The following is a 57,671-nucleotide window of genomic DNA, read 5'->3' as shown; positions in this document are numbered from 1 at the left end:
CAACTTTGCTTCTCTTTATCTCTGGTAGTTGATATAAACTAAGGTTTGATTATACTGACACCGCTCCGGAAATACACTTCGCTTTTACCTCTACGGGTACCAAGGCGACATCTGTTCAAGTTAAAGCTTTCACAGTGTCTTCTTAGCCATGGACTCACCACGAGCCTCCTCGTTCACCAAGACCGCTCACTTCGGGGTCTCTTAAGCTCGTTTTTCCATAGTAGTCTACGTGTATTGCCTAGGCTTATGGCCTTGATTGGAGCGGAGGACAGTCGACTCCTGCGGAATAAGCAACAGTCTGAAGCCCCCGCAGTGAACGAATTTTGCTCACGAGGAGGCTGAAGCGTTGCCCGAGGAAAGTGACTGCCCGGAGCCGAAATCAACCTTATCGCAAAGACGCAGTTTGTTGTCTTAGTAAGGAATACGACAATCTTTTATTGAACAGCCTAGAAAAAACATCCTGATCAATTTTGATCAGGATGTTTTTTCATTACTCTTTCTTCGTGAGTTCGATTGCTTTTTTGAAATCTTTAAGGGAGCTTGAACGTCCATACATCAGTACACCGCCTTTGTAAACCCGGGCGCCGACCCATGCAAAAATTGCAATAGTCGCAACTAGGATTCCAATTGACAAGGCGACTTCCCATGCCGGAACATCGAGCATGCCAACACGCAGAAACATCAGCATTGGCGAAAAGAACGGAATATAAGATGTTATCACGACAAACGTGGAATCTGGCATATTAAGACCAAACATGGCTATGAAGAATGCAATCATTACCAAAAAGATCATCGGCATAATCATTTGCTGAACATCTTCTATCCGACTTACCAGCGACCCAAGCATTGCCGCAAGTGTAGCATAAAGCAGATACCCGAGCAGGAAGAATACAACAGCATATATATATAAGGATACTGAAGTGTCCTGTATTCCAAAGTATTCAAACACTCCGCTGGTCAGTTCATCCTGTTTCGTGACAATCAACGCATAGCCTACCCCCACAATCAAGACAACCTGGGTAAGTCCGAGCAGGGCTATACCGATTATCTTTGCAAACATATGGGTGACCGGTGACGCACTTGAAATCAGGATTTCCATTACACGGGATGATTTTTCAGTTGCCACGTCGGTTGCGATCATATTTCCGTATGTAATAACGGAGATATAAAGCAAGAACAGCATGATATAGACAATACCTCTAGCCTGGCTCAATTCTTCATTGGTTTTCGCATTCTCATCCAAAGCAACTTTATCAAATTTTACCGGTGAATAAATTTCTGTAACCGTTTCCTGATCGATACCTGCCTTGCTTGTAGCAGCGGCAACTTTTAACTGCTGGAGCTGCTGCTGAATTACAGACTGCTCACCTGCCTCAGCAATGTTACTGGCGTAATAGGTTGCCTGCGGAAGCTCTTCTTCATTTAATGACAATGTAATGAGAGCATTATACTCTTCTTCCTGGACAGCTTCCTTTCCTTCTTCCACTGTCCCTTCGAATGTTGTTAGTTCAAGGTTTTCGCTACCACGTTCTACACCTTTTTCAAGTGTTTTAAACAATTGGCCAGACTCATCAATCACTGCGATTTCTTGAGTTCCATCCCCGGTGAAGGTCTCTTTGATTGTTTCCATGTTGGCGATTCCATAAATGAACAGCAGCGAGATAATCGTACTGATTAAAAATGATTTTGTTTTAAATCGGGTCATATATGTATGCGACATAATAATCCAGAATTTATTCATATGACGCACCTACTTTCTCAATGAAAATGTCACTCAATGACGGCTCTTCCAATTCAAACTTTCGCACGAAACCTTTACCGTGAAGGCCCTCAAAAATCTTTTGGGCAATCTCTTCACTTTCAATCTGCAACGCACAACCCTCGGTCATTGGTTTGTATTTTATTACACCAGAATAGCCCTTCAAAAAATCCACTGGAAAATCAGCATGAACCACGAGATTCTTTTTCCCAAATGAACGTTTAATCTCTCTTAATGCACCTTGCACTACTGGTTTACCTTTATGTAGGATGCACAAATGCTCGCACAATTCTTCAACATGCTCCATACGGTGTGATGAAAACACAATTGAAGTACCTTGTTCTTTCAAATCGATAACTGCTTCCTTCAGTTGTTCCACATTTATCGGATCAAGCCCCGAAAAAGGTTCATCCAGAATCAGTAATTTCGGTTTATGGATAACCGCAGAGATAAACTGGATTTTTTGCTGGTTCCCTTTGGATAGCTCCTCAACTTTTTTATCGATATACTCTGGAACTTTAAACCTATCGAGCCACCCCTCCAGTTCGGTTACTACTTCATTCTTCGTCATACCGCGCAGTTTACCGAGATAAATCAGCTGGTCCCGGACTTTTAATTTTGGATAAAGCCCTCGCTCTTCTGGTAAATATCCGATCAAATGACTTTTTTCATAGCTGATAGACTCACCGTTCCAAGAAATATCACCCTCCGTTATATCAAGCAGCCCAAGTATCATCCGAAATGTAGTAGTTTTACCAGCACCGTTACCACCCAGAAACCCGAACATTTCTTTCTCGGGTATCGAAATGGAAAGGAGGTCAACAGCAGTATTGTTACCAAATCGTTTTGTGACGTTATCTAATCTCAGTGTCATTTCTCTTCTCTCCTTTCCACTTTTGTGATACGTTTTAACTATGGAATAGTTTCAACTTTTAGGCTTCTTTGCAACCAGAAATAACAGAATAATCATTCAGTATATCAGGCAAGGAGGTACCGTTGTGAGGACTTATGCATTAACTGTGTTTTCTCAAACAGGGGAAAAGCTGCTCGACGAATCATTTGAAGCCCCGTCCAACGAAGAAGCGAAAAAAATCGGCCAGGCCCGACTGGATGAAACTGGCTACAGTGAATACACCCATCGTTGTGTCTCACCTGAAGCGAAACTCGTATTGTTTCACCGATAGAATTAAGTTCAAAGAAAGACTGCACTATCACTTGTCTAGTATAATTTTACCGGACAATTTGAAAGTGCAGTTTTTTATTTTTGTTAACTTTTAATTACCTTTAAAGTTTGGTTTCCGTTTTTCAAGAAATGCACTGACGCCTTCCTTGTGATCTTCAGTGTGGCGAAGTTCCCACTGGGCCTCAATTTCTTCATTCAAATAATATTTGAGTTCATCCACCTGGCGATTATGGTAAATCATTTTTGTTTTTAGCATTGCGGTTATTGGAATAGTCAGCATCTGTTCAGCCATCTCATTGGCCTGTTCAACGACCTGCTTTTCTGTCAGCATATCAATAAGTCCCATGCGTTTTGCTTCCTCACCATCAACCTGTCGCATTCCCCAGGTGAATTGTTTTGCACGCTGGGTGCCAAGTCGTTCGCGTAACCAGAAGTGTCCTCCCCCATCAGGTGCGAGTCCGACCCCGATAAACAGCATTCCAAGCTTAGATTCTTTCTGTGCAACAACATAGTCGGCCGTTAGTGCAAGACTCAGTCCCAGACCAACAGCAGAGCCCTGAATTGCCGAAATTACAATCTTGGGCATCATATAGAGCTTCAGGACAACTGCCTCTACCGTCTTCATCACCGACTGGTAAAAGTCTCTGTCTGCAAAGTCAGTCATCATGGAGATATCTCCGCCTGCACAGAATGCTTTTCCTTTACCACTTAAAATAATCACTTTGTCATCGTTCTTCTCAACCTTCTCCAGAACTTCCAGCAGATTTGTCAGCATCTCTTTATCGAGCGCATTATACCGCTCAGCTCTATCAAGATAGATATGTGTAATATTATTATTACTTTCGTATGTTACCGTACTCATTATTCCATCCCCTTTAAAAAAGTAAGTTATATGTAAGAATTCGCTTTTTTTAGTGGAAATCCTTTTATTAACCGAAAAAAAGCCCACAGCATTTTCTGCTGCGGACTATTTACTGATTATTCATTTCCTTCATTTGGATTGCCATAAAGCTCTTCAAGTGGCTTGGTGATAATTTGGCTAATTTCATTAATAACAAGATTCAGACGCTGTTCTTGTTCCATCAGTTTGGAAATATCCTGATGTTGCTGAACAAGTTCCACAACCTTCCGTGCTTCCTCAACTTCCTGTTCGGAAATTTCTTCTCCCTGCATCTGTTTTTCCTGCAGTTCCATTTGCTTGTTTCTGAAGTTATCGAACATCTGACGGGCAGATGGGTCATTCATCACCGCATCATACGCCTCTTTCAGGCTGGTGAATTCATCACTTTCACGGATTGCTTTTTCTAAATCATATGCACTATCGTAAATATTAGGCACAATATGTCCTCCTTCATTTTCATCTAGAATAACTATAACAAACCAGTGAAGCCATGTATACCATTTCGAAGTTAGGCACCATTTCCGAAAATTGGTTTTTCCCCTGGCCTGTTACTGCTATAATGGAAAAAAGCATACCGGAAAGAGGCAATTTCATGATTGAACAGCTGCGTAAAATTTATTCTTCACTGATTATAAAAAAAAATATGCCAACAGAAGAATCAGCGGATTATCGGTGGTTCATTACAGATACCAATCAGATTATCGGCATTGGTAAACATGAGCTAACGGAAAAGGACACCCTTCTATTAAAGACATTCCTGCGGCCATACAGTGCTGTCATACCTGAAATGACTGCCGAAGAAAAGGTGTGGGAGACCATTATTGCTGGAGAGACCCACGCCGACCGGGAAGCCAAGATTATATATCGACTAATATATTTTTCCTTTTCAAAGTTCCAGATTGAACCGCAGGAATTTAAAGAGGCAATCCGGGAGTTTTTTGGAAAAGAGGTTCCAATCCTTTGGCAAAGTGAACATGAAGGGATCATCATCGAAGAGAATCTTGAGGAGCCTATTTCTTATGAACAGATTATCGACATACTGATGAGTGACTTGTATGTAAAAATCAAATTTCTCATTGGTCCGCATTTGCACGATACCAACACCGCAAAAGAGAATTTTCAGGCCTTGTCGAAAGGAGCTGAGATGGTCTTTCCTCTGTCGGAAAAAGATGTGATCACCTATTTCGATGCAGTTCCATACGTTCTTTTAAGTAAAACAGATAGTAATTTTCGAAACAAGATTACCAACCTGATTCTCGGTGAAATGTCAGAAGATACAGAGATGCTGCAGACAATTGAAACATTTATATCCTGCAATTTGAATATTTCGGTCACCGCAAAAGAACTATACCTGCACCGGAATAGCCTTCAATACCGCCTTGATAAGTTTGCAGAAAAAACCGGGTTGGATGTACGAAACTTCCACCAGGCCGTTACGGTGTACCTTGCACTTTTGGGGTTAAAAACACTTAAGGCGAGCTTATAACGGGTATTGAAAGGTGCACAAATGAACACGGATTCTTTGTGCACCTTTGCCACTTACGGCTGTCCTCCTTTTTCTTTATAATTAAGTTATAGATAAAACGCTTACATAATTGGAGGAGAAAATAATGGCTGAGCTTCGTTTGGAACATATTCAGAAATCGTATGATAAAAAAGCAATAGCGGTTGATGACTTTAATCTTGATATTAAGGATAAGGAATTTATCGTTTTCGTTGGACCATCCGGCTGCGGTAAATCAACCACACTACGGATGATTGCTGGACTTGAAGAAATCACAGACGGGGAACTATATATCGATAACAAAAAAATGAACGACGTGGCACCAAAAGACCGCGACATTGCGATGGTTTTCCAGAACTATGCACTGTACCCACACATGAATGTATACGACAATATGGCGTTCGGGCTGAAATTGCGTAAATTCAAAAAAGATGAAATTGACAAGCGTGTGAAGAATGCTGCGAACATACTTGGCCTAGAGCCTTACCTTGACCGTAAGCCAAAGGCGTTATCCGGCGGTCAGCGGCAGCGTGTTGCACTCGGCCGTGCAATTGTCCGTGATGCAAAAGTATTCCTGATGGACGAACCACTATCTAATCTTGATGCGAAACTTCGTGTTCAAATGCGTGCCGAAATCCAGAAACTTCATCAGCGTCTGCAGACTACAACGATTTATGTTACCCACGACCAGACAGAAGCTATGACAATGGCAACGCGTCTCGTGGTTATGAAAGATGGACTCATACAACAAGTTGGGGCGCCTAAGAAGGTATACGACCTGCCAGAAAATATCTTTGTTGGCGGATTTATAGGATCACCGTCCATGAACTTCTTCTCAGGTAATCTGCGTGAAGGCCACTTTGAGATGGGTGACACTAAAATTAAAGTTCCAGAAGGTAAAATGAAAGTTCTGCGTGAGCAGGGTTATGTAGATAATGAGGTTGTTCTTGGTGTACGTCCTGAAGATATTCATGATGAGCCTGTATTCATCGATTCTACACCGGAAACTAAGATTAACGCGACCATTGAAGTTGCTGAATTGATGGGTGCTGAGTCTTATCTGTATTCTAAAGTAGCTGATCAGGACTTTATCGCACGAGTTGATTCCCGTTCCGATATTAACGGTGGTGAACAGATCCATCTTGCTTTCGATATGAACAAAGCACACTTCTTTGATCCGGAAAGCGAACTCAGAATTCGATAAACAAAGAGATATATTCTTAAAAAATGTCAATATAAAAGAAAGAGGGAAGTCTTTTAGACTTCCCTCTTTTTGCAGAGGTTTTGCCCTCTAAGCCATTGTTATTTAATTATTGATTGAACTGTTGTCCGCTTAGTTGTTGTTGAGCAGTTGATACTAGGCGTTTTGTGATTTCACCACCAACAGATCCGTTGGCACGAGAAGTTGTGTCAGCACCTAGGTTTACGCCAAACTCTTGAGCGATTTCATACTTCATTTGGTCAAGAGCTTGCTCCACGCCAGGAACTAAGATTTGGTTTGAATTGTTGTTAGCCATGTTATCACCTCCTGTACCCATAGTGTAAGCAGATCTATAAAACTTATCACGAAATCGCGTTGGTAATTGTTGCTTATAAAACCAATTTAAAAAGTGAATAACGGTTAATGTCACTGTGCATATTTAGGGTATCCGTGATAATTTTAATAAGCGAAAAATTGCTTTGTCAGGCTATTATTTGCTTTATTACCTTTTTTATTTAAAAGAAATGCTGCTTTCAAAAGATTGTTGTATTTGGGGAAAAATAAACTGCGACATAACATATCTGTTGATTTCTGAAATCCCTGCAGGAAGCCGTGTTTGCTTCCGATGAAGAATTTTGAGAGTTAAAGAACAATAAAGCTAAAGAATATAACCAAAAGAAAAAAGAGGCATTCCCATTTTATTCTCGGGATTGCCTCTTCTTATTATTTATATTTATTTAGGATGAGTCATTTCTTTAGGTTTAACGTACTCATCAAATTCTTCTTCTGTAAGCAGTCCAAGGTCGACTGCTGTTTCTTTCAGTGTTGAATTATTGGCAAACGCAGTTTTTGCTATTTTCGCTGCGTTTTCATAACCAATATGCGGATTCAATGCTGTCACGAGCATTAGAGAGTCATTGAGATATTTTTCAATTTGTTCATGATCAGGCTCAATTCCAGTTACACAACGTTCGTTGAATGACAGCATACTGTCAGCCAGGAGCTGGCATGACTGCAGGAAGTTATAGGCAATTACCGGTTTGAAAACATTTAGCTCGAAGTTACCCTGACTTGCTGCAAAACCGATTGTTGCATCGTTCCCCATAACCTGTGCTGCTACCATCGTTACTGCTTCACTCTGGGTAGGATTTACTTTACCCGGCATGATTGAACTCCCGGGTTCATTCGCCGGTATTGTAATTTCACCAATTCCACAGCGTGGTCCACTTGCAAGCCAGCGTACATCGTTGGCAATTTTCATCAGATCAGCCGCAAGTCCTTTCAATGCGCCGTGTGCATATACCGTTTCATCATGGCTTGTCAGTGAATGAAATTTATTCGGCGCTGAAATGAAGTTTTTCCCGGTATAATTATTGATTGCTTCACAAACCGCTTCCGCGAAATCCGGATGTGCGTTAAGTCCTGTTCCAACCGCAGTTCCGCCAATCGCCAGCTCACGAAGATGGTGAACGCTTTCCGTTATCATGCTTTCTGATTTCTCCAGCATACGATGCCATCCGCTGACTTCCTGACCAAGTGTAAGCGGAGTAGCATCCTGTAAATGAGTACGGCCAATCTTCACAATATCTTTAAACGCATCCATTTTCACTTTTAGTGTATCTTTCAGCGTTTGCACTGCCGGAAGCACGGAATCCTCAAGCTTAATAACTGATGCGATATGCATTGCTGTCGGATACGTGTCATTGGAGCTCTGTGACTTGTTAACATCATCATTCGGATGGAGTTTTAAATCGCTTCCGTTTTCCTCAAGCCACTTATTTCCCGCAAACGCGATTACTTCGTTAACATTCATATTTGACTGCGTACCACTGCCTGTCTGCCATACGACTAGTGGAAAATGGTCATTAAGCTCACCATTAATGATCTGGTCTGCGGCATATTCAATTGCTTCTGCTTTTTTGGCCTCAAGAAGACCTAAATCACTGTTCGCTTTTGCAGCGCTCTTCTTCAGAATTGCAAATGCCTTAATAACCTCTTTCGGCATTTTTTCGTCCCCAATCGGGAAATTCTGTTTGCTTCGCTGTGTCTGTGCTCCCCAGTATTTATCAGCTGGTACGTTAATCTCTCCCAGTGTATCTTTCTCTACCCGGTAATCCATCAAATACAGCCTCCTTATGTATGTGTTTTGATTATATCCTCTGCTATTGTACCAAAAATAAAGAAAATACGCCCGTTAGGCGATATTCCGACTGCATGCCCCATCGACGTTCCGAAGCATCGTTGATTTTAAAAAGCTTGTTTATGGAGATTCGGTCTTAAGGGAACGTTTCGACCAACACTGGAAAACCTCCCATCCTGCTAGGCTAAGTCACAAAATAGTGCCTTTTTTCTACCAATAACAGTCAGATTTCCTATATAATACAAAAGAGACAGTATTATCTGAAGGATTACCTCTTTAAAAATTACTGCTCAAGCCTTCTGATCCGTCTTTATGTTAAGGAGGAGCTAATTTATGCCAAATATATGGACACACATGCTTTTTTGTGAGGAAGTGGTGGATTCTATTGTTAATCCGAATCCTTTTTCTCAGCATGAAGCATATATGAACCTAGGTGCACAGGGACCGGATCCCTTTTTTTATTATAATTTTTGGCCATGGACGAAAGAAGACCCTGTTAACGAGGTTGGCAGCCTTCTGCATACCAAAAATTGCGGCCCATTTCTGCTGGATTTGATTGAGCAGGCAAAAGATAAAAACCCGGATATTCGAAGTTACGTGTTTGGGTTTGTCACCCATCACATCCTTGACCGAAAAGCACATCCGTATATTCATTACAGGGCCGGTTATGAGGGAAGTAATCATCAGAAACTGGAAGTGTTAATTGATACTCTGATGATGGAGAAGTACCAGAATCTGAAAACATGGAAAGTGCCGGTGTACAAGGAAATCAATGTAGGTCATTCGCTTGATAAGGAAGTTGCGGGTCTTTTACATCAAACGATCAAGCGCCATTTTCCGGGTGTTAAATATGATTCTGAAGCTTATATCCAAAAATCGTATAAGGATATGCGACTGGCGCTTAAACTGCTAGCGGACCCGCACGGCTGGAAAAACCGCATCCTGTCATCATTAATTTCATCCTATTCCCACCAGCCGATCAATGAAGAAACAGACTACCTTAATCATAATCACACAACGTGGCACCACCCTGCTACCAACGAACCATCGAACAAAAGTTTTATTGACTTATATGACGAGGCAAGGCAGGAAGGCATAGAAATTATGACCGAGGTGCTCTCTTACTGGCGGTCTGATAGCAGGGACACCCCTGATACACTTCACGAATTGATTGGTAATATCTCTTATGATACAGGTAAACCACTTTCGTTAAACCTTGAGAACAAATACAGTGAACCAATTATATGAACAAGAGCTGAGGCGCCCTGACCTGAGTCCTACTTCACACTTTTAGTATAAGCAGAAGCAGGAACCCTGCATCGGGTTCCTGCTTTTTACGTTGTTGATATTCTTTTATTGCGGCTTCACTTCTATTTGTTCTGCCGGATTGGTATTCCGTTTTGCTTCAAGTGTGCCCTGCTCAACATTAACAAATTTCAACAGGACAATCCCCACGATAAAGAAGATAATAAGGGATACAATTCCAAGCCGGCTTGACCCTGTCAGCTGCCCTACTAAGGCAAACAAAAACGGCCCGAAAATCGCAGCAAATTTGGAGGAAATTCCATAAAAGCCAAAGAACTCCGCATGTTTATTGGCAGGGACCATCCGTCCGAAAATCGACCTGCTTAGTGACTGTGCCCCACCTTGTACCAAGCCGACACATGTGGCCAGAAGATAAAAATGAAGAGCCGACGACATGAAATAGCCCAGTATAACAATACACAAATAGACGTACAGCGTGATATACAACGCCTTCTTGGCAGTGATTTTTTTGGCAAGCCATCCGAAGAAAAAGGTACATGGGATTCCGACAAACTGTGTGATTAATAAAGCCACAATCAGCGAATTGGTGCCGATTCCGATATCTTTTCCATAGATTGTTGCCATTTTAATAATCGTTGAGATTCCGTCATTGTACATCCAGAAAGCAAGTAAAAAAATTAATAATTGCTTGTATTGCTTAATTTCCCTGAATGTGCCAACCACTCTTGATACTCCAATGGCAGCATACGACTTATCTCGTTTTACCGGTGACTTTTTTTCTTCTTTAATATTTTTAAGGAGAGGCAGGGTGAATATGAACCACCAAATCCCTACTGTCACAAATGATACCTGCATAGCAGCTGTCACATCAGGCAATCCAAACCAGGTATACTTTAAAATCATCAGAACATTAATTGCAAGGAGGATTCCCCCGCCGATATACCCAAACGCAAATCCGGACGAAGAAATTTTATCGATATCATCTTCATCAGCAATCTCAGGTAAAAATGCATCATAGAAAATGTTTGCACTTGAAAATCCGATTGTACCCAGAATCAGGAGCACGGATGCAAAGATATATTGACCTTCACCTACAAATGCGAGCAGCACACTGGCAATCGCTCCCATAAAGGCAAAGAAACGCAGGAATTTCTTCTTGGCTGCCGAGAAATCACTAATAGCGCCAAGAAACGGTGCCATTACTGCTACAACCAGCGCGGCAATCGACTGTGAGTATCCCCAGAAACTGTCGGCTAGTGATTGGTTAACCCCTGCTGCAGCGATTTCATAATAAAAAATCGGCAGTACAGCTGCCATAATCGTTGTTGAGAATGCTGAGTTCCCAAAGTCATACAACATCCAACTGAACACTGTTTTCTTTTTCATTTAAAATTGCAACCCCCTTTTTTTTTTGGAAACTAACTATTTTTGTTAGAGGCATTCTATCTAAGTAATTTTGTTCCAGAAGATCTTGTCTCTGGAGTTCAAGTCTTAGGTGTACTTATGCAGGAAAGAATGTTTCATATTTCTTTCTTTTAAAGCATACCAGAATAATTTACCAAATTGCATATTTTTTTAGAAAACCTTGTGAAAAGAAAATGCACGGTTCGCCCGTGCATCTCTTCTTTCCTGTTAATTTGCCTTTTCAAGTGTGGCTGCAGCCTTGTTTGTCTCTTCAATTGCTTCAACCAGGTTACTCATTCTGTTAACCTGCTCGGAAACCATTGCCTCCAGTTCCTCAATGGTTGCAGTCGTCTCTTCAATAACTGAAGCCAGCTGATCGACCGAGTCATCAATAGTAGTGGAAGATGTCTGAATGTCCTTTGCCTGTTTCTCAAGGTAACCAAGATACTTAATAAAGTTAATTAGCTGGTCCGTAATCCGCGTAAAGCTCGCTTTGGTGTCAATCGCTTTTTGTGTGCTGGCACTTAACTGCTCTTTATTCTCATCTACTTCCTTCTGGGCATACTTTGCGTCAAACTCGATTGTTTGTAGATTTTCACTTATTTGCAAGGCTGTCTGCTGAGAAACCTCGGCAAGCTTACGGACCTCCCCGGCAACCACAGCAAAGCCTTTACCACTTTCTCCTGCACGGGCTGCTTCAATACTTGCATTCAATGCCAGGAGATTCGTTTGTTCAGCGATTTCCTGTATTTTTTCGGTGAATTTATTATTTTCATCGATTTTTTTCACCAGGTTATCCATATTCCCACCGAGTTGATCAAATGATTGCTGAAATTTATTTAATGTATCCGCCAGATCTTCCATTGAGGTATGTCCTTTAAGGGATAGTGTTTTTAATTCTTCACCATCAGCCATGCTCCTGGAGAAGGAATGAATCATTTTTGACAGTTTTTCTCCTGTTACTTCAATTGTCGATGAAATAGTCGTGACAGATTCTGCCTGGGACTGACTCGCTCCTGCTATCTCCTGGAAAGCAAGATTCATTTCTTTTATCGATTGTGAATTCAGGTTACTATCCTTCTCAATTATTCCCATTTGGGTCCTTACCTCAGCAGCACTGGTTTGGACGATGGATGCCTGTTTCCGCAGCAATTCAGAGTGGTTCTGACTTGCTGCAAGTGCTTGTTGCGTGTCTGTAAGCAGTTTCCTGGACACTCTTACCTGGATAACCAGGACGACGAATACAAGAACAAAAAACACCATTGTAATCGCTGTGGCCCGCGCATCAAATCCAATTACTTCCCCTTTAACAATAACGAAGAACGTTAGCAGGGATATTCCAAGCACCCCGCCTGTTACCAACACCGCAAGTGACAGGGAGATTGCCGCCACCGCCAGTACGTAAAAAGTAAAGAGCATATTGGTGACATAATCTGAACTAAGGATAATAATGAATGCAATCGCCGATAAACTAATAATCGCCAGGTACGGCACAATTGCCGTCATTATCTTTTTATAATGAAATAAGCCGATAAGTCCTACACTGACTACCCCTCCAACACCAAGTGCAATCAGGTTTTCCTTTGGTGCTCCAACAATAAGTTCAGCACCAACTCCGAGAAACAACGAAAAAAGCAGTATGTAAAACAATATGCCATTCTGCCGCTGTTCAATTGCCCTGTTACTGTACTCCATTCTGACTCCCCCTGCATATGCGTTTATATGTAACGTAACCTCTTTATCACACAAAAAGCCTCACCATATCAGGCAAGGCCAGTCATGCTGAAATCGGGTTATTCCCAAATGTAATGTCTGTACTCCTCACTCAACCGCAAAAAACTCTCTTTGTCTCCATTATCAATGGAATAGTTAATCGCTGCTTCCAGCGTTTCTTTATTCCAGGTAAAACATAATTCATCGAGCATTAGACGTGACACAAGTCTGAACTCATAAGTAACTTCCCTTTTTGCTCTGATTACATTTCCCTCATACCGGAAAATCCGATAGACTATCTTCTGTTTTTTCATGGAACACGCCCCCTGGTTCCTTTTTTCTATTATCTTAGATTTTTCAAACAATTGCAACAGAAAATTAGTCTAACGGCAAAATTTCTTCATGGATCTATATTCCGGTAGGCAAGAATACCGGCCCCAAGCGCGAATATTGCAAGCATGCTGGCCATCCAGATAACATTTTCTTTCATCAGTATCGCAATAACAGGCGGCCCTGCAGCGACCCCTACGAACCGCATCGCACTGTATATCGATGTAATAATTCCCCGCACATCTTTCTCCAGACTTTCCGTAATCAGGGCGTCCAGACATGGGAGCGACATGCCGATTCCCGTACCGCATATCAGAAAAATCGACAATAAGTATATTTGATTATCCATAATTGGAATAGCAGCAACTGATGCTCCAGTTAGCGTGATTCCAATAAACGTCACCCACTTCATGACTTTCAGGTGGTCTTCAATTTTTTTGCCGGCAATAAATGATGCAATCGATAAGGCCAGGAGGGGAATTGCCAGGATTACACCCTTCCAGACGCCATCATAATTATATTTTTCTTCCAAAATACTTGATAAATAAAACAAGAAACCAAACAGGACAAACATGAGGATGGCTCCAATCAAAAATACGGCATAAAGCCATTTGCCATGTTCCTTGAATACATTCTTTGCAAGGCCCCAGTATTCCTTAAAGGAGTTATGTTCTTCATCTTTTCCGTTGTTTTTCACTAAAAATGCCACCATTACTAATGAGATGGCGCAAAACACAGGGACAGAATAAAACGGAATAAACCATATCCAAGCTGCTAAAGCAGCACCCAGAATCGGACTGAGAACTTTTCCCACTGTATTTGAGGTTTCTATAATCCCAAGTGTGGCGCTTGCTTCACGGTCGTCTCTGAAAATATCGCCGACCAGCGGCAGAACAATTGGTGCAGCACCAGATGCCCCGACCCCCTGAAGAATCCGGCCCATCAAGATAACCATGAATGGGTCCTCCATATTGCTTGACGCCCATCCAGCCAGGAGTCCTCCGAGTCCAGTAATGATCAAGGAAGGAATAATCACTTTTTTCCGACCAAATCGATCCGACAAAAAACCAGCAATTGGAATAAAAAATATAGCTACAACGGAATACATCGTTATAATATAACTTGATTGCAGTTTAGATATGTCCAGTTCCTCTTCCATAACCGGGAGAATTGGAATAAGCATCGAATTCCCCAGTGTCATAATAAGCGGAATCGATGCTAATGAAATGACTGCCCAGCGCTTCTCTTGTTCCTCAATATGGCCTGCCATAGTATATTCACTTTCCTTTTTAAAAGTAGTAACCCCTAGAATTACTATTTGCGTCCCCCGTAAAATTATACTTTGTCAAATTAAGAACAGGAATTTATGAAGGGCTGAAAATTTTCCCATACGAAACTTACTTGAAAAACCGCAATACATATTGCCGTGTGCTTGTTTGTTTCTCTAGACTCACCATGGAACACTTTGGTAGACTGTTAAAGCTGAGAAATTACGTGTATGTAAAATGTGTGTTTTAGGGTAAACCTTTTATAGAGAAGCAATATTGGAGGCAATTTCATGAATCAGGCAGATAATTTGAAACAGGGTGAGAAAGGCGCATGGATCAGTATCGGTGCGTACCTTATTCTGTCAGCCACAAAACTCATAATTGCAGAAATAGGAAATTCAGCGGCATTACGGGCTGATGGATTGAATAACACCACAGATGTTATCGCATCTGTCGCGGTTCTAATAGGTCTAAAAATATCACGTAAACCGCCGGACAGGAATCATCATTATGGCCATTATCGCGCGGAAACGGTTGCTTCCTTGTTTGCCGCATTTATTATGGTGACTGTGGGGATTCAGGTTATTATCGATACGTTCGAATCACTGATATCCGGGGAGCCCGCCAATCCGGACATGCTTACAGGGTGGACCGCACTTGCCGCAGCTATCATTATGCTTGGTGTTTATCGCTATAATCGAACCCTTTCCAAAAGAATCGGCAGCAGTTCCCTGAACGCGGCTGCCCAAGATAACAAATCCGACGCCCTTGTTAGTCTTGGAGCCTTTATAGGCATCGCTGGTGCACAGTTTGGTTTATATTGGCTTGACCCGCTTGCAGGTCTGATTGTTGGATTTATTATCTGCAAAACCGCTTGGGATATTTTTAGAGATTCATCCCACACACTTACCGATGGGTTTGATGAAGAAAAAATTATAGAAATCAAATCAAGCATTTATGAGGTGCCGGAAGTGGAGAAAGTGGTGGATGTAAAAGGAAGAGTTCACGGCAACCAGGAGTTTATCGATATCACAATTCTGGTTAATCCACAACTAAATGTGAAAGAAAGTCATGAAATTACTGAACAAGTCGAGAAACTACTTGACGATCGATTTAATATCCCATACGCCCACATCCATATAGAGCCTTTTCAATGAGAAAAAGCTGTCCTTATGACAGCTTTTTTAGTAATTCATCGATATCATTCCAGCCGTATGCTGTTTCCTGGTACGTTCCTTCTCCGATGGTTGTTAACTCCTCGCCAACAGGTTCAGCGTTGAACCGCTCATAGAATCGGCTGGAAGGGTTCTGGGTCAGAATCCAGACAAGAATCGATTTATAGCCGCGGTCCTTCATTTCCTCGGTGAAACTTTTAAGGAGCTTTGCCCCAAGTCCTTGCCGTTGATAATCATCCAGCAGGTAGATCGTGTATATTTCACTGTCATAGTTAAATCTCTTCGTGCGTTCAGGGCCACCGGAAATAAAGCCGACTATTTTCTCGAAGTCTTCGATAACTAGCGTACACTGTTCTTTTTTCTTAATCCGTAATATAGTTTCCCATAAGGCCTTACGATTTTCATATGTAATATTGGAGATATCTTTTTCCTCCAGCAAATCGGTATAGGTGCTTTTCCAGCTGCTCACATGGATTTCAGCAATTGCCTCTGCATCATCATAAACTGCTTTTCGTATAGTAAACATGTTCTTCCCCCCGCCAATTATCCTGACAACCTCTACCTAAATGGAAAAAAGAAATACGGTCAGTATTGCGCCGACAACAACTAAAATAATATTTAGCCCAAGATACGCCAGCACAATGGCAATCGCCCCGCCTGTCAAACCGACCAGCGGCTGATCAGCCTTCACATTTAAAATTCCCGGGAAAATAAGGGCTCCCAGTGCAGCAAACGGTATCGCGTTCAACCATTTATTAACCCAGCCCCTGAATTGTAGCCGGTCAACAATAAATGCTGGTATAACTCTTGGAATCATAGTCGCGAGCGACATGCCAATTATAATCGCAAAAATCATTGCCGGTCCTCCTCTTTCAGCAGAAATACGCCGCTTAACCCGCCAAGGACAGTTCCGAGTACGATTGCCCATCCTTGGCTCATGAATTGACTGCACACCGCATTGATTAGCATGGCAATCACCGCAATGACTCCAAGTCGCCATTCTTTCCGCACAGAAGGAACAAGAAGACCAATGAACATTGCATAAAGTGCTATTCCCATACTTTGGCTTAACCGTGCAGGGATTACCTCACCGAGCACACCGCCAAGAAAGGAGCCTGCAACCCACGAGAAGTAAGCTGTTAAAATAATTGCCGTATAAAAGAGGGCGCCTTTTTCCATTTTTGCTTCTTTTGTATGTAATGCTGAAACAGCAAATGTTTCGTCTGTCAGCCCCAATGATAAAGGAACTTTCGCTTTTAGTCCAATCCCTCTTAAACGATTTATAAACGAAAGACTCATCACAAAATGGCGGAAATTAAGTACAAATGTCGCAACAATTATTTCCAGGGCACCAGTTCCGACTGCGATCATATTTGCTGCCATAAATTGGCTTGCGCCGGCGAAAACCATGACACTCATCAACGTTAATTCTGTCAGGGTCATTCCGGCCTGCTTTGCAAGAACACCGTACGTGATTGCTACCGGAAGATACCCAAGCATAATCGGAAAACCTACTGCCATTCCTTTTTTAATCATGTGTAACGAAGGTGATGTATTACTTTTTTCCACAGCATTAACAGTCATCTATGTCATCCCCAACTTGAAAATTGAACCTATTATAACGCATATTTTAAATTTTAAAAAGAATTTAAATCGCTACTTTTTCTCAAAAAAGTTGTTGACAAACAATTTAGTCACCGTGTATAGTCATACATCATACCTTAAAAGAAAATAAAATAATTACCCGGGAATGCGGAGTAGGATTTTTCCAGGCAGCATCAAGAGACAGAGCGGCAGGTGAAAGCTCTGGCAGGAATACATCTGAATTACACATTCGTAACAGTGGGGTATCTGAATTGAGAGGATGAGAGGCATTTGCGCTCTCGTCAATCAGGGTGGTAACGCGGAGAAAAAGCTTCGTCCCTATTCCAAGGGGCGGGGCTTTTTTTATTTAGGCTGTTTTCTAAAAGGTTGTTGTTTTTGATATAAAATGTGATGTAACAGGGAAGATTCGCTTCGGAAATACATTACGCTTTTCGCGGGTGGCTGGTGAGCCTCCTCGTGTAGCGCACTGTGGGGTCTCACCGAAGCCTTCTTCCCGCAGGAAATGGATTTCTTCCGAGGAAGTTGAAGCGTTACCCGGCGGCAAAGGAAACACTGTGAAAGCTTTAGCTTGAACAGATGTTGGACTTGTACCCGGAGTGGTGAAAGCGACTGCTCGGAGCGGAAATCAGTAAACCTTTTATGTCGTAGTTTCCATCAACTGCTAGGGTAAAGGAGCAACTAAGCTTAAGAAAAGAATTAATTATAAAAAACTATATTGAAAGGAAGGATTTACTATGTTTCCAATAAGTCCGAAACATACCCCATCGTTAGGCGAGTCAATCATATTTTTCATCTTTACTGTAGGTCTTATAAGTTATTTTCTTATCGGTCTTGGAACAGTTCCGCATATTCCAATCTTGATTGCGATTTTTGTGCTGTTTCTATACGGCCTATCGAAACGGGTTTCATTTAGTGATTTGGAAGAAGGCATGACTTCAGGTGCCAAGTCTGGGATGGGCGCAGTATTTCTATTTCTGCTGATTGGCGTGCTTATCAGCAGCTGGATGATCAGTGGTACAATCCCAGTACTGATCAGTACGGGATTTACATTTATCGGAGGAACATGGTTTTATGCAGTTGTATTTGCAATCACTGCCATTGTTGGCGTTTCGCTTGGTAGTTCACTGACGACCACTGCGACAATCGGAGTTGCTTTCATTGGAATGGCAGATGCAATGGATGCCTCACTTGCGATTACAGCAGGGGCCGTGGTTTCTGGAGCGTTTTTTGGTGATAAGATGTCTCCTCTCTCAGATACTACCAACCTGGCTTCCACAATTGTTGGTGTTGACTTGTTTGAGCATATACGACATATGAGTCTAACAACTATCCCAGCATTTATTATTTCTTTCATTCTTTTTGTATTGATATCACCCAATACGCCAATATCCGCTGATAACATCGAAAAATACCAGGCAAGTCTTGATTCGACAGGCCTGATTGAATGGACCTCGTGGCTACCGATCATTCTATTGATTTTGGCTACCATATTCAAAGTCCCTGCGTTTATTTCACTGGCAGCAAGCAGCTTAACCGCTACGTTGCTGGCACGGATAACGAGCGGGCTAACCTGGCCGGAAATTTGGTCGATCTGGTTCAATGGTTATACCGGAAACACAAACTTTGAACAGGTTAACAGCCTTCTGACCAAAGGGGGCATAAACAGTATGCTGTTCACCATTTCGCTTGTAATTTTAGCGCTTGGATTCGGTGGTCTGCTGTTCGTAACAGGGATTATCCCATCAATTCTTGAGACATTCCGGAAGAAACTGCAAAAGGTAAGAGCAATTATCGTGTCCACCGCAGCTACTGCAATCGGTGTCAACGTTTTTATCGGAGAGCAATACCTCTCCATCATGCTGACCGGAGAAACGTACAAAGGAGTATATGAAAATGCCGGCTTATCAAATAAGGTACTGTCCCGGACACTGGAGGATGCCGGTACGGTGATCAACCCTCTTGTGCCATGGAGCGTGTGCGGTGTGTTTATCGCAGACGTACTTGGTGTACCCGTATTAACCTATCTTCCATTCGCGTTTTTCTGTCTTATCAGCCCGGTTATCACCGTGTTATTTGGTGGGAAGGCAATAAAATTAAGTAAATAAATTATTGACCAACAACATAGAATAGTACAAGTTTTAATGAGGAGAGGATATACTTGATCAGCTATTCAATTGCTGTAATAATCATTAATTTACTTGTACTATTTTATTTTATGGGTAGGAATAAGAATCACCAACAGTCACCGTTGTTTCATACACTCATCATGGCTATGGGTATGGGTTACGGATTTGGATATGGGGTGATTGCGGCAGTTATTTTTCCCGGCAGTCTTAGCATTGCCTTATTCTCGAGCAGTGCTACCGCTTTGCTGACTGGAATTTTAATAGGGAAATTCACAGGGGATACTGGGCAAATCGAATGCATGATGGAAGGATTGATGGGTGCGCTGATGGGAGCAATGCTGCTATTTATGCTGTCTGATGGGACGATGTTTATAGTATTAACCCTCTCTGCGCTAACTGCTTTCACCATTTACTTTATCCGGTTAATACTGAACGAGAAAGAAAATAAGCTGAACAACATTCAGGATCTCGCTTTATACATTCTCATGTGTATTTCAATTGTATTTATATTTTCCACATTCCCAGCTAACGATCAAAACCACTCTCCAGACGAACATGCCTATCACAAAATCCCACCGCTGACGGTGGGATTTAATTTAATATTTTATCCAGTTTTTTAAGTCCTTCTAGTAGCCGCGGTGATGGGCGGCAGTATAGAGATTCCTCCAGCACGTGAATCCGGTTGTTTTGTGCGGCCTGCATCTCCCTCCAACCGGGCCGTTTGAGCAACAGTTCAGGCCGCATTTTGGATTCTTTTACCCCGACCCATACCATACAAATATGGTCAGGATCACGTTTTCGTACATCTTCCCAGTCAGTTTGAAAGCTCGCTGTTTCTTCTGAGTCAAAAATATTCCGGGCACCTGCAAGCTCACTGATTTCCGTAAGCCAATTAACATTTCCAGGAGTAAATACCGGTTTCGGCCACCATTCCCAGTACAATGATTGCCTATCATGTTTATTGCTGTATTTTTTCCGAAAGGCGGCAATCTCACTACGGAAATAGGCTGCCCGTTGTTCTCCCAACGCTTTCTCACCTAGCGCTTCCCCGACAGTTTCAATATCGGACGCAATCTCATCAAGCGAGCTCGGGTCAAGAATAATGTATGGTAACCCTTTTTTGTTTAATGCTTGGATATTCTTTTCCATACCGGGGACACTTAAGGAGGCGAGGACCAAGTCAGGTTGAAGCGCTGCGACTTTGTCCATATCAATCGACAAATCTGGTCCGACTTTTGGAATTTGCTGAACTCTTTCCGGCCAGTCCGAATAATCGTCCACGCCCACTAGCAGTTCACTCTTTCCGAGGTATTCCACGATCTCCGTATTACTGGGACAAATCGAAACAATCCTCATACTCAGTCTCTCCTCTCATTGAATTACTGTTCCTGATCGGTTGTCAGAACCGGTCCTTCCTTCGTGATTACCACAGTATGCTCATACTGGGCTGAACGGCCCTTGTCAATGGTCCGCGCAGTCCAGTTATTAGAATCCATTTGACTTTGCCAGGTACCTTCATTAATCATCGGTTCAATCGTGATGACCATGCCTTCTTTCAGACGAAGGCCTTTGTTTGGCAGACCGAAGTGTGGAATATGCGGTTCTTCGTGGATTGTTGGTCCAATTCCATGCCCTGTAAAATCACGAACAACTGAGAAACCTTCACCCTCGGCATATGTCTGAATTGCGTGACCGATATCGCCCAGGCGTTTGCCGACCTGCGCCTGCTCGATTCCTTTATAAAGGGAAGTTTTAGCGACCTCCATCAGTTTAAGACCTTTTTCGTCCACATTTCCCACCGCATACGTCCACGCTGAATCGGCAAGACCGCCGTCCAGATTAACAACCATATCGATGGTGACAATGTCGCCGTCCTGCAGTTGTTCCTCCCGCGGAAACCCATGGCAAATCTCATCATTGATTGAGGCACAGATAGCATATGGATAATCGCTGAATCCTTTCTGTTCTGGGGTAGCCCCGTGCTTGGCAAGATAGTCTTCCACGAACTTATCGATTTCCATTGTAGTGATGCCAGGCTTAATCATCTTAGCAACTTCTTTATGACATGCAACGAGCAGGTCGCCCGCCGCCTTCATTTTCTCAATTTCACGTTTGCTCTTTCGTGTAATCATACTCTTCTTCCTTTCCCAGTCGAATGAATAGTGTCTTGACTATCATATGTTTTTCAGGTTATATCTTCACAAAATTTTATAACAACCTAAAGTTTATCACAAATCGCGGGAAAATTAACAGGGAGGGTTTTAGAATGAAAAAAATGCAGTAGAGCCAACTGACTCTCTGCATTTTTTAGAGATAATCCTTTACACTATATATCTTACCGTTAATAATTCCAGTTTCGTCAGTCAGGATATCAACTAGTACGCCGGCAACAGTATCAGGACTCTTCAGCATATTTTTTTCCTTATATTCCTTGAACTTTTCCACATCCGCAAACTCGTTCTTACTGGTGGAGCGGATTTTCTCCTGCATATTGGTGTCCATTACTCCAGGACTGAATGCGATCACTTTATTCTGCGTTTTCAGCTGATCCTGTTCAAGCGCCGCGGTCTGGGTGTACATATTTATACTTGCCTTTGTCGAGCAATATGCACTCCATCCGTACATGGGACGCTCTGCCGCTCCGGAAGTAATCGTTGTGCTGATTAGCGGGATATCCAATTCAGTGGCATGCTGAAGGAATAAATTAGTAATTATCATCGGGGCAACTGTATTCACCTGAACATGGTATGCCAGATCAGAACCTTTAATTGCCATTGATTTGCCGATTGGTTCCAATACAGCTGCGTTATTTATTAAGTATACGGTTGAAGGCTTCCTTGAAAGGATATCTCTGCTTATTTGAGTGAAGGCATCCTCTGTTTTTCTCGGATCACCCAAATCACAGGATACGTGCTGGAATGTGACATCATGTTCGGAAGCATATTTTTCGAGAGTCTCATTGTTGCTCCGTGAGACGCCTACTACGTGAATACCGGATTCCATAAAAATTTTCGCGGCAGCCTCGCCTAACCCTTTCGAAACTCCGGTAATAATTGCAAATCTCATATATTGATGCCCCCTCGTTCTGCTATGCTACTCATTTATATTACCCTATTTTCCTACTCAGGAAACAGGTTTATGCTTAATGACTATCGCTTGGCTGCCCATTTGCTCCCAAGCTTTTTCAAAAGCATCCCGGTGTACTTTCTGGTTTTTAACACCGTATGGATTGTTGAGATACACATAGTCTTTGTCATAGCCGGTGACAACCACACTATGAACGCTGAACGTTACCTGGACTTTACCTGAAGGGGTTTCCCACGTACGGAAGTCATTAACGGGCTGGTAGTTTACTGTGGTGATTACCCAAACTGGAAGACCCTGTGCAATATTCTCGTAAACTTTCTCGATTGGCTGTCCCGTCAGATTGACCGCTCTGTCCCCTGTGTACTGTCTGGCAAGGTCATAGATTGGACCGTTATAGACGGTTAGCCCCGGCCCGTCAACCATATCACCGACGAATCCCTGATTCGGATTCCCTTTCAAACCATTCTCATATGTTAGCGGGACTCTTGGCACTTTCTGGGCGAGTTCATTTTTCGTAGTTTCATAGCCATGATAATTTAATATCATGGCAAGACTGGTGACCTCACAGCCATTATATAATTGCGGTTCCGCCATTTGTAATAATAACGGTACATCAAGTGGACCAGCACTTGCTGTTGGTGCTTCTTCCGCAAATGTCTGAAGACTTGCCGCTGCTTGGCCATGTTGAGAAACCAACACCTCAGGCTCTGCCTTTTGTTCTATACTGACCTTTTTACTGACACTTGCATCTGAGACCAATTCAGTATCTGCTTCCCCACATCCACTTAAAATTACAGGTATTACCAGCATACCTAAAAATATATTTTTAGAATACATACTTCATTATATATTCCCAGTTTCCTGAAATTATTCAGGAATCTTTTATTTTTCACTTATTTCTACAATATGCTGCTTCTTTCAATCCGTTCTTTCAATTGTCACAACAACATCTAGATAGATCGCGCACTACAAGGATCAGCTATTTTTTAAAAAAACAGCGTATAACGTGATATCCCTTAGACGCAGGAAATATGACAAAAGTTCCCGCAGATTGTAAGAAGGGTGAATTGCGCTCATTAAATCAGGTTCAGGTGCTGAGTAAGCATCTTCGGTCCGAGAAAAGCCCACGATTAGGCTAATCGCCTGTAAATGTTCTATTTTCGCCTAGTCTTGAGCACAAATCGCCTGATACAGCTCTTTTTACGCCTGATTCTCGTCTCAAATCGCCTAATATCTATATATCCACTGCACTATATCGAACAAAAAGCGAAAAGAATTTACCGGACTTGAGTTGGTGGATTTGCTTTTTATTTGGAGGAGATAACTTTGGTACAGTTGTTCAGTTTTATATGTATTTAACCAAATTTCCGGTATGAACATTTCTTCAGCGTCTTTTTGATAAAAAGGACCTCCCTCTGGTTGTAATGGTGGCAGAGGGAGATTACTATTATTTATCGATTACTTCAGCCCAGTAATGAGCAAGTGTTTCCATTCCTTTATCAAAACTGTCGAGCGGAAAGCTTTCATTCGGTGAATGCAGCCGGTCGTCCGGCGTCCCAAAACCGAGCAGTACAATCGGCATTTTATAAATGTCTTCAATTGTTTCTACCACTGGGATGGATCCGCCCATCCGTACATAAACTGTTTCTTTACCAAATGCCTTTGTATAACTCTTAGCTGCCTTTTCAATTAGTGGATGATTTGGTTCCACTTTATATGCTTTCGCTGACAATTTTTCTTTTTTAATCTCAACGGTTACCCCGGAAGGCGCCACATCATAAACGTGCTTTTCAAGCAGGCTCTGAATCCGCTCAGGATCCTGACCAGGTACCAGACGGCAGGTGATTTTCGCAGTAGCAGTTGATGGGATAATGGTCTTCGTGCCCTCACCCTGATAGCCGCCGTACATTCCGTTTATTTCAAATGTTGGACGGGCCATGGTGTGTTCTTTTGCTGTATAACCTTTCTCAGATACCGTCTCTTTTACGCCAGTAGTCTCCTGGTAGTCTTCTCCCTCAACATTACGGATCAGTTCTCGTTCTTCCTCGGGCAGTGGCTCGACACCATCATAGAAACCATCAACAGTGACAACTTCTTCTTCATTTTTCATCGACGCGAGGATGTGGCTCAGCGCCACAACCGGGTTGCGAACTGCACCACCATACATACCAGAATGCAGGTCATGATCCGGTCCGGTAACATTAATTTCAATTCCGGTGAATCCTTTCAACCCGTACAGAATAGTTGGCTGATTTTTGGCTACCATTCCGGTGTCCGAGATTACCGCGAAGTCAGCTTCAAACTGTTCTTGCCTATCACGGAGAATCTGATACAGGTTTTCACTTCCAATCTCCTCTTCTCCCTCAATACACACTTTTACGTTTAGCGGAATTTTACCTTCCGTTTTCATATATGCTTCAAAAACAGCCAGATGCATGAAAACCTGTCCTTTATCATCGCTCGAACCGCGAGCATACAACCGTCCGTCCCGAATTTCTGGCTTAAATGGATCACTGTCCCATAGATCAATAGGATCGACCGGCTGGACATCGTAATGCCCGTATAAAAGAACTGTCGGTGCGTCAGGCCCTGCTTGATTATACTGTGCATATACGAGCGGATGGCCACCAGTGTCCTGGACTTCCACTTTATCAAAACCAATATCGTTCAGGTAGGTCTCCAAAAATTTAGCTGCTTCATTGATATCCTTTTTATGTACACTATCCGTACTCACACTCGGAATCGAAAGAAATTCATTTAGTTTGGTTAAAAGCTGATCACGATTTTCTTTAAGATATTTAAGTGCCTGTTCACTCATTGGCAGATTCCTCCCATTCTATTTTCGCTATAGTTTATCATAACACAAAAGCGCTGTGTGAGCTGTCGATTTAATGTAAACTATCAGTCATTAACAGCTTTGTAAGAACGGGTAAGGTATTGCTGTAGATCTCCCTGTTTACTGCCGATATTGAACTTCGGCTTCCCTCAAAAAAAGAACAGCGCGCGGCTGTTCTTTTCCTTAATTTATTTCAATGCCTGCTCCAGATCCTCAATCAGATCATCGGCATCCTCTATTCCAACTGAAAGCCGGATAAGACCATCGGTAATTCCAAGTTCTGCCCGGCGGTCGGCTGGAATGGAGGCATGGGTCATCTTAGCTGGTACTGAGATAAGGCTTTCTACTGCACCAAGACTCTCAGCCAGGGTATAGTACTTCACACGGCTCAGTACTTTTTCAGCCGCTTCCTCACTTCCAACGTCAAAAGAAACCATTCCGCCGAATCCTTTCGCCTGCTGTTTAGCCACGCCATTACCTGGGTGTGACTCAATACCCGGGTAGTAAATCGTACTGACCTTTTCATGGCTCTGCAGAAAGTCAACCAGCTTTTCTGTATTACGCTCAATAGCTTCCATCCGAATCCCAAGCGTTTTTATTCCACGCATCAAAAGCCATGAATCCTGCGGTCCGAGAACCCCTCCTGCCGAATTCTGGATAAAGTGAATCTTTTCAGCCAGCTCCTCGTCATTCACCACCACAAGTCCTGCCACAACGTCACTGTGGCCGCCGATATACTTGGTGGCACTGTGCAGTACGATGTCTGCTCCCAAATCAAGCGGTTGCTGCCAATATGGGGTTGCAAATGTGTTATCAACAATCAATAAGAGATTGTGTTTTTTCGCTATCTCAGCCATCCGCTTTATATCGGTTATTTTCAGAAGAGGGTTTGTTGGAGTTTCCACATAAAGTGCTTTTGTATTCTCCTTAATTGCATCTTCGACTTTTTCCGGCTTACTTGTATCGACGTATGTGTGGTCCAGTTTAAACCTGTTTAAAACACTGGTCATGAGCCGGTATGTTCCGCCATATACATCATCGGTCATCACAATATGGTCGTCGGCATCAAGCAGCATCATAACAGAAGTAATCGCCGCCATACCAGATCCGAATGCGAATCCCGCTTTGCCGTTTTCCAGTTCGGAAATTACGGTTTCAAGCGCATGGCGTGTTGGATTACCGGTCCGAGAGTATTCGTATCCCCGGTGTTTTCCTACTGAGTCCTGTTCATAGGTGCTGACCTGATAAATCGGAACCGAAACGGCACCTGTTCGCTCGTCGCCGGTAATGCCTCCGTGAATCATTTTTGTTTTTGCTCGCATTGTCACTCGCTCCTTCAGTTTTCTATCGGATAAATTCCTTTACTCAAATAGCGGTCACTGCCATCAGGGAAAACGGTTATAATCTTCGTACCCTTTTTAGCTTTTTGAGCCTCCTGCAATGCCGCATACATTACAGAACCAGAAGAACTTCCTACCAGCAGCCCTTCTTTCTCTGCAAGCTGCTTAACCATTTCGAAGGCATCTTTGTCGCTGACCGTGCATATCCCATCAATAAGGTTTCGGTCAAAAAAGCCCGGAAAAAATTCCATGCCAATGCCTTCCGTTTTATGTGGGCCTGGGTCTCCACCAGCAATGATCGAGCCTTCTGGTTCCACAATCACTGCTCGAAGATGATTATTTTTTTCCTTCAAAAATCGGGAAGTTCCCATAAAAGTACCACTAGACCCGGCACCAGCGATAAATACATCGATTTCGCCATTTAAGTCCTTCCATAGTTCAGGGGCCAAAGTTTTGTAGTATGTAGCCGGATTGGCTGGATTTGAAAATTGCTGTGGTGAATAGCTATTTGGTATTTCATCAACCAGTTGCTTCGTCTTATCAATGGCACCTACCATTCCATCCTCTTTTGGGGTATGGATTATTTTCGCACCAAGTGCTTGCATCAGCTGTTGTTTTTCAATACTGAAATGCTCAGGGACACAGAATATAACGGATAGATCTTTCTCCATTGCAGCAAGGGCCAACCCTATACCGGTGTTCCCTGCTGTCGGTTCAATAATTGTTCCGCCAGGCTTAACCTTCCCCTTTTCCAGGGCATCATTAATCAGTTCTACACCCAGCCGGTCTTTCACACTGCTGCCGGGATTGTAAAACTCAAGTTTGGCATACAGGCGTACCCCCTCCGGAAGCTGGAATTTGGTTATTTCCAGAAGGGGAGTATCACCTATCAGTTCACCGATTGAATGGTACATTGCCATGTCGTCTACCTCTTACTCGGCAAAAACAATATGCCATTCGTCTTTTTTATCGAGCATTTCCCGAGCAATATCCTTGGCACCCTCTAGACTGTGATTTGCTGCCCAGCCGCACTGCACCTCGTTACACGCCGGCACTTCATCAGCTTCCAGAACGTCATGCAAGGTTTTTTCCAGTGTATCAAGCACTTTATCGTAATCATCATAGTTAAGAATGGCCAGATAAAAACCTGTCTGGCAGCCCATTGGTCCAATATCGAGCACATTGTCCATATGGTTACGGATATTTTCTGCCATCAGGTGTTCAATTGAATGAAGACCCGGCATATCCATATGAGCTTTGTTCGGCTGTTTAAAACGGATATCGTACTTATAAACTTTGTCACCATTCGAGCCTTCAGTTACTCCTACCAGACGCACATATGGGGCTTTGACTTTCGTATGATCAAGGTTGAAACTTTCCACATTCATTTTTTCTGCCATTGTTAATCTCTCCCTTTTACTTTTTCACAGCTGCAATCAGCCATACAAAACTATTCATTTGTTCAAACGTAACATGAAAACCATTTGCTGTAAAAATCCCCCGCAGCTCCGGTATAGTGGTATAATACTCCCGCTTCAAATCTGCCGCAAGATCGTTGTATCCCTGCTCTAACGCTTCTCTAGTTACTTGTTCCTTCTGCTCTTCACTCTTAAACACGGTGTCCGCAAAAACGATTTTCCCCGTTGGATACAGAAGACCCGCAAATTTCCTTACTGCCTCTTCCTTCTCCAAATCAGTCAGATGGTGAAACGCATAGGTACTTACAATGGTATGAACCATATCGGAAAGTGCCGGGTAATTAAGAAAGTCTCCCTCATAAAGCTCCAGTTCAGGAAGCTTTTCAGAGGCCTTCTTTCGCATCGCAGCAGAAGGCTCAACACCTGTAACCTTATACCCAAACTCCATAAGCTTCGCACTGAGGTTCCCCGTACCTACACCGAACTCCAACACATGGCCGAACGAGCACTTGCATACTTCCTTTAAAATTTTATCATAATCAGCAAAAACTGCTCTATATTGAGGGTCAATTCCAGCTACACTGTCATCGTATGAGTCGGCCCATTCCTCAAATAAGCCCAGAAACTCACGTCCCATTAAATTCAACTCCGTCTCCATTAAATTCATAGTAATTTACTATGTTTAGTATGGATTATATGTAAAGAATACCACAAGTTGACTCGTATTACAAAATAAAGACGAGTACACAGGGTGCAGCTGTGTACTCGTCCGCTTTCCTTAGCCTTATTCAGCTGGGTTATCCGGGAAAACGCGCTCGATCATATTTCCGAGCTGGTCAAAAATCCCCTCAACCGGATCACCATTACCGGCATCCTCAGCATAATTATTTGTGAGGTTAAAGAAGTCAGGGTTGGTGGAAACATAAACGTTTTCCACGTCGTTATCGACTGACTTTACAATCTCTGAAATTTGATTCTTAACTTTTTCTGTAAGCTGGTCTCCCTGATGTTCCTGGTTATTATTCATGCCATCTGTATTATTGTTTCCATTGTTACCTGTAGTGCCGTTATTATTCGCATTTCCGTTGGTGTTACCATTATTACCGTTAGTTCCATTGGTTCCATTATTATTTCCGTTGTTTCCATTATTGTCCTGTTCCAGTTCAACAGCTACATACGCGTTATTGTCTGTCTTGAGTACATAAGCCTGACCTACGCCGTTCACCTGGTTTGAAATACGATCAGCTGCTTTCTCAGCTAGCTCATACTGATTTTCACCATTTCCATTGGCGTTATTGTTACCATTGTTACCATTATTATTCATGTTGTCAGCACCGTCGTTACCATCAAATCCGGTCTGCTCCACATTCATATCATCGCCGCCATTTTGTCCTTCCTCATTGCCATTACCTCCACATGCGGCAAGTACCAGGGACATCATCAAAATAAGGCAAAAAAGCATCCATTTTTTCATTAGTTAAATTCCTCCTTGCTGTTTTGCCTTAGTATGCTACAGCATAAGTGCATTATTCATTTTCAAAAAATATTTTCATTGTGCTGTAAAAATTGGCAGACACACCATTTTTGTTACAGACAATATAAATAGTTATCGGGGAAACTATAACTAATCCTTTGCTGTTAAAGGAGGGCAAATAAAAATGGATATCCCGGATTATGATAAAGCTTTGTACTACACCCTCTGGGGCCAATGGGATGATTTGCTTGTCCTAATGGTACGAACAAATGATGATATGCTTTCAAAAAAAATCCAGCATTTCCTTCACGCGTACCATTACTCACTCGACCAGTACAAAATCATCGATTCGCATGACTCCCTTCTTTACTATATCGACCATGCTATGAAATACACTCCTACCGTTGCGATGGAAGTATGACTAGAAAAAACCTGCCACTTGCCGGATGCCAAAGTTCCATTTTTGCAGGTAGGATTTCCTCTTCACCAAGAAAAAGAGGCCGTCATTTCGACGGCCTCTTACTAATTAATTCCCTTTATTTTTTGCGTTTTCATCTGCATTTTTGTTTGGCTTTTTATCATGCTTATTCTTTTCATGGCTGTTAGGATTAGGATTTTTATCCTGTTTGTCCTTCCTATTATGTCCATGTTTGTCTTCGTTTTTATAATATCCTTTTGCTTTGCCGTTCGGCTCGTTATCTCTCTCTACATTCTTGCCGGGTTTTTCCGTTTTGTTTTTATGCGGATTTCCATTACTCTTTTCATTTTTCCCCTCTGAGTGAATGGTCCCGTTTTTCTCTTTCAGCTCGCTCGGATGCATATTTGTCGCAGTCTCTTCAACAGTCTCAGCTTTCTCATCAGGCTGCTTTTCTTCTTCTGCAGATTGTCCTGATCCGGTGTCTTGTTCCTCAATAACTTCCTCAGATTCTGTTACAGTAATCTCCGGTTCCCCGGCATTAAAAAATGAATTAATAATTGCTTTTTCCTGCTCATTAACATCACCTGATTCTGCTACCTGAGTTTCAATTTCCTTCCCGGATTCGGCGTATCCTGCAGCCATTATTTTGTTCATCGACTGCTTATTCTTATGCGCTTGTTCGCGTATCTCTTTTGGCACATTAAAGGTCGCAATGTTCCAGTCCTGGTTATTAGTCATGAAATAGTCGTCCACAGTGCTTAAGACAGAAACGTCAGTCTGATCGGATAAATAACTTACACCGACAAGCATATTTTTTCCGTTAGAAAGTAATCCGAGTTTCTCACTTTCAGTTACTATATAATCAATAACCAGGTTCAGTTTATCACCTTTATATCCCTCGAGTTTATCGGCGATCACCTGTCCATCCTCGTTCAGCGGATTAACTGATGTGACTTCCAGGTCCTCGTCTATTTCAAGCTCAATGCTTGGATTAATATCGATATTTACATATGCATATGTACTATCTGTTTGAAGGACAAAATAAAATGGCATAACGAGTAGCAACAGCATACACGCCATTGCAGTAATCCGGTAAGGGGCTCCAACTGTTTTCCCCGACAACAGTGCAAAGCCCCTTTTCTCCGGAAGTGGCTGATAACGCACTTCCTCCCCAATGGAGACTCCCTGAACAGGCTTTGTTCTTTCAAATACGCCATCACTTCGCATCATAATGCTGTATCGGCGGTTCGTCTCCATTAAAATCCCTTTTTTCACTAACCCACCCCCTTGAGATACTCCTTAAGATACATATAATCCTCACTAAGAACAACAAAAATCGCTAGAATAAATTTCCGATTCCGCTCCAGTGTTTTTTTGCTTACATTCACTTTTTTAACCAGATCTTTAATTGGCAGTTTCTTCTTCTTGTTTACAAATTCGCGCAGTTCCACATCGTTAAACAGGGTCTTGGCCACCATTATAGCTGATTCACGTGCATCCCTATGTTTAGGCGACGCTTTTGTCAATTCGTCCAGAGTTAGTTTATACGCCCGTAATTTCTCTTTAAAATCCAGAATCTCTTCTCTGCGGAACCATGACTCCTGTTCTTGCTGATAAATATCTTTAACCGCCATTATTTCCAGCGGGTTCTCCAGCTGTTCATCCTCAAAGCTTTCATCCAGTGAAGTTGCATGGGGGGTTTTTTGAATATAGCGGATATAATCAATAACCTTCCGTTTAACAACCAGCTTGGAAAAAGATAAAAAGGAGCTGCCTTTCTCCGGCGAATAGGACAGAATAGCTTCGTTGAATGCAGCAAGTCCAATACTGAACTCGTCGTCCTTCTGTGGGTCAATATATCGCTTGCAAACTTCTGATACACACTTGGCGATATACGGCTGATAACTTTTAAGCAGATAATTCTGTGCAGCCTGATCACCTTGCTGGGCAGAAATAATCATTTCTTCAAGAGGTCTGTCTTTTGCTGACGTTTGACTGATCATCAGTCTTTGCCACCCCCAGCCCTATAGATTTCGGTCCAATAGCATACTTTTTGGGTGTGGTAATGATACTATTATTGTATATTTTCATATATTTCGCATCTATATTTATTGTCATGATGTATCCACCATCTTTTTTTTAGGAATTTAGTTCAATATGATTAATCTTAACGCACCTGCCTGAAAGTGACTAGCACAGAAAAATTACAGTTTGGTTAAAAAACCATTACTCTTTATTATTAACGGCAAAAAAGCTGCAATATGGTAGAAAAAATCAAAAAAAGATTAAAAAACCTGGATTACTCTTAGTACTCGTGTGTGGTGATTGGGAGGATTCTCATGCCGTAATTACTTATAAATCGAATGTTTAGAGCGCGATATGTAATCCTCATTCCGCTATTGATACTTTTCCCCCTTAATTTACATGGATATTTCGTACTTAGCGGAACCAGGATCCTATTCACCCTTTTTTCAGGCCCTTTATTGCCGTTTAACGGAATGAGGATCCTCTCCACTGATTTTTCGGATCTACATTTTGTTATTTTCTGAACCTAATAGTTTTCATATAAAAAAAGACCAAACCGCTAAGCGATTTGGCCTGCTAATTCATATACTGGAACAACTTACCTTTAAAAGTCATCTTCTTTTACCCGACAACCGCGGCAAGTACGTCTTCCTTTGTTCGGTAGCTTTTGTGCTCCTTGAATTCGTCTACTTTATAATCAACATAAACGTCGCCTTCAAACCAGTCTACGTTCTGAATCCGCTCAGGGTCAATGGTGTATAAATGCTCACCAATAGGCTTTCCATCCAGATGAATCACAATATAACTAATTTTCCAATGGTCATCACTGATTACTAGGTCAACTACCCTGCCAAGCTTACCGTCATTACCGTGTACACGGTAATCAAGTGCTTCTTCCACACTTCTAAGGTTGTATTTGGTCTTATTTTCTTGCATATTGAACTCGTCCCGCAGCTTTTCTTCATCAGCGGAGATTTGGTGATAATCAGTAATTGGACGGTCCTGAACGCCCCACATCATATTGCCCATCCAGTACCTGTTCCATCCATAGTATCCGGCAAGGGAAATTTCCGTTTCAGGAGTAATGGAAGTATCTTCAGGAACTTCTGGACTGTGGCGTACTTTATCCTTATCATACTTAACCTCTACTCGTTTTTTATCCAGATTCAGCCGTTCGAATCCGGCAGGTGAAAGTAATACCCGTTTAGATGGAAGCCATTTGCGTGTATCCACCACAGCATAGCGGATAACCCACTTATCATCGTCAAAATACAGGTCATTTATCTTACCCATTTCGCCGTCGGTTGCATCGATATTGTATTCCGTTAAATCTGTTGCGTATTTGAACATTTATAACCCTCCTTTACTGTACATTTACCCCTGTACATATCCCCATAAACAACACAACAGGTTAATCCTTTTCCGATTGTAAGTATTCTATCGGAATAAAAAGACCAACACGTCCGTGCTTTTCATGGTCGAGGGTAGCAAATACGACTCCTATAACCTTCCCATTTTGATTGATTACCGGGCTTCCACTGTTCCCCCGGTATACTGGGGCTTCCATCATTATCACTGATTTTTTCCAGTCATTTAATGTTATGTCTTCGATTACAGTTCCTTCATTGGCAATTCCATTAAAATTCAAGGGGTTTCCTATAAAATAAACCTGCTTTCCTTGTTTATACTCGGGATTGTCGGCCAATCTAAGATGCGGCAGATTTTCCCCTTCCACCTCAACAACTGCAAGGTCAACTGATGGATAAGTCGCTTTAACTTCTCCGGAAAATAACGTGTTATCCGGGAATGCTACAGTAACCGTCTTTTCCCCTTCCACTACATGGTGGTTAGTTATAATCTTGCCATCCGCGGAAACCGAAAATCCCGTGCCCTTCGTCTTTTCATCGGTTTCGATCACGACAACTGACTCTTTATAGGACTGAATATCATCCTGGGCCGACAGCCTTGCTGACGTAATCAGAAAGTCAATTGCCGGAACAGAAAATGTTTTAGGCAGGAGTGCAATTACATTAAATACCATCACAAATGCAATCAGCCAAAACGCCCACTTTGGAAAGGGACGTTTTGGCTTCTGATTCTGTTCTGATTGCGCACGCTCCAGAGCTTTTCGGCGTTCTTTTTCCACCAGTTCTGTCAGCTCTTCCTCGTCAATCTCTTCATATAAATCCTCATCGATAATATCACGCTCATCGTGGTCTTTTGGCAAAATTTCCACCCCGCAAATGCCGGGCTATACTTAAACTGCCCGTTTTACTTTACCCTGCTGCATCTGATACATGTGATAATACAGACCCTCCTGATTAATCAGGTGCTGATGATTACCTTGTTCTTTTATTGTACCATTTTCCAGTACAAAAATTGAATCAGCCTGCTGGATGGTAGATAGCCGGTGTGCAATTACCATTGTTGTTCGACCTTTTTTCAATACCTCGAGGGCTTGCTGGATAATCGCCTCGGTCTCTGTATCAATGTTGGCGGTTGCCTCATCCAGAATGAGTATTGCTGGATCAAATGCCAACGCTCGCGCAAATGAAATCAGCTGGCGCTCGCCGAGAGAAAACGTACTTCCGCTCTCGGTTACCCGCTCATCATAGCCATTTGGCAGTTTTGCAATGAATCGATCGGCACCAACAGCTTTCAAGGCCTCAATCGCAGTATCCCTGTCGATGCGCGGATCATTCATCGTTACATTTGAAATTATCGTTCCGGAAAACAAAAACGGATCCTGCAGTACTATGCCCATGTGACTGCGCACCTGTTGTCTTGACCAGTCCATAGTAGGATGACCATCTATTGTAATCCTGCCTTTTTGCGGATCATAGAAACGGAAGAGCAGGTTCATGATCGAACTTTTACCTGACCCTGTATGACCGACAAAGGCAGCGGTCTGCCCCGATTTCACTTCAAACGAGATATCTTTTAGGACATAATCGTCGCTATCATACGAAAAGGAGACATGGTCAAAGCGGACATCTCCTTTATAACGGTCAATCCGGTCATTGACCACTTGCTCCCCGTCACGGTCAAGTAGTTCAAACACCCTGTTCCCGGCTGCTCTCGCCTGTTCGATAAGTGGCAGCTGGTTGACAATGTTGGTAACGGGTTCAAATAGGCGTGTCAGGTAATCCACAATGGCATACAGCATACCGATTGATAAAATACTCTCCGGATCGAGTGAAGCCGAACCAAAGTACCAGATGAAACCTACAAACGCAAGGTTCCTGAACACGGTGACCAAGTTGTAGGAAGTCAGCGCGCTCAGCTTTACAAGTTTTCGCTGATAAATAAAATGCCGTTCGTTAAGTTTCTCAAATTCGTCTTTCGTTTTCTTTTCCCGGCTGAATGCCTGGATGATTGGCATCCCCTGAATTGCTTCGTTTATATTCCCGTTTATTTCACTTATTGTGGTGCGGATTACGGCATTGTATTTCGTACCAAAATGCTTATATACCTTCATCCATCCCAGAATTAACGGGATAAGCAGAAGGCAAATTGCTCCAAGTTTCGGATCGAGGAAAAATAGAGCTATGAATACCCCGGCCATATAAATGATACTGGTAACAATAATTGACAGTACCCGTTCATACAAATCACGGATAGCTTCGGTGTCGTTAGTGACCCTCGCAACGATCTTACCTGCCGGCTGATCAACGTAGTAGTTGATTGGTACCCTCTGTGTATGCGCGAATATATCGTTACGCATTTTCTGGACAATCTGGTTGGACGATTTCTGAAGAAGAAACGTCTGATAAAACTGGAAGAATCCAGCTATAACCAGAAGGACAACATACAACCCGAGAAGCAGGATGATCGGCCGTTTTTCCGGCTCAAAAAAAGGATAGATTTCATTAAGGGAAAGTTTCTCTCCATTATAGGTTAATGAGCCATCAGCTGTTTCAATGGTTATCTGGCCATTTTCCATACTGCGTTTTCCCGTTAATGGTACTTCCTCTTCCACAAAATAATAATTATGTCCAACCTGTAGTACTGTCACTTGACCAAGCTGACGTTCTGTTCCTTCAACTCGGTCGGAACGTTTATAGAATTCATCTTCATAGGTGACTGTATACCTGTCATCGTTGACCGCAACTTGTTGCCATTCGCCTTCCACGCCAAGAATGTGTTCATCAATCACTCGCTTTGCTATAAGCGGGCCGGCGAGTTCCAGTGTCACAGCAATAGACAGACAAAATAATCCTATCAGAATGCCTTTTTTATAATGCATAGCATATTGCACTAATCTTTTTTCGGTTGACGCTTTCATTAGGAGGACACCTCCTCATTTTCCAATTGCTGTTGCTGGTATTGTTCTTGATACCAGCCCTTCAGCTTCATTAGTTCTTCATGTGTTCCTTCTTCAGCGATTTTTCCATTCTCCAGCACAATTATATGGTCAGCATGCGTTACAGCTGACATCCGATGTGCTGCAATAAACGTTGTTTTATTTTTGCGTTCCTGTCGCAGATGCTCAATGATTCTAGCTTCGGTCTTCCCATCCACTGCAGACATGGAGTCATCCAGAATTAGAATTTCCGGATTTTTTATGAAAGCCCTGGCCAATGCAACCCGTTGCTTCTGACCACCGGATAATGTTACACCGCTCTCCCCAACTTGGGTGTCGAGCCCTTTCGGTAATTGCGTAATGTCATCCAGAAAATGGGCAAGCTCCATAACACGATAAATCTCCTGATCGGTGGCATCTGCCTTTCCGAATTGGATATTTTCCCTAATTGTCTTGGAAAACATCATCTGATCCTGTGGCACATAACCAATCCATGCCCGAATCTGCTCGAGACTGATTGCCTCCAGGTCGATACCGGACACTTTAATCAAGCCTTTTATTCCTGGGTACTGGCGTAGCATTAACTTGAACAAGGTCGTTTTTCCAGATCCGGTTTTGCCGACCACTCCAATTGTCTGGCCCTTCTTCACGTTCAGATTAATACCATCCAGCTGGTTGGCCTCTGTTTCCGGATACGAAAAAGCTACATTATCAAACTCTACCGTATGGGCTTGCGTTACATCAGCAGGGCTTTCAGGATTGCTGACATCCGCGTGATAATCCAGTGTTCGGTTCACCCTATCAAGCGACGCATTACCTCGCTGCAGGATATTAATCAATTCACCAACAGCAAACATCGGCCAAATCAGCATACCCAGATATACATTGAATGTCACCAGGTCGCCCAGTGTTATTTTATTTTCAAACACAAGTAGGGCTCCGTATCCAAGACCAATTGTGTAAGAAAGCCCCACCAAAATTTTCATGGTTGGTTCAAACAATGCATCAATCTTTGCCACTTCAATGTTTTTGTCATACACATCAGCGGTCATTGCCTGAAATCGGGTCTCATCCTGCTTTTCCTGAACAAATGCCCGGATTACTCTTACACCCCGAATCGATTCGAGTACTTCGTTGTTCATCTCTCCAAAGGCATCCTGTGCCTTGGTGAACCGAGCATGTATAGCAGCACCATATTTATTCATCACCACCGCCATTACAGGCAGCGGAATTAATGCCGCAAGTGTCAGTTTCCAGCTGATGGTAATTCCCATCATGCCTACAATCATCAGCATGAATATACTTGAATCCACAAGGGTAAGTACACCGAACCCCGCTGTCAGGCTAATTGCTTTCAAATCATTTGTACTGCGCGCCATCAAGTCACCTGTACGGTATTTCCCAAAAAACGTCGGAGTCATTTTCAAAAAATGATCCATCATCCTGCTTCGTGTCCACCGCTCCAAAATAACCGCACCACCAAACAGGGTATAATCCCATAAAAATGATATCGCGTAATGAACAACCGTAAGTATGAGATATCCCGCAATTAGCATGATCAGCAATTGCATTGTAAGCGTTTCAAATTGAATTTGATCAATTGCGTACCCTACCAATTTTGGCGGAATCAGCCCTATTGCACTGGCGATAATCAGGGCAATAATCGCAAATGTGTACCTTTTCCAATAATGTTTAAAAAACCAGTCAAGCTTCTTAAAAACTTCGAACATTTCATTCACCTTCTTCCTCTTTCCATCACCTTCCGGGCAGTTAATTTCTGGCATTAAAAAAGCACACGCCTGTGACGTGTGCTTGGAAAATACACTTTCTTCTTTAAAAAAACAGAAGAGGCCACAGACATGTGACCTCATAACACCGCAAATTTGGCAATACTATGCCAATTTATTTACCGTCCCGGAAGGCCACACCAACTATTAAGTTCTGAAGCTGATTTTGCATAATAATTCGTTTTTCCATTGGTATGACCTCCTCTCATTTTTTATCCTCACTCATTATAGTGGTTGTAAAATTCAAAGTCAATAACTTTTTAAAATATTTTCATTTTTCTTAAGGCATTTGTTTCATTAATTAATTCATCAAGTATAACGCCCTATCGGATTGACGAAGGGGGGGTCTGTAAGATCTATTTTTAAATGGAGCAATCATTTGCGAGGTGAAGTGCTTTAGTTCGGAGAATAGTTAGATTAGGAAGGTATGCTCAAGAAGGGGTTGGACAATAAAAAGAGAGAATAACACTGGTTTCTGGGTTATTCTCCACATTAATTTTCTATTATTTTTGCTGACGATATGCTCAACGTACGCCTGTTTCCACATCGTCTTTATTTTTGAATCCCAGATTAACCATATTTTCCACTTTTTCTTTCTCTACATTGGTCGCTGAAGCAATTTCTTCTACGGAGACTTTAGGACATTTTGCAACAAAGCTCCTTACACGGTCACTTTCAACCAGACATGTTGGGCACATCATAAACGGACTGGATTCCATTGGCTTTTTACATAACCGGCAATTTCGTATAAATGTTCCCATTATATCACCCCTGCGACTTGTTAGGTTTATCTTACACCATTCGACAGTCTAAAACAATGCAATGTGGGAATTGTTTGAAAAATAAGTAAATAGTCATAGCCTACATTTCAAAAGTCCTACATTGCTATTTTCCAAAGATATACGAAAACCGGCCACATTATGTGACCGGTCAAGGGGGAAAACATAAAATATATATTTTTATATCTTGTTTCAGTGACTAGCACTTATATATGGTATAACTCTGTTTCGTTTACTTCATCGGAAACAAGCCCGGATAATACGTGCACCCGTAAAATGAATCCAACCAGCTTATTCTGCTCGTTGACAACTGCAAGCGGGAAACTGGACTCCAGTGCTTTTGGAATTAATTCATTTACATACTCATCACGTTGTACCATAGTAATGTCTTTTCGCAAGATATCTTCAAGGGACGACTTCTCTTTAATCCCTTTAATTACATCGTCAATTGTGACAATACCCTTCACATGACGCTGCCGATCAACCACAAAAACACTGGAAATACCGTTCTCTTCCATTTCCTTACGTGCAACATTCAAGCCATCTTTAAGTGATACAAGCGCGTTTGGCTTAATCATCACATGTTCCGCCTGAAAGACTTTTGACCGGTCGATATCCTTAATGAAATCAGAAATATAGTCATTTGCAGGTTTTTCGATGATTTCCTCAGGTGTACCAATCTGATTTACCTTACCATCCTTCATAACAGCAACTCGGTCACCAAGTTTAAATGCTTCGTTAACATCGTGTGTAATAAAGATTATCGTCTTTTGCAGTCGCTCCTGAATATCAAGAAGTTCAAGCTGCATTTCCCGACGAATAAGTGGGTCAAGAGCACTGAATGGCTCATCCATCAAAAGGATATCAGGATCATTTGCAAGAGCACGGGCCAAGCCAACACGCTGCTGCATTCCACCCGAAAGCTCCTGAGGGTATTTATCCTCGTATCCCTTAAGACCGACTATCTCGATATTCTTTTGAGCAATCTTCTGCCGTTCTTCTTTTGGAACGTTACGGATTTCCAACCCATATTCAACGTTCGCCATAATTGTTCGATGATCAAATAAACCGAAATGCTGAAACACCATTGCTATTTTTTCCTGACGAACTTTCTTAAGCTGGGACCCATTAAACTTTACAATATCTTCTCCATCAATATAAATCGATCCGTAAGTAGGTTTGTTCAGGAGATTGAAACATCGGATCAGCGTAGACTTACCACTTCCGGAAAGCCCCATAATCACAAAAATTTCGCCCTGTTCGACTTCAAGGGAAGCATCGTAAACACCTACAGTATGACCGGTCTCTTTCAGAATTTCATCCTTTTCCATACCATCTTTTATTTTCGAAATCACCGACTTTGGTTTTGGTCCGAAAATTTTTGACACATGTTCCAGTTTAATTTTTGTAGTCATTAGCTTACCCTCCTGTGTTTCTGGAGTTTATCGGCTACCCCGCCGGTAATCCGATCAATAATAATTGCCAGGAATACGATACTGATTCCCGCTTCAAAACCAAGCGCAATATCAATCTGGTTGATGGATACAAGAATTTGTTCACCAAGTCCCTGTGCTCCAACCATAGAAGCAATAACCACCATCGCGAGAACCATCATGGTTGTCTGGTTAACGCCGGCCATAATTGTCGGCAATGCCTGTGGAAGTTGAATTTTAAATAGCATTTGCCATTTTGAGGATCCAAACGACTCTGCCGATTCGATAACCTCTTTGTCGACTCCGCGGATTGCCAGTTCAGTAAGCCGGATTACAGGAGGAACTGCATAAATCAGCGTGGCAAAAATTGCTGATACATTACCAAGCCCGAAGAAGAAGATGGCAGGAATTAAATAGACAAAACTCGGCATCGTCTGCATGGCATCCAGAACTGGACGCATCACTGTGGATACACCTCTACTGAAAGCCATCCAAACTCCCAGAGGAATTCCAATTAAGAGAGAAATCACCACCGCGGTAAGCACAATCGCTATTGTGGTCATCATATCTTCCCATAAACCGAATGTACCGATTAAAAATATAAATCCACCATAAAGCACGCCTGATATCAGAGACTTAAAATACCAGCCAAGCAGAATAATAATCACGATAAACACCCACCATGGCATCCATAACAGAAAATCTTCAATCCCATTGATAAATTGCGTGGAAAACAGATAAATAAAATCAAACAGACTTTCTAATGATTCATCCAGAAAACTTACTATACTATCAACATATTCACCTAGATTGGTAGTTATTTCAGGAAAACCACCCATAGGATTCACCTCTTTTTTTAAAATTAGAAAAGCAGCCAACCTATAGCGGCCAGCTGCTTGGAAGATTAATTACTTAAGAGATTCTTTGACTTTTTTGGCCACGTCTTCTGGTACCCAGCTGCTCCAAAGGTCCTCGTTTTGTTTCATCCACCACATCGCTGCTTCTTGTGCAGTTGCGTCTTCATGATCGTTCATGTAATTAAGTGCTTGTTCTGTAAGGTCACTGCTGGTTTCGTAGTTCTTAAGGAATTCCACTACTTTTGGTGCAGCTTCTGGAATATCCTTGTGCACCGCTACAACCACATCATTCGGCGGGAACTCAGTAGCTTTCGTTTTTTCATAAACTTCCGGATCATACTCTGGTTCTTCCAATAATGTCAGGTCATATTTCGCTGTTACAGCAGTTGGGGCCCAATAATAACCAACCCATGGTTCTCCTGCTTTGTATGCGTCAGCAAGTGATGCTACAATCGCTGCATCTGAGCCTGGCATAAAGTTTTCGAAAGTCTCGGTTAAACCATATGCTTCCATTTTCTGTGATATAGCTTCAGCGACCGCCCAGCCACTTGGTGCGTTAATCAGACGACCTTTATCCGGATTGGATGGATCGGCAAAAAGCTCAGGATATTTCTTAAGGTCTTCAACCGTTTTCAAGTCTGGTGCCATTGGTTCAATTCCTCGTTCTTCATCACCTTCGATTACATACGTTGGTACATAAAGCCCCTGAACATTATCATCGAAGTTTACAGAAACTTTTTCAATGTCACCTGAATCAATCATTTCGTTATACACTTCTTTAACGTTATCCGTCCATATTTCCATGTAGATGTCAATGTCACCTTCCCTGAATCCCTGCAATGTTGCTGCAGTTGAACCAGGAGTTACTTCCGTTTCAATTCCATAACCTTCTTCGATGATTTTCTGTGCGATACTGTTATGCACTTTGATACTGTTCCAGCCAGCATCAGCCAATACAAGTTTATCAATCTTTCCTTCTGAATCCGCTTCCGAGCCTCCACCGCAGGCCGAAAGTACTATTAATAAAACAGTAGCCAGCAATAATACTAGTTTCTTCATTTGAAAACCCCTTTTAATTTTTTTTGCATCCCTGAATCCATTGAAAATAAGTAATGACTTTGCGTAAGTCCCTAAAATGAATATGTGTAAAATAGGAAGGAAAACTTCAAAAGCGTAAGCACAGGCGCTTAAAGGAAGTGATGATGAAGACGCATTGAATTAACAACACTCTTTATACTAGTAAAACAGTGTTTTTTAATCAAACTGCAAAAAACGTAGTAAATTCTGATTAATGGGGATTTCTATAGTTGAGTGGTTCTATTCTTCGTATACTAGCTTATTTGTCGAAATTACTTCATAAATCGTAATAGTTGTAAGGGTATAGGTGTGGATCTTTTACTGATTCCCCTTTACTTAGCAAGCTAAACCTTTTTATTTTTAGCTGTTTTCTAAGAGATTGTGTTTTTTGTCACCAAAGCTATCAACTGCGCCGTAACATTAGAAGACTTGGAATTTGAGTTAACAATAGAATGAGGTTCTGGGCGTCCCTCAAAGTGGAACCTCATTCCGTTATAAGGTTGACGAAAGAACCCCAGCTCAATTACGAGCTGGGGTTCTTTTTTTATTAGCGTATTTTTGAGTTTTATCCGCGTTCAATGGCGTTTTATCCGCGCTTATCTGGATTTATCCGCGTTCGACGGCACTTTATCCGCGCTTATCTGGATTTATCCGCGTGCAACGACACTTTATCCGCGAATACCAGGATATATCCGTGCTTAACAGCATTTTATCCGCGAATCATCGCTTAGCTGTACTTTTAATAATCTCCATCACGCGATCACGTGATTGTTCGCTTTTATATTTTTTCATGTTATCTAGCATGATTGGTGCATGTTCTTTTAGCTGGAAAAGTTCTTTTACCAGCGAATTATTAGTCATTTGCTCTTCCTCCATTACCCGGGCATAGCGTTTCTCAGTGAATGAGTTAGCGTTGATAATCTGGTCTCCCCTACTTGCACCCTTGGACAGTGGGATTAGCAACATAGGTTTACGTAAGGCGAGAAATTCAAAAATAGCATTTGAGCCTGCCCTGGAAAGAACAAAATCAGTCGCCGCAAAAAGATCTTTCAAATCTTCATTAACGTACTCAAATTGCGCATATCCTTGACGCTCCACTGTTGGATCAGTTTTATCGTAGCCGCAAATGTGCGCGATCTGAAATTCATCAAGGAGACTATCAAGGCTCTCTCGAACAGTATTGTTGATATTTTCCGATCCACCACTGCCGCCCATAATCAGAAGTACCGGCTTTTCTCTGGTAAATCCGCATAACTCAAGCCCTTTGTTTTTATCTCCCTGGAAGAGTTCATCGCGGATAACGGCCCCAACGTATTCAGCCTTATTTTCCGGCAGATATTTCATTGTTTCCGGAAATGTAGCGAGTACTTTTTGGGTAAATGGTATGGCGATTTTATTAGCAAGCCCTGGTGTGAAGTCAGATTCATGCACAACAGACGGTACTTGGCGCATTTTTGCAGCCATAACTACTGGTACGGAAACAAAACCACCTTTTGAAAAGATGACTGATGGCTTGCGTTTTCCGATAATCCGCCATGACTGTAATGTCCCTTTCAGTACTTTAAAGGGGTCTTTCAGGTTTTCTTTTGACATATAGCGGCGTAGTTTTCCTGTGGAAACCGCATGATATGTAACACCCTCAAGTGGTTCAATCAGCTTTCGCTCAATACCATTATGGGAACCTATATAGTCTATCTCCCAACCTTCATCCTGAAATATGGGAATAAGTGCAAGGTTTACAATTACATGACCGGCAGTCCCTCCGCCGGTAAAAAGAATCCGTTTCGTTTTCATAGGTAATCTTCCCTTCTTTCACAATCCTAAATAACACAGTATAATAACGTTTATGAGTCATAAATTTGCTCCCTCCATACTAATCGAAATATACACAAAAAGGAAGGGTATTATGTATAAGACAACTACTCTGAAGGAAAAATTGAAATTATTCTTTACTATATTAGTACCCATTCTGATTACACAGGTAAGCATGTATCTGATGAACTTTTTTGACACCGTGATGTCAGGGCAAATAGGTGCCGCGGATTTAGCAGGTGTTGCTATCGGTTCCAGTCTGTGGGTTCCGATATTCACAGGCATAAATGGAGTACTCCTGGCGATCACCCCTATTATAGCGCATCTGACTGGGTCAGGAGAGGACGATGAAATTGCTGGCAAAGTTCAGCAGGGGATTTATCTGGCAGTTGCCCTGGCCATCATCGTCCTGGCAGTGGGAGCTCTCGCAATTAACCCCGTGTTAAATACCATGAGTCTCGCTCCAGAGGTCCGCCATATTGCTTTCATTTACCTTGTGGCACTGGGGACCGGGGTTGTACCATTATTTATTTTCAATACGCTGCGCTGTTTTATTGATGCATTGGGCCAAACAAGGATATCGATGGTCATTATTCTGATATCGCTTCCTTTGAATATTGTTTTTAACTATATCTTCATTTTTGGGAAACTGGGTGTCCCTGCATTCGGCGGTATTGGTGCGGGAATTGCAACTGCGATTACCTATTGGCTTGTTAGTTTTATTGCACTCGGTATCATTTATAAAATAAATCCATTTCGTAAATACGGAATATTGTCCAACTGGGTAATACCCTCCCTGAAAGCATGGTTGGAACAATTGAAGATTGGAATACCCATAGGTTTTGCTATCTTTTTTGAGACGAGTATCTTTTCAGCCGTCACACTGTTGATGAGCGAGTACAATACCAACACAATCGCCGCACACCAGGCAGCAATTAATTTTGCTTCTTTATTATATATGATACCACTCAGTGTCGGGATGGGTCTTACGATAGCCATTGGCTATGAGATCGGCGGCAAACGATTTGACCACGCGCGGACGTATGGGTATATCGGTATCAGTGGTGGTCTGTTTATCGCTGCGTTCGCAGGTCTTGTCCTTTATGTTTTCGACGGGTTCGTGGCTGGGCTTTACAGTAACAATCCAGAAGTCATTGAGCTAACAAAACAATTCATCTACTTTGCAATCTTTTTCCAGCTTGCAGATGCGTTTGGTGCTCCGATTCAGGGGGCCCTTCGCGGTTATAAAGATGTAAATATGACATTGATTATGGCGTTTATTTCTTATTGGGTCATCGGATTGCCAAGCGGATGGCTATTGGCTAATTACACTTCGCTTGAACCGTTCGGCTACTGGGTTGGCATTATCATCGGCCTTAGCTGCGGTGCATTGTTCCTGTTTGGCAGACTGCTTCGCCTTCAAAAGAAATACCTGAACACTAGTAAAGCCCACTAATGCAGTGGGCTTTTTTCCAACACTAGTTTTCCAGATTCATTACTACCAAGCGCTCTTCAGTCATTTCATCAATCGAGTACTTTGGTCCTTCTTTTCCCCAGCCACTGTCTTTCACACCGCCATATGGCATGAGATCAACTCGATATTGGGATGAGTCGTTAATCATTAGACCGCCGACTTCCACTTTACGTGCTGCATAAAATGCTGTATCCAGATTTTTTGTGAAGATGCCACCCTGTAAACCGTATGGTGACTCATTTAACTCATCGATACACGCTTCCAAATCATTATATGGCAGCAGGCTGACGACTGGAGCAAAAATCTCGTCGTAAACAACCTTCATATTTTTCGTTACATTGGTCAGCACGGTTGGGTAAAATAACGGCCCTTTCCGTTCGCCACCTGTAAGGACTTCAGCGCCATTTTCCTTTGCGTCTTCCACCCAATCTTCTGCACGCTTGGCCTCATCTTCAGAAATCATCGGTCCAACGTCTGTATCCTTATCATTTGGATCGCCAACTTTCAATTCCTTCATTGCTTCAAGAAGTTTCTCCTGAAAATCTTTTTTAACCGATTCATGGACATAAACGCGCTGAACTGAAATGCAGACCTGACCGGCATAAGCAAAACCCTTCTGGGCAATGTTTGTTGCGGCCTGCGCCACATCTGCTTCTTTATCAACGATGACTGGCGAGTTGTTGCCAAGCTCGAGAATAAGCTTGTTTAGTCCGGTATTCTGCTTTATTTTCAGACCTACTTCTGCGCTTCCTGTGAAAGTATAGAGGGAAATACGTTCATCCTTCTGCATCTGTTTTCCGACAGTGGAGCCAGAACCAACAACGACATTCAGGAGACCTGCAGGCAATCCAGCTTCCTCAAAGAGTCTCGCAAGTCTTAACGCAGTTGTCGGTGTTGCACTTGCCGGTTTCAGAACTACAGCATTTCCCGCTGCAATTGCCGGCGCAATTTTATGTGCAACAAGGTTTAGAGGAAAGTTAAATGGACTAATAGCGCCAACCACACCGACTGGCATCTTAATTGTAAAAGCCATGCGATTTTCTGACCCGGGTGCAGCGTTAACTGGAACACCATGACCGCTAAGCCGCTTAGCTTCCTCGGCGGACAACTCAAACGTCTGGGCTGCTCGGTCAACCTCGGTCTGTGCCTGCTTTAGCGGTTTACCAGCTTCCTGCACAATCGATAAAGCGAATTCCTCCTTATTTTCCTGCAGTAACTCAGACACCTTTTTTAGTACCTCAAAACGGTCATACGCTGATAATCCATTTGACTTGTAAGCTTTTTGAGCGCTTTTAACCGCCTGATCGACTTCCTCTTCCCCAGCCTTGGAGACTTCGGCGTATGTTTTCCCTGTGTGTTTGTTCAGGACTTCCAATTTATCATCGGTTTGAATCCATCTACCATTTATAAACAAATCAAACTTTTCACTCATTCTACCGCTCCCCTTTTAAAAAGACTTCACGTAGAATGTTTTCCTTTTCCACAAACCCCGTAAACATGACCTTAGAACAACTCGACAATCGCTTCGTATAAGACAAGAACAAAAGCGCAAGCGCCCTGCTTATCACCGTATGACCTGGACGGAATCGTATGAGATAAAGGAAACACAATGAGCAAAGCGAATTGATGTTGACTTATCGTAAGAAGAGTCCGGAAGGGCACTAGGTGATGGGCGCTGTAGCTGGACGTGGCTCTTGCTGGAAAAGAGCTTTATAGAGCCAAAATTATATACTTTCTTACCTTGTAAAAAAACCGCCCAGAATAGGACGGTCTTTAAAATTCTTATAAGAACAAACCAACAATTGTAGCTGACAATATAGATGCAAGCGTAGCACCAATCAGCAGTTTCATACCGAATCCTGATACTTTAACTGCTTTTTCACTATCAATCGCCTGGACTGTACCAGCAATGATTCCGATTGATGAGAAGTTTGCGAAACTAGTCAAGAATACGGAAACAATACCGACAGTTTTTTCGGACATGGTATCAAGCATTTGCTCAAATTGCAACATGGCAACAAATTCATTGGTAACAATTTTGGTACCCATGACACTACCAGCCTCGATAACTTCACCAGGAGCGATCCCCATCAGGATTCCTAGCGGGGCAATTATATAACCCAAAATCTGCTGTAGGGTAACTCCAGCGAATACCAGCTGAATCAGCCAGTTAATTAGTTCTAGAGATGCTATAAATGCGACAAGCATAGCGGCAACAATCAGTGCAATTTTTCCACCGTCGAGTGCTCCATTACCCATTGCTTCAAAAATACTTTTTTCTTTTGATACTTCCCGCACATCCACATGGTCATTTTGCGGTGTAACGCGAACCGGTGCGATTACCGAAGCGATCACTAATGCACTGAACATGTTCAGTGGCAGTGCAACCAGCACATATTCTGGCGGAAGCATCTGAATGTATGCACCAACAATGGATGCTGAAACCGAACCCATAGCGGAAGCACTTACAATATACAAACGGTTTTTATCTAGATGGTGGAACTGTGACTTGATCGCTAACAATGCTTCTGATTGTCCGAAAAAGATACTGTTGACTGCATTGAACGATTCGACTTTAGGCAGACCGGTAATCTTAGAAAGAAACCCGCCAAAATATTTGATGATCGGCGGCAAAATTCTTAAATACGTTAATACCGATAGGATGGTTGAGAAAAAGATAATCAGTAACAGTACATCAAAGAAGAAGACACTGCCCCCATCCACACGAGCAACACCACCAAGAATAAAACTGACACCCTCATTACCAAATTCAATCAGTTTATTAAAAACTGCAGATATTGCATTGATAATGTTTTGTCCAATTTCAGTTGAAAACATAAACCATGTTATTAACAATTGCGCAACTAACATAACACCGATGCCCCGATAGTTGATATTTTTTCTATCATTAGACATCAGGAATGCCAGCCCGAGGACGACGACAATCGCCAGCAAGCCGAGAAGAATATCCACGGATGAGCCTCCTTATTATTATTACAGCCATAGTGAAACGGCTTTCAATTATAAACTCCATTAGTGATTTTAGCAGGTTGTCAGACGTCTTGCAAGGTGAAAGATGTTCCAATTTATATAAACAACATATTTAGTAATTCCCTATTAATAAGATTTTTAATACCCGGAAGGAAAGTAAATATGGACTATACTTATAATCGAATGAAATACTAGGAAGGAGGCACCATGTTGAAATGATGCCTCCTTTTCTTATTGGGAAGCGAATATAAAATTAGTAGGATTGCTTGACCCAGCCAGGTTGGGTTTGAATTCAGCGCCCGGGAGATTTTTTCAGCGCTAAATAGAGGAATTTGGCATTTTTCAGCGCTCCATTGTTCTAATTCAGCGTTCACCGGTGGTTAATCAGCGCTAGTGGAATTTTTTTCAGCGAAACGCCTCTTCGTTCATGGAAAAAGGCCCTTCCATTACAGGAAAGTCCTTCTGCGAGAAAACATACTGTAAAATCCGAAGCCAGTTGACGTATGTTGGCGTTTGAACAAAAGCGCAAGCGCCCTGCTTATCACCGTATGACCCTGGACGGAATCGTATGAGATAAAGGAAACACAATGAGCAAAGCGAATTGATGTTGACTTATCGTAAGAAGAGTCCGGAAGGGCACTAGGTGATGGGCGCTGTAGCTGGACGTGGCTCTTGCTGGAAAAGAGCTTTATAGAGCCAAAATTATATACTTTCTTACCTTGGTAAAAAACCCGACACAACATACGCGCGTCGGGCTTCTTCTTTCTAGTGTGCAGGGAAGAAAATCATTTGCAGAATAAATACTACCGCAAAGAAGTATAGAATCCAGTGTACATCTTTTCCTTTACCACTAGCGAGCTTGAGCAGGGGATAAGTGATAAAGCCAATGGAAATACCTGTTGCAATACTTGAAGTTAATGGCATCGTAAGAATAATTGAAAAAGCTGGAAATGCTTCATCAAATGTCTTCCAATTAATTCGTGCCAGTCCCTCCATCATAAAGCAGCCGACTATAATGAGTACTGGCGCTGTTATCGCGGGAAGACCTGCAATCGCACTGATAACAGGTGTGAAAAATATCGATACAGCGAATAGTCCGGCAATAATTAACGATGTTAGTCCAGTACGTCCGCCAACTGCGACACCGGATGTAGATTCAATATAGGCCGTAGAAGGGCTTGTTCCAAACATTGACCCCACTGTTGTTGCGGTAGCATCGGCCAATAATGCAGATTTGGCTCGCGGCAATTTACCTTTTTTCATAAAACCTGCCTGTTCAGCAACCCCAATCATCGTACCGGTTGTATCAAAAATAGTAACAAGCAGAAAAGCAAATACAACTGTGTAAAGACTATTGGCAAAAACCCCGCCGATATCCAAATCAAAAAATACGGGTACAGGCGGTAATGATGCGAACCCATCAGTGAATTCAAGCTGTCCGGTAAAATAACCAATAACACCTGTAGCCAGCATACCAAGGAACAATGCCCCTTTTATGTTCCGCGCAATTAGCACAAGCGTGACAAACAGCCCGGAAAGCGTGAGCAACGTGATCGGCTGGTGAAGATCACCGAATCCAACCATATTTGCTTCATTAGGAACAACTATTCCGGACATACGCAGGCCAAGAAATGCTATAAACAGCCCGATTCCGGATGTAATCCCAAATTTCAATGAAGGCGGGATTGCTTCAATTAATGTCTCGCGCAATTGCGTAAAACTTAACAGAACGAACAATACACCAGCAAGAAATACAGTACCAAATACCACTTCATAGGATAAGCCCTGTGAGGCTACCACACTTGCAAAGTAGGCATTCAATCCCATTCCTGGTGCAATGGCTATTGGATAGTTAGCGAATAACGCCATAATAACTGTACCAGTCACTGCAGAGATGACAGTCGCCATGAATACCTGGTCAAACGGCACCCCTGCAGATGAAAGAATCGCAGGGTTTACCACAATGATATATACCATCGTAAGGAATGTGGTTATGCCTGCCGTAACCTCTGTACGGATATTTGTATTGTTTTCATTCAACTTAAATAGATTCATCAATTAGTTCACCTTACTTCCGAATAATTATAATCACCATTTCATATAATATTCGTTTTTAACACGAAATGCAATGCTGCACAGGATTTTTCTTAGCAGAAATTATTGATTCCGATTAGTCTTTTCCGTTGATTCTTTATTTATTTTTTTAACAAAAAAATCCGCTCTGGCTTCTATAGCCAAAGCGGATTTCCCCATCAGGATATTATTATCCTTCAAGTAGCAGATCATATGGATCTTCAAGCAATTGTTTAATACGTACCAGGAATTGAACGGCCTCTTTGCCATCTACAATACGATGGTCATATGACAATGCAAGATACATCATTGGACGAACTTCAATTGTATCATCCGGCATTACAATAGCACGCTTCTGGATATTGTGCATTCCCAGGATACCAACCTGTGGTGCGTTCAGAATTGGTGTGGAAAGCATAGATCCAAATGTTCCGCCGTTTGTAATAGTGAATGTTCCACCCTGAAGATCCTTCAGTGCAAGCTCTTTATTTATAGCTTTCTGGCCAAGGGTTTTAATTTCACGTTCCACCCCAGCGAAGTCCAGTTTATCCGCATCGCGGACAACAGGTACAACAAGACCCTCTTCAGTGGAAACAGCTATTCCAATGTCATAGAACTTCTTCAGAACTAGTTCATTTCCCTGAATCTCAGCGTTCAACAGTGGGAACTCTTTCAGAGCGCCAATTACGGCTTTCGTAAAGAATGACATGAAGCCAAGCTTGATATCATGCTTCTTCTGGAAGTTTTCTTTACGCTGGTTACGAAGTTCCATAATTGCTGTCATATCCACTTCGTTAAAAGTAGTCAGCATTGCAGCTTCCTGCTGAACTTCAACAAGACGATTAGCGATTGTCTGACGGCGACGGCTCATCTTAACACGTTCAACCGGCTTATCGAATTCCGTTTTCTCGGAGCTCTTCTTGGACTCCTCTTTCTTTGGTGCTTTTGATTCTTTTTTCTCGTTTCCACCTTTTGCAGTGGCATCCACATCTTCAGGACGGATGCGGCCAAGCGGATCGCGTGATTGAACTTCACTTAGGTCGATTCCAAGTTCACGTGCACGCTTACGGGCTGCTGGAGAAGCAATTACATCCTGCTTGTCGCCGGAAGACTGTTCTTTATCTTCTTTCTTCGCCGGTTCTTCTTCTTTTTTAGGAGATTCTTCCTTCTCGGATTTCTCTTCTTTTTTCTCTTCTTTAGGTTCTTCTTTGGACTCTTCAGCAGAATCGTCGGAAGAGCCATCGTCCCCGCCGGCTTCACCATTTTCGTCGACTTTAGCAATTACATCGCCGACTTCAACGTCGTCGCCTTCTTCGCGCAGAATCTCTGTGATAACCCCTGCAAAATCAGAATTGACTTCCACGTTTACTTTATCAGTTTCTAATTCTACAACAGGGTCGCCTTTTTCGATTTTGTCACCTTTTTTTACAAGCCATTCGGCAATTGTTCCTTCTGTAATAGATTCTGCCAGTTCCGGAATTTTAATTTCGCTCACTGGAATCTCCTCCTTTTGACGGGTTTATAGCTTTCCGTATTAACTGATTTTGTTCTGTTTTGTGTACGTTTGGTTCCCCAACAGCCGGTGCAGAACGATCCGGACGCCCTACATAACGCAGTGACTGCCCTTCTTTCAGAGCATCTCTTAAATAATCATCAACAAAATTCCAGCTGCCCATGTTTTTCGGTTCTTCCTGGACCCAGACAATTTCTTCAAGGTTAGGAAGCTCTTTTAATTCTTTCTCCAGCTGTTTTTTCGGGAATGGATAAATTTGTTCAAGACGTAATGCCCGCAACCAGCTGTAATCTTCATCTGAGTTGGCAATGGCATCCTCGATGTCCACCATTACTTTACCACTGCCGATAAGCAGACGCTTGGCATTTTTCTTGCTTACTTTCAAATTAGGCTGATTTCGTAATGGCTCAAATTTGCCATCCGTAAATTCTTCAGCAGCTGAAGCTACCTTCTGATTACGCAGCAGACTCTTCGGTGTCATAAGCACCAGCGGACGAGCTTCTTCCTGATCACGCATTGCAGCCTGACGGCGAATCAGGTGGAAGAATTGTGCAGATGATGTCACATTTGCAACAATCCAGTTATTCTCGGCAGCCATCTGTAAGTAACGTTCCAGACGAGCGCTTGAATGTTCTGGTCCCTGGCCTTCATAACCATGCGGCAGAAGCATTACCATATTGGATTTCTCGCCCCATTTTGCCCGGCTAGAAGCAATGAACTGATCAAAAATCACCTGAGCTGCATTGGCAAAGTCACCGAATTGCGCCTCCCAGATTACAAGTGTATCTGGTGAATGAACACTGTATCCATATTCAAATCCAAGCACACCTGCTTCAGACAGTGGACTGTTCCGGATATCAAACGATGCTTCGACTCCTTCAAGACCATGCATTGGACTGTAAGTTTTTGCAGTATTAACGTCGTGCAGTACCATATGACGGTGAGCGAATGTGCCACGTTCAGTATCCTGACCAGTCAAACGGATTGGAATACCATCTTTCAGAATTGACGCGTAAGCAAGCGCTTCACCAGCACCCCAGTCAGCCTTATTGCCTTCTTCGAGGACATTTTCGCGACGTTTCAGGATTTTCTCTAGCTTTTTAAATCCGTTGAAACCTTCCGGTCGATTAAGTAATCCCGCATTCAGTTTCTTCAAATCTTCAAGCGGCACTGCAGTTTCAAAACGATCCAGACCGTTTTTCAGAGCTTTTGGCATACTTTTGGCTTCTGCTGAACCAGTTTCATTCTCCTTCATGCTTTCATAAATCTCTCGAAGTTCGGTCTGTACACCGTCCTTCATTTTTTCAAACGCATCTTTATCAACAACATTGTCGTTCATCAGCTTTTCTGCAAATACATTTGCCGCTGTCGGATGATTGTCGATATCCTGATAAAGCCCCGGCTGTGTAGTACGTGGCTCATCCATTTCATTATGTCCGTAACGACGATAACCAACAAGGTCAATCAGGAAGTCTTTATGGAACTTCTGACGATACTCATATGCAATCTTAATAGCTGAAACACATGCAATCGGATCATCAGCATTGACGTGAATAATCGGAATCTCATAACCTTTCGCCAGATCACTTGCATATGTCGTTGAACGACCATCTTCCTGATTAGTTGTGTATCCGACAAGGTTGTTAGCGATTATATGAAGTGTTCCACCAGTACGGTATCCCGGAAGTCCGCTCAGGTTCAGCGTTTCCGCAACTACACCTTCACCGATGAATGCGGCATCCCCATGAATCAAAACGCCAATTGCATTGTTAATCTCCTGTTTTGGATATCCTTTTTCCCCTCGGTCATCCTGTGCTGCGCGGGCCATCCCTTCAACAACTGGATTGACAAATTCAAGGTGAGAAGGGTTATGGGCCAATGTTATACGTGTTGCTGTTTCATCGCCTTCCTTGACATCCTTTGTTGCCCCGAAGTGGTATTTTACATCACCTGTCCATCCGTAGTTAATTCCGGTAGACCCTTCAGATGGAATCAGTTCCTTATTGGGTGAGTGATGAAATTCGGAAAAAATCTTATCATATGGCTTTCCAAGCACATGTGCCAAGACGCTTAAACGTCCGCGGTGCGCCATACCCATCATAATATTTTTAACTTTGTCCTCAATCGCATGCTTCACAATACGATCAAGCATAGGAACCATCGCTTCAAGTCCTTCGATGGAGAACCGCTTCTGGCCAACGAAAGTCTTCTGTAAAAATCCTTCAAAACCTTCAACGTGTGCTAGGCGTTCAAGCAACTGTTTTTTCTCTTCGTCATCAAGTTTAAGGTGAAACTGACCTGATTCGATACGTTCCAGCAGCCATGCACGTTCTTTTTCGTTATTAACATGATCATATTCAAATGTTATCGTTCCTGAATATAGTTCACGTAACCTCTTGACAACTTCATAACCATCCGATACATCACTTGGCGGTTGCTCCCACAGCCATGCAGCCGGCATGTTACGCAGATCTTCCTTGGTTAACCCGTACGTTTCCGGATTGACCAAATCTGTTTTGCGTTCCTTACTTCCTACCGGATAAATGTCTGCTTCCAGGTGTCCGAAACGACGAATAGCCTCAACAAGTTTCATTGCTGAGGTTAACTTCTTAACATCATTTATGGAAGTTTGCTGTCCGGAAGTTTCCTGTACTGTATTCGATGGCTGTTTAAGCCAGTCAGGGGCTCCATATTGATCAAAAATCTCCCTTAGTGAAGGATCAACTGCCTCGTGATCTTCCTTATATAAGTCATATTGCTCTTCAATATAACCCAAATTGGGACCATGAAACTTACCCCAGAATCGCTCATTGGATTCTTCATTCTGTGCCACGTCTTATACCCCCATTAGAAGTTAACTTTCTCCGTTGCATAAACGGTCTTTTACACTCATGTTCCATTATAGAACGCACGAATAACTTCATCAACTAATATACCCTATTTTCCATACAGAAACTAGTATTAATATTCATTCCAAAATCAGGATATGTGACAGTTTCCGATATGTGTATTTCTTTTGGTTCACATTATGGTTGTTATTCGGTATAATATGGGTATAATTATAATAGTGAGCCTTACATAGAGATATAAGGAGGAAAACGTCATGGATTTAGCTTTACTAATGGGCGTTATCGTAACATTTATTGTATCTTGTTTCACATCAGGTTATGATGCGAAACCAGGAATACCTAAAAAGAATCAATAATCAACTACAAAACCGTCATGTTCCGCATGACGGCTTTTTTCTGCACTATTATTTTCAGCCTCTACTTAAGCCCTGCAAAGTTCTGCTGTCTTAGTGCTTCGTATATTATTATCGCTGCAGTATTGGACAGATTCAAGGACCGGACTTTGTCATTCATATGAATCCGCAGACATTTGTCTTTCTTACCAACCAGAAGTTCTTTTGGTATTCCAGTCGTCTCCTTGCCAAACACAAAAAATAGCTCTTTTTCCGTATCACTGTAATCATAATCTGTATAGTATTTCGTCCCAAAGTTTTCTATATAGTAAAAAGTTCCTTCCGGATAAGTGTTATATAATTCCTCAATGTACATATATTCCCTGATGTCAACGTGTTTCCAATAATCTAATCCTGCCCGCTTTACCATTCTATCGTCGGTTGAAAAACCAAGTGGGTGAACCAAGTGCAGGGTGGCACCTGTGGCAAGGCACGTTCTTGCTATATTACCCGTATTCGCGGGGATTTCCGGTTGAAATAAAACAACATGTATGCTCACTGCTTCTACTCCTAACTCAGGTAATTACTCCAATTATTATATCATTACTCGCCAATCCGGAAAAATTTATATTGAATTTCCGGAGTCCATGCAGTTGAATCCTCATACGACCAGTAACGATGCCGGCTGTTGTCGGTATGAGCATTAACGAGTGGCATTCCATATGCATCCATTGCTACAACAATTGTGTTATGATCCCATCTGCCATCCCCCTGAAAATCATAGCAGATTACATCTCCGAGAAGAAGATTACTTGCCGATTCCACTTCTTTGCCTTTGAGCCCCGCTTGTGATCCGCTCAAGTACCAGCGGAGTGAATGGGCAACCGCCCAACTATAGCTCCAGTTATCGCCTTGGTACCACCAGCCCTCCCCGCGGTTTGGAGCTCCCCGCATCGGAGCTCCACCTGCATAGAGACACTGGGAAATAAAGTTTGTACAGTCGACGTCAAACTTCCTGTATGCAGGATTGTAGCTGTTCCACCAGCGCTCAGCATACTGAACAGCTGCATGCCGGTTGTATGAAAAGCGTGTTTCCGCAGGGTCTCTCTTGTTTTCAGAGCTCATTGTCGGTTCCTCGTTAGTACTATCTTGTCGTTCAACAACGTGATGTTCTGTAACCCTACCATTCTTTAGCTGAAAACGGTACGGAACCACCTGTTCCTCCCTGATAAACTGGCCTCTTTGCTTTACCAAAAAAGAAAGATGGAGTAAGTATTGATAAAAACTCTGATTCGAATGCCGCATTCTTTCAAACAAGTGGCCTTCTCCGCTAATTTTGACAATTTCAGCATCCCTGTCCCTGAATACAGCTTTTTTCCGCTCCCACCATTCCTCTTCAGTCTCCTCTTTCTGAAAAAAATCCAGCCATGTTTTTTTGATTTCGTCCATAAAAAATCCCCTCCATTACATTGTATGGAAGGAATGTTCGTCCAAAGCATTTTAAATTAGTTGTTTAGTTATAAAATACAGCAACCAGCTTAAATTAGAAACAAAAGTGCTCCGATGAGGAAATGTGGAATCATAATCACGCTTGAGGTAAACATGGCTTTCTCCCGGCTTCTTCTTTCCTCTTTATTTTCTGTATGGTAATTAGCCCGCAACTGGGGACCGCTAACGAGTACTCCACTCGTTAACATGGAAATCAATAAAAAAAAGATACCGATACCAATTTCAATCTTTGCGAAAAATACGGGATCTACTATTATCCCAATAACAAATATTAATAAAGCGACCGCAGTACTAATCCGGAATGCTTTTTTCAAGGTAACTACCCCATTTCAAAATGGATTAGTATATTCTACGGGGTAGTTGTCGAAATGTTTCATTTATTTAACTTCATGCTTCAGCAAATATTCTTTTTTATCCAACCCACCATTATATCCGGTCAGGCTACCATTAGTTCCAACCACCCGATGACACGGTACCACAATGGAAAAAGGATTTTTATTCACGGCACCACCGACCGCCCGGACAGCTTTAGGTCTCCCTATGGCTTCGGCGACATCCTTATACGTTTTGGTTTCTCCATACTCTATTGCTGTAAAAAGTGCTTGCCAGACTTCCTGCTGAAATGGCGTACCATAAAAAGAAAAGTCAAAAGTAAACTGTTTCCGCTCACCAGTAAAATACTCGTTAAGCTCTTGTTTTGCATGCTCCA

At 42.4% G+C, this 57,671-nt stretch carries 52 protein-coding genes (1 of these 52 only partly in view); 9 read left to right on the top strand and 43 right to left on the bottom strand.

Annotated features, from left to right (window positions below; translation table 11 throughout):
* Positions 1-490: 490 nt before the first annotated feature.
* Both ACFO3D_RS13150 and ACFO3D_RS13145 read right to left on the bottom strand, forming a co-directional pair.
* The gene (locus ACFO3D_RS13150) at positions 491-1,741 is read right to left on the bottom strand and encodes an ABC transporter permease (RefSeq protein WP_390296690.1); all 1,251 of its coding nucleotides are present in this window, start codon (positions 1,739-1,741) and stop codon (positions 491-493) included.
* Positions 1,734-2,633: an ABC transporter ATP-binding protein gene (locus tag ACFO3D_RS13145; protein ID WP_390296688.1), complete on the bottom strand. Its 900-nt coding sequence runs from the start codon at positions 2,631-2,633 to the stop codon at positions 1,734-1,736. Before ACFO3D_RS13145 ends, ACFO3D_RS13150 begins: the two co-directional genes overlap by 8 nt.
* Before the next feature lie 124 nt (positions 2,634-2,757).
* On the opposite strand from ACFO3D_RS13145, the gene ACFO3D_RS13140 reads away from it, so the two are divergent.
* On the top strand, positions 2,758-2,943 hold the full coding sequence (locus ACFO3D_RS13140) for a YhzD family protein (protein ID WP_390296686.1): 186 nt from the start codon (positions 2,758-2,760) through the stop codon (positions 2,941-2,943).
* Between the two features lie 90 nt (positions 2,944-3,033).
* Here ACFO3D_RS13140 and ACFO3D_RS13135 read toward each other — a convergent pair whose 3' ends face one another.
* Positions 3,034-3,804 (bottom strand): enoyl-CoA hydratase, encoded by a 771-nt coding sequence (locus ACFO3D_RS13135; RefSeq protein WP_390296684.1) that lies wholly within the window; start codon positions 3,802-3,804, stop codon positions 3,034-3,036.
* Between the two features lie 116 nt (positions 3,805-3,920).
* Positions 3,921-4,280 (bottom strand): YlbF/YmcA family competence regulator, encoded by a 360-nt coding sequence (locus tag ACFO3D_RS13130; protein ID WP_390296682.1) that lies wholly within the window; start codon positions 4,278-4,280, stop codon positions 3,921-3,923.
* 155 nt (positions 4,281-4,435) lie between these two features.
* On the opposite strand from ACFO3D_RS13130, the gene ACFO3D_RS13125 reads away from it, so the two are divergent.
* Both ACFO3D_RS13125 and ACFO3D_RS13120 read left to right on the top strand, forming a co-directional pair.
* Positions 4,436-5,329 (top strand): PucR family transcriptional regulator, encoded by an 894-nt coding sequence (locus tag ACFO3D_RS13125; protein ID WP_390296680.1) that lies wholly within the window; start codon positions 4,436-4,438, stop codon positions 5,327-5,329.
* Positions 5,330-5,453: 124 nt separating this feature from the next.
* Entirely contained in the window at positions 5,454-6,551 is a 1,098-nt protein-coding gene (locus ACFO3D_RS13120; RefSeq protein WP_390296678.1) for an ABC transporter ATP-binding protein, read from the top strand.
* Between the two features lie 106 nt (positions 6,552-6,657).
* Here ACFO3D_RS13120 and ACFO3D_RS13115 read toward each other — a convergent pair whose 3' ends face one another.
* Both ACFO3D_RS13115 and fumC read right to left on the bottom strand, forming a co-directional pair.
* Complete coding sequence (locus tag ACFO3D_RS13115; RefSeq protein ID WP_390296676.1) at positions 6,658-6,864, bottom strand: small, acid-soluble spore protein, alpha/beta type; 207 nt, start codon at positions 6,862-6,864, stop codon at positions 6,658-6,660.
* Between the two features lie 417 nt (positions 6,865-7,281).
* Positions 7,282-8,667, bottom strand: a complete 1,386-nt coding sequence (gene fumC / locus ACFO3D_RS13110; RefSeq protein ID WP_390296674.1) for a class II fumarate hydratase — start codon at positions 8,665-8,667, stop codon at positions 7,282-7,284.
* Positions 8,668-9,021: 354 nt separating this feature from the next.
* Between fumC and ACFO3D_RS13105 the strand changes: the two genes are divergently transcribed.
* Positions 9,022-9,936, top strand: coding sequence for a zinc dependent phospholipase C family protein (locus tag ACFO3D_RS13105; RefSeq protein WP_390296672.1), 915 nt, complete (start codon positions 9,022-9,024; stop codon positions 9,934-9,936).
* 105 nt (positions 9,937-10,041) lie between these two features.
* Here ACFO3D_RS13105 and ACFO3D_RS13100 read toward each other — a convergent pair whose 3' ends face one another.
* The 4 genes from ACFO3D_RS13100 to ACFO3D_RS13085 all read right to left on the bottom strand — a co-directional run bounded on the left by ACFO3D_RS13100 (position 10,042) and on the right by ACFO3D_RS13085 (position 14,671).
* Positions 10,042-11,340: an MFS transporter gene (locus tag ACFO3D_RS13100; protein WP_390296670.1), complete on the bottom strand. Its 1,299-nt coding sequence runs from the start codon at positions 11,338-11,340 to the stop codon at positions 10,042-10,044.
* A gap of 246 nt (positions 11,341-11,586) precedes the next feature.
* A complete protein-coding gene (locus tag ACFO3D_RS13095) occupies positions 11,587-13,053 on the bottom strand; it encodes a methyl-accepting chemotaxis protein (RefSeq protein WP_390296668.1) in 1,467 nt (488 codons plus the stop codon).
* Positions 13,054-13,151: 98 nt separating this feature from the next.
* The gene (locus ACFO3D_RS13090) at positions 13,152-13,385 is read right to left on the bottom strand and encodes an IDEAL domain-containing protein (RefSeq protein ID WP_390296666.1); all 234 of its coding nucleotides are present in this window, start codon (positions 13,383-13,385) and stop codon (positions 13,152-13,154) included.
* An 86-nt stretch (positions 13,386-13,471) separates the two neighbouring features.
* Positions 13,472-14,671, bottom strand: coding sequence for an MFS transporter (locus ACFO3D_RS13085; RefSeq protein ID WP_390296664.1), 1,200 nt, complete (start codon positions 14,669-14,671; stop codon positions 13,472-13,474).
* A gap of 288 nt (positions 14,672-14,959) precedes the next feature.
* Between ACFO3D_RS13085 and ACFO3D_RS13080 the strand changes: the two genes are divergently transcribed.
* On the top strand, positions 14,960-15,826 hold the full coding sequence (locus ACFO3D_RS13080) for a cation diffusion facilitator family transporter (protein ID WP_390296662.1): 867 nt from the start codon (positions 14,960-14,962) through the stop codon (positions 15,824-15,826).
* Positions 15,827-15,839: 13 nt separating this feature from the next.
* Here ACFO3D_RS13080 and ACFO3D_RS13075 read toward each other — a convergent pair whose 3' ends face one another.
* The 3 genes from ACFO3D_RS13075 to ACFO3D_RS13065 are packed head-to-tail and all read right to left on the bottom strand — an operon-like array spanning position 15,840 to position 17,428.
* Entirely contained in the window at positions 15,840-16,370 is a 531-nt protein-coding gene (locus ACFO3D_RS13075; protein ID WP_390296660.1) for a GNAT family N-acetyltransferase, read from the bottom strand.
* A gap of 36 nt (positions 16,371-16,406) precedes the next feature.
* A complete protein-coding gene (locus ACFO3D_RS13070) occupies positions 16,407-16,700 on the bottom strand; it encodes an AzlD domain-containing protein (RefSeq protein WP_390296658.1) in 294 nt (97 codons plus the stop codon).
* Entirely contained in the window at positions 16,697-17,428 is a 732-nt protein-coding gene (locus tag ACFO3D_RS13065) for an AzlC family ABC transporter permease (protein WP_390296656.1), read from the bottom strand. Before ACFO3D_RS13065 ends, ACFO3D_RS13070 begins: the two co-directional genes overlap by 4 nt.
* A gap of 755 nt (positions 17,429-18,183) precedes the next feature.
* Between ACFO3D_RS13065 and nhaC the strand changes: the two genes are divergently transcribed.
* Both nhaC and ACFO3D_RS13055 read left to right on the top strand, forming a co-directional pair.
* A complete protein-coding gene (gene nhaC, locus ACFO3D_RS13060) occupies positions 18,184-19,554 on the top strand; it encodes a Na+/H+ antiporter NhaC (protein WP_390296654.1) in 1,371 nt (456 codons plus the stop codon).
* Between the two features lie 53 nt (positions 19,555-19,607).
* Positions 19,608-20,195 carry a hypothetical protein gene (locus tag ACFO3D_RS13055; RefSeq protein ID WP_390296652.1) on the top strand — a complete coding sequence of 196 codons (588 nt, stop codon included), beginning with the start codon at positions 19,608-19,610 and terminating at the stop codon, positions 20,193-20,195.
* Here ACFO3D_RS13055 and ACFO3D_RS13050 read toward each other — a convergent pair.
* From ACFO3D_RS13050 to ACFO3D_RS13005, 10 genes are all read right to left on the bottom strand, one after another.
* Positions 20,167-20,931, bottom strand: coding sequence for a cobalamin-binding protein (locus ACFO3D_RS13050; RefSeq protein WP_390296650.1), 765 nt, complete (start codon positions 20,929-20,931; stop codon positions 20,167-20,169). The two genes, ACFO3D_RS13055 and ACFO3D_RS13050, sit on opposite strands and share 29 nt — an antisense overlap.
* Positions 20,932-20,954: 23 nt before the next feature.
* Complete coding sequence (gene map, locus ACFO3D_RS13045; protein ID WP_390296648.1) at positions 20,955-21,707, bottom strand: type I methionyl aminopeptidase; 753 nt, start codon at positions 21,705-21,707, stop codon at positions 20,955-20,957.
* A gap of 175 nt (positions 21,708-21,882) precedes the next feature.
* Positions 21,883-22,641: a (S)-benzoin forming benzil reductase gene (locus ACFO3D_RS13040; protein ID WP_390296645.1), complete on the bottom strand. Its 759-nt coding sequence runs from the start codon at positions 22,639-22,641 to the stop codon at positions 21,883-21,885.
* 57 nt (positions 22,642-22,698) lie between these two features.
* A complete protein-coding gene (locus ACFO3D_RS13035; protein ID WP_390296643.1) occupies positions 22,699-23,499 on the bottom strand; it encodes a C39 family peptidase in 801 nt (266 codons plus the stop codon).
* Positions 23,500-24,109: 610 nt separating this feature from the next.
* Positions 24,110-25,480, bottom strand: a complete 1,371-nt coding sequence (locus tag ACFO3D_RS13030) for a dipeptidase (RefSeq protein ID WP_390296641.1) — start codon at positions 25,478-25,480, stop codon at positions 24,110-24,112.
* A 206-nt stretch (positions 25,481-25,686) separates the two neighbouring features.
* Entirely contained in the window at positions 25,687-26,820 is a 1,134-nt protein-coding gene (locus tag ACFO3D_RS13025) for a bifunctional cystathionine gamma-lyase/homocysteine desulfhydrase (RefSeq protein ID WP_390296639.1), read from the bottom strand.
* Between the two features lie 14 nt (positions 26,821-26,834).
* Positions 26,835-27,758 (bottom strand): PLP-dependent cysteine synthase family protein, encoded by a 924-nt coding sequence (locus ACFO3D_RS13020; protein WP_390296637.1) that lies wholly within the window; start codon positions 27,756-27,758, stop codon positions 26,835-26,837.
* Positions 27,759-27,770: 12 nt separating this feature from the next.
* Positions 27,771-28,238, bottom strand: coding sequence for an S-ribosylhomocysteine lyase (locus tag ACFO3D_RS13015; RefSeq protein WP_390296635.1), 468 nt, complete (start codon positions 28,236-28,238; stop codon positions 27,771-27,773).
* 16 nt (positions 28,239-28,254) lie between these two features.
* On the bottom strand, positions 28,255-28,893 hold the full coding sequence (locus tag ACFO3D_RS13010; protein ID WP_390296633.1) for a class I SAM-dependent DNA methyltransferase: 639 nt from the start codon (positions 28,891-28,893) through the stop codon (positions 28,255-28,257).
* Between the two features lie 147 nt (positions 28,894-29,040).
* Positions 29,041-29,730: a YhcN/YlaJ family sporulation lipoprotein gene (locus ACFO3D_RS13005; RefSeq protein WP_390296631.1), complete on the bottom strand. Its 690-nt coding sequence runs from the start codon at positions 29,728-29,730 to the stop codon at positions 29,041-29,043.
* Positions 29,731-29,914: 184 nt separating this feature from the next.
* Between ACFO3D_RS13005 and ACFO3D_RS13000 the strand changes: the two genes are divergently transcribed.
* Complete coding sequence (locus ACFO3D_RS13000) at positions 29,915-30,151, top strand: YhdB family protein (protein WP_390296629.1); 237 nt, start codon at positions 29,915-29,917, stop codon at positions 30,149-30,151.
* A gap of 105 nt (positions 30,152-30,256) precedes the next feature.
* Here ACFO3D_RS13000 and ACFO3D_RS12995 read toward each other — a convergent pair whose 3' ends face one another.
* The 11 genes from ACFO3D_RS12995 to ACFO3D_RS12945 all read right to left on the bottom strand — a co-directional run bounded on the left by ACFO3D_RS12995 (position 30,257) and on the right by ACFO3D_RS12945 (position 44,203).
* Positions 30,257-31,423, bottom strand: coding sequence for an anti-sigma-I factor RsgI family protein (locus ACFO3D_RS12995; protein WP_390296627.1), 1,167 nt, complete (start codon positions 31,421-31,423; stop codon positions 30,257-30,259).
* Positions 31,423-32,151, bottom strand: coding sequence for an RNA polymerase sigma factor SigI (gene sigI / locus ACFO3D_RS12990; protein ID WP_390296625.1), 729 nt, complete (start codon positions 32,149-32,151; stop codon positions 31,423-31,425). Before sigI ends, ACFO3D_RS12995 begins: the two co-directional genes overlap by 1 nt.
* Before the next feature lie 643 nt (positions 32,152-32,794).
* The gene (locus ACFO3D_RS12985) at positions 32,795-33,523 is read right to left on the bottom strand and encodes a PRC-barrel domain-containing protein (protein WP_390296623.1); all 729 of its coding nucleotides are present in this window, start codon (positions 33,521-33,523) and stop codon (positions 32,795-32,797) included.
* 61 nt (positions 33,524-33,584) lie between these two features.
* On the bottom strand, positions 33,585-34,400 hold the full coding sequence (locus ACFO3D_RS12980) for a S1C family serine protease (RefSeq protein WP_390296621.1): 816 nt from the start codon (positions 34,398-34,400) through the stop codon (positions 33,585-33,587).
* A gap of 30 nt (positions 34,401-34,430) precedes the next feature.
* Positions 34,431-36,458 (bottom strand): ABC transporter ATP-binding protein, encoded by a 2,028-nt coding sequence (locus ACFO3D_RS12975; RefSeq protein WP_390296619.1) that lies wholly within the window; start codon positions 36,456-36,458, stop codon positions 34,431-34,433.
* On the bottom strand, positions 36,458-38,206 hold the full coding sequence (locus ACFO3D_RS12970; protein ID WP_390296617.1) for an ABC transporter ATP-binding protein: 1,749 nt from the start codon (positions 38,204-38,206) through the stop codon (positions 36,458-36,460). Before ACFO3D_RS12970 ends, ACFO3D_RS12975 begins: the two co-directional genes overlap by 1 nt.
* 581 nt (positions 38,207-38,787) lie before the next feature.
* Positions 38,788-39,024, bottom strand: a complete 237-nt coding sequence (locus ACFO3D_RS12965; RefSeq protein ID WP_390296615.1) for a hypothetical protein — start codon at positions 39,022-39,024, stop codon at positions 38,788-38,790.
* A gap of 224 nt (positions 39,025-39,248) precedes the next feature.
* A complete protein-coding gene (locus tag ACFO3D_RS12960; RefSeq protein ID WP_390296613.1) occupies positions 39,249-40,457 on the bottom strand; it encodes a quaternary amine ABC transporter ATP-binding protein in 1,209 nt (402 codons plus the stop codon).
* Entirely contained in the window at positions 40,457-41,314 is an 858-nt protein-coding gene (locus ACFO3D_RS12955) for an ABC transporter permease (protein WP_390296611.1), read from the bottom strand. Before ACFO3D_RS12955 ends, ACFO3D_RS12960 begins: the two co-directional genes overlap by 1 nt.
* Before the next feature lie 69 nt (positions 41,315-41,383).
* Positions 41,384-42,391: an ABC transporter substrate-binding protein gene (locus tag ACFO3D_RS12950; RefSeq protein ID WP_390296609.1), complete on the bottom strand. Its 1,008-nt coding sequence runs from the start codon at positions 42,389-42,391 to the stop codon at positions 41,384-41,386.
* A gap of 738 nt (positions 42,392-43,129) precedes the next feature.
* Positions 43,130-44,203, bottom strand: coding sequence for an undecaprenyldiphospho-muramoylpentapeptide beta-N-acetylglucosaminyltransferase (locus ACFO3D_RS12945; RefSeq protein ID WP_390296607.1), 1,074 nt, complete (start codon positions 44,201-44,203; stop codon positions 43,130-43,132).
* Positions 44,204-44,315: 112 nt separating this feature from the next.
* On the opposite strand from ACFO3D_RS12945, the gene ACFO3D_RS12940 reads away from it, so the two are divergent.
* Positions 44,316-45,677, top strand: a complete 1,362-nt coding sequence (locus tag ACFO3D_RS12940; protein ID WP_390296605.1) for an MATE family efflux transporter — start codon at positions 44,316-44,318, stop codon at positions 45,675-45,677.
* A gap of 22 nt (positions 45,678-45,699) precedes the next feature.
* On the opposite strand, the gene ACFO3D_RS12935 is transcribed toward ACFO3D_RS12940, so the two are convergent.
* The 9 genes from ACFO3D_RS12935 to ACFO3D_RS12895 all read right to left on the bottom strand — a co-directional run.
* Complete coding sequence (locus tag ACFO3D_RS12935) at positions 45,700-47,127, bottom strand: aldehyde dehydrogenase family protein (RefSeq protein ID WP_390296603.1); 1,428 nt, start codon at positions 47,125-47,127, stop codon at positions 45,700-45,702.
* Between the two features lie 350 nt (positions 47,128-47,477).
* Positions 47,478-48,668 (bottom strand): NupC/NupG family nucleoside CNT transporter, encoded by a 1,191-nt coding sequence (locus tag ACFO3D_RS12930; protein WP_390296601.1) that lies wholly within the window; start codon positions 48,666-48,668, stop codon positions 47,478-47,480.
* Positions 48,669-49,451: 783 nt separating this feature from the next.
* Positions 49,452-50,741 carry an NCS2 family permease gene (locus ACFO3D_RS12925; RefSeq protein WP_390296599.1) on the bottom strand — a complete coding sequence of 430 codons (1,290 nt, stop codon included), beginning with the start codon at positions 50,739-50,741 and terminating at the stop codon, positions 49,452-49,454.
* Positions 50,742-50,949: 208 nt separating this feature from the next.
* Positions 50,950-52,254 (bottom strand): 2-oxoglutarate dehydrogenase complex dihydrolipoyllysine-residue succinyltransferase, encoded by a 1,305-nt coding sequence (odhB, locus tag ACFO3D_RS12920; RefSeq protein ID WP_390296597.1) that lies wholly within the window; start codon positions 52,252-52,254, stop codon positions 50,950-50,952.
* The gene (locus ACFO3D_RS12915) at positions 52,241-55,105 is read right to left on the bottom strand and encodes a 2-oxoglutarate dehydrogenase E1 component (RefSeq protein WP_390296595.1); all 2,865 of its coding nucleotides are present in this window, start codon (positions 55,103-55,105) and stop codon (positions 52,241-52,243) included. Before ACFO3D_RS12915 ends, odhB begins: the two co-directional genes overlap by 14 nt.
* 433 nt (positions 55,106-55,538) lie before the next feature.
* The gene (trmL, locus tag ACFO3D_RS12910) at positions 55,539-56,012 is read right to left on the bottom strand and encodes a tRNA (uridine(34)/cytosine(34)/5-carboxymethylaminomethyluridine(34)-2'-O)-methyltransferase TrmL (protein WP_390296593.1); all 474 of its coding nucleotides are present in this window, start codon (positions 56,010-56,012) and stop codon (positions 55,539-55,541) included.
* Positions 56,013-56,056: 44 nt separating this feature from the next.
* Positions 56,057-56,902, bottom strand: a complete 846-nt coding sequence (locus ACFO3D_RS12905) for an amidase domain-containing protein (RefSeq protein ID WP_390296591.1) — start codon at positions 56,900-56,902, stop codon at positions 56,057-56,059.
* 89 nt (positions 56,903-56,991) lie between these two features.
* Entirely contained in the window at positions 56,992-57,276 is a 285-nt protein-coding gene (locus ACFO3D_RS12900; protein WP_390296589.1) for a DUF5316 family protein, read from the bottom strand.
* Between the two features lie 63 nt (positions 57,277-57,339).
* On the bottom strand, positions 57,340-57,671 hold the 3' portion of the coding sequence (locus ACFO3D_RS12895) for a methylated-DNA--[protein]-cysteine S-methyltransferase (protein WP_390296587.1). Its footprint extends 175 nt past the window's final position; only the last 332 of its 507 coding nucleotides appear in the window; its start codon lies off the right edge, out of view; the stop codon is at positions 57,340-57,342.

The sequence above is a fragment of the Virgibacillus kekensis genome (assembly GCF_042654125.1).
In the GTDB taxonomy this organism is placed as follows: domain Bacteria; phylum Bacillota; class Bacilli; order Bacillales; family Amphibacillaceae; genus Lentibacillus; species Lentibacillus kekensis.
The sequence above is the reverse complement of the archived record's forward strand: the minus strand, read 5'-3'. Positions and strand labels throughout refer to the sequence as shown.

Bases quoted from the DNA above. Each gene is read 5' to 3' on its own strand.
- ACFO3D_RS13150 (WP_390296690.1), bottom strand. From the start codon at position 1,741: ATGAATAAATTCTGGATTATTATGTCGCATACATATATGACCCGATTT.
- ACFO3D_RS13145 (WP_390296688.1), bottom strand. From the start codon at position 2,633: ATGACACTGAGATTAGATAACGTCACAAAACGATTTGGTAACAATACT.
- ACFO3D_RS13135 (WP_390296684.1), bottom strand. From the start codon at position 3,804: ATGAGTACGGTAACATACGAAAGTAATAATAATATTACACATATCTAT.
- ACFO3D_RS13125 (WP_390296680.1), top strand. From the start codon at position 4,436: ATGATTGAACAGCTGCGTAAAATTTATTCTTCACTGATTATAAAAAAA.
- ACFO3D_RS13120 (WP_390296678.1), top strand. From the start codon at position 5,454: ATGGCTGAGCTTCGTTTGGAACATATTCAGAAATCGTATGATAAAAAA.
- ACFO3D_RS13115 (WP_390296676.1), bottom strand. From the start codon at position 6,864: ATGGCTAACAACAATTCAAACCAAATCTTAGTTCCTGGCGTGGAGCAA.
- fumC (WP_390296674.1), bottom strand. From the start codon at position 8,667: ATGGATTACCGGGTAGAGAAAGATACACTGGGAGAGATTAACGTACCA.
- ACFO3D_RS13105 (WP_390296672.1), top strand. From the start codon at position 9,022: ATGCCAAATATATGGACACACATGCTTTTTTGTGAGGAAGTGGTGGAT.
- ACFO3D_RS13100 (WP_390296670.1), bottom strand. From the start codon at position 11,340: ATGAAAAAGAAAACAGTGTTCAGTTGGATGTTGTATGACTTTGGGAAC.
- ACFO3D_RS13095 (WP_390296668.1), bottom strand. From the start codon at position 13,053: ATGGAGTACAGTAACAGGGCAATTGAACAGCGGCAGAATGGCATATTG.
- ACFO3D_RS13090 (WP_390296666.1), bottom strand. From the start codon at position 13,385: ATGAAAAAACAGAAGATAGTCTATCGGATTTTCCGGTATGAGGGAAAT.
- ACFO3D_RS13085 (WP_390296664.1), bottom strand. From the start codon at position 14,671: ATGGCAGGCCATATTGAGGAACAAGAGAAGCGCTGGGCAGTCATTTCA.
- ACFO3D_RS13080 (WP_390296662.1), top strand. From the start codon at position 14,960: ATGAATCAGGCAGATAATTTGAAACAGGGTGAGAAAGGCGCATGGATC.
- ACFO3D_RS13075 (WP_390296660.1), bottom strand. From the start codon at position 16,370: ATGTTTACTATACGAAAAGCAGTTTATGATGATGCAGAGGCAATTGCT.
- ACFO3D_RS13070 (WP_390296658.1), bottom strand. From the start codon at position 16,700: ATGATTTTTGCGATTATAATTGGCATGTCGCTCGCGACTATGATTCCA.
- ACFO3D_RS13065 (WP_390296656.1), bottom strand. From the start codon at position 17,428: ATGACTGTTAATGCTGTGGAAAAAAGTAATACATCACCTTCGTTACAC.
- nhaC (WP_390296654.1), top strand. From the start codon at position 18,184: ATGTTTCCAATAAGTCCGAAACATACCCCATCGTTAGGCGAGTCAATC.
- ACFO3D_RS13050 (WP_390296650.1), bottom strand. From the start codon at position 20,931: ATGAGGATTGTTTCGATTTGTCCCAGTAATACGGAGATCGTGGAATAC.
- map (WP_390296648.1), bottom strand. From the start codon at position 21,707: ATGATTACACGAAAGAGCAAACGTGAAATTGAGAAAATGAAGGCGGCG.
- ACFO3D_RS13040 (WP_390296645.1), bottom strand. From the start codon at position 22,641: ATGAGATTTGCAATTATTACCGGAGTTTCGAAAGGGTTAGGCGAGGCT.
- ACFO3D_RS13035 (WP_390296643.1), bottom strand. From the start codon at position 23,499: ATGTATTCTAAAAATATATTTTTAGGTATGCTGGTAATACCTGTAATT.
- ACFO3D_RS13030 (WP_390296641.1), bottom strand. From the start codon at position 25,480: ATGAGTGAACAGGCACTTAAATATCTTAAAGAAAATCGTGATCAGCTT.
- ACFO3D_RS13025 (WP_390296639.1), bottom strand. From the start codon at position 26,820: ATGCGAGCAAAAACAAAAATGATTCACGGAGGCATTACCGGCGACGAG.
- ACFO3D_RS13020 (WP_390296637.1), bottom strand. From the start codon at position 27,758: ATGGCAATGTACCATTCAATCGGTGAACTGATAGGTGATACTCCCCTT.
- ACFO3D_RS13015 (WP_390296635.1), bottom strand. From the start codon at position 28,238: ATGGCAGAAAAAATGAATGTGGAAAGTTTCAACCTTGATCATACGAAA.
- ACFO3D_RS13010 (WP_390296633.1), bottom strand. From the start codon at position 28,893: ATGGGACGTGAGTTTCTGGGCTTATTTGAGGAATGGGCCGACTCATAC.
- ACFO3D_RS13005 (WP_390296631.1), bottom strand. From the start codon at position 29,730: ATGAAAAAATGGATGCTTTTTTGCCTTATTTTGATGATGTCCCTGGTA.
- ACFO3D_RS13000 (WP_390296629.1), top strand. From the start codon at position 29,915: ATGGATATCCCGGATTATGATAAAGCTTTGTACTACACCCTCTGGGGC.
- sigI (WP_390296625.1), bottom strand. From the start codon at position 32,151: ATGATCAGTCAAACGTCAGCAAAAGACAGACCTCTTGAAGAAATGATT.
- ACFO3D_RS12985 (WP_390296623.1), bottom strand. From the start codon at position 33,523: ATGTTCAAATACGCAACAGATTTAACGGAATACAATATCGATGCAACC.
- ACFO3D_RS12975 (WP_390296619.1), bottom strand. From the start codon at position 36,458: ATGAAAGCGTCAACCGAAAAAAGATTAGTGCAATATGCTATGCATTAT.
- ACFO3D_RS12970 (WP_390296617.1), bottom strand. From the start codon at position 38,206: ATGTTCGAAGTTTTTAAGAAGCTTGACTGGTTTTTTAAACATTATTGG.
- ACFO3D_RS12965 (WP_390296615.1), bottom strand. From the start codon at position 39,024: ATGGGAACATTTATACGAAATTGCCGGTTATGTAAAAAGCCAATGGAA.
- ACFO3D_RS12960 (WP_390296613.1), bottom strand. From the start codon at position 40,457: ATGACTACAAAAATTAAACTGGAACATGTGTCAAAAATTTTCGGACCA.
- ACFO3D_RS12955 (WP_390296611.1), bottom strand. From the start codon at position 41,314: ATGGGTGGTTTTCCTGAAATAACTACCAATCTAGGTGAATATGTTGAT.
- ACFO3D_RS12950 (WP_390296609.1), bottom strand. From the start codon at position 42,391: ATGAAGAAACTAGTATTATTGCTGGCTACTGTTTTATTAATAGTACTT.
- ACFO3D_RS12945 (WP_390296607.1), bottom strand. From the start codon at position 44,203: ATGAAAACGAAACGGATTCTTTTTACCGGCGGAGGGACTGCCGGTCAT.
- ACFO3D_RS12940 (WP_390296605.1), top strand. From the start codon at position 44,316: ATGTATAAGACAACTACTCTGAAGGAAAAATTGAAATTATTCTTTACT.
- ACFO3D_RS12935 (WP_390296603.1), bottom strand. From the start codon at position 47,127: ATGAGTGAAAAGTTTGATTTGTTTATAAATGGTAGATGGATTCAAACC.
- ACFO3D_RS12925 (WP_390296599.1), bottom strand. From the start codon at position 50,741: ATGAATCTATTTAAGTTGAATGAAAACAATACAAATATCCGTACAGAG.
- ACFO3D_RS12905 (WP_390296591.1), bottom strand. From the start codon at position 56,902: ATGGACGAAATCAAAAAAACATGGCTGGATTTTTTTCAGAAAGAGGAG.